Origin of the sequence: Pseudomonas sp. PvP027, from assembly GCF_017833005.1 — a bacterium.
Classification (GTDB): Bacteria; Pseudomonadota; Gammaproteobacteria; order Pseudomonadales; family Pseudomonadaceae; genus Aquipseudomonas; species Aquipseudomonas congelans.
Map to the genome: position 1 here is coordinate 3,984,670 of NZ_JAFIBK010000001.1, position 54,579 is coordinate 4,039,248.

Here is a 54,579-nt window from a genome sequence, read left to right on the forward strand (position 1 = left end):
ATGGCTGCGATCAAATGCAGGGTTATCTGTTTAGTAAGCCTGTCATCAGTGATGAGTGTGCGGCTATGGTTAAAGCGTCACGTAGCCTGAATGTAAGGTTTTCTGAAAGTGGTGTTGCGTAACGTAGTATTGATCGCGTCTGCGAGAGCAGTCATGGCAGGCCGCTGTACATGGCGGCTGCCTTTGGCTCAGCGTGGGTAAAAACGATCGATTCCAAAAGGATGAAAATGACGTTGACTGTCAAGCGGTTGATCAAGATAGCAATGGCCAATCCATTAAACGCTGAAATCATCTCACGCTTACCTTCACTCGGCTTGGATCAATGCATGCTCACTGCTGGCTGCCTGTTCCAAGCAGTCTGGAATCATCAGTCTCACCTGCCATCAGCCTGGGGCGTGAAGGATTACGACGTTTTTTACTTCGACAATGATCTGTCTTGGGAGGCAGAGAATGAGGTCATCGATTCTGTTCAGCGTCTCTTCCAGGACGTCGACGTTAACATTGAGATCAAAAATCAGGCTCGCGTTCATCTGTGGTACAGCCAGCGGTTTGGCGGGGATTATCCCCAGCTTCAGTCGGCTAAAGACGGGATTGATCGCTACCTGATTGCCGGTACCTGCATTGGTTTGGATGTTGAAACTGGCGAAATCTATGCTCCCAATGGCTTGGCCGACACCGAGCAAGGGCTACTTCGTATCAATCCAAAGAATCCCAAGCCGGATCTGTTCGATCAGAAGGCGAAAAGTTATCAGGCTCGCTGGCCCTGGCTCAAGATCGTAGATCCCCAAAGCTGAGTCGGAACGCGAGTCAACGCGTTCTCGGGGACGCCAATAGCGCAAAAAAACGCCAAAAGGCGACACATACCGCCAAGGCGAGTAGGAAACCCACAACCCATACCATGAAGTGCCGAAAGCGGCGGTAGATATGAGCATTTGGGCGTTTGTCCAAATGACCCGCTATGCAAGATAGGCAGATCAGTACAAGGCCAATGTAAATACCTGCCCATGGAATAGAGTCGTACCCACTTACATGAAAGGTACCTCGCTTACTCACCACGATCAGATCGTTAGCCGCCAAACCGTGGCTCACCAAGGCAGTGGCAATCAACGCAATTACGGCCGCGGTGATGAGAGTTGGTAGAGTTTGACGATCGTCAGGTTGAGGCAATGGCAGTGTTTTTTTGGTCAATGACGCGATCACGCGCTTGGGCAAGGAACGCCACCTACTAAGGCTCCACGGCGGCGGCACTGAGGCTACGGGTTGCCATTGTGCCGATTGGCGTACCAACATCCACATGTAGCAGGACGCCAGGATGGGCCCTGCCAAGACAAATGTTATGAAGGGCGAAAAGGTAGAAGAAGCAAGCACTGCCAAAAAAAACAGTGTGATGTGAAAAAATCCCGAACCCGTAAGTATCTTTAGCCAGAAGCTGCGGTTGTGCGCGTCTATTTTATGGTGCCGAACTTTCATGAATGACGCCCAGGTTGTCCCTTGGGCCAGAAAAAGAACCGCCGAAGACGCTGCGATACCGCTACGGATACCTAGTTCTCTCCAGAACAAAGTCCATGTCATCAGACTGGCAGGCAGAAGCGTTATCAGCATGATCAGCCACAGGCTGACGGGGTGATAAAAGAAACGTTGGTATGCCATTCCACTCATCCATGTTCATAACACATCATCCATCGGGTGAGCGTAGCAGTCTCACCACCTGAGTGCCTCCCACCCACCTTTACGCGGCCCCGAGCGGCTTCGACTTTTGCACAGGGGCAAATTTCCGGCTAGCTCAACGGTTTGACAGCAACTGCTGTCGACTCAAAGCGGCCTGTGGCGAAAGAAACCGGCCAACAGCGACCGTGCAGTCCAAGTCTTCTTTTCAGCCAGCAGTAGAGGGTCAAACGTTCTGATAGATTGTTGGAAATACCTGTTCGAGAACCGCGATCAATGAGAGTTATTCGTAGCAAAGACTTCACTGCTATTCAAGCTTGGGGGGCTGACGATATCGCTAATATGGGGGGAACCACTGTCCGCCTCCACTGGACCGACAAGCCATATAAGTGGCACATCAACGATGGAGAGGAAGTTTTCGCAGTCCTCGACGGAGCGGTGGATATGCATTATCGCGAGTCAGGCATCGAGCGCGTCGTGAGATTGGTGGTAGGCGACGTGTTTTTCGCCGGGGTCGGATGTGAACATGTTGCGCATCCTTGTGGAGAAGCACGGATTCTGGTTATCGAACGTGAGGGCAGCGTTTGAGTTGACCAGGCTATCGCTCGTCATTACCTATCCATTCTTGTAGCGTCAGGCATGCCGAAAGCAATCGCCTGTTCGACCACCTATTATTTTTTGCTTGTGCCAAGAAGTAGTTCACTCGAAATTACCTAACGGGGCCGTCTGGCTTCAGGATAGCGTCAACAGCCATCTAGGGGCCGCAGGTCGTTAGTTCAAGAACTGCTGTACCCCTGTTGCATCGGTCAGTTGTAGCAGCATGAAAAAAATAAGCCGTAGGGTATGAGGCATCTTGAGACGATCAAGAGCATGAAATCCTTTGCGGACGTGGCCAATGATTTCCCAATTCATTCGCCTGGAGGTCTGCGTCATCCTGAAGATTATTGACGAATTCTTAGTTGATGGCACAATAATGGCCTGTATCGCTGTCGTATGAGGCAGTGGCAAGACCGCAATTCTTGAAGGGATTCGGACAGACATTCTGTTACTGACTAAGGAAATCGTGAATGAAACGCTTGAAGACACTGGGCCTTGCGGCAATGCTGGTATTGAGCGGTTGCGCCAGTTTTACCAAGGATGAAGTAGCGCCAGTCACCATGCCCTCCATGGCCAGCTACACGAATAAACCCAACGTGTTTGTTGCCTTCGATTTCTACCAGGGCACACCCGGTACCACCGGCGCAGTAGAAGTACCGCAAGCTCGGGATGCACTCAGGCCGCAACTGCAAAAAGCGCTGACTGACTCTGGTTTGTTTGGCCGAGTGACCCTTGATGAGTTCAAGAAACAGCCAGGCGACTACAGCCTGCACCTCAAGGTGTATAACCATCCACCAAGCGGTGGCCAATTGGTAATGGCGTTTATCAGTGGCCTGACCCTGACGATTATTCCGTCGATGGCCACCGATCAGTACAGCATGAGCCTGGATGCGCAGGATTCCCAGGGCAAGGTGCTGAGAACAGTCGGTAACCATGATGCAATCAATACCTGGATAGGTATCTGGTTTGTGCCGATGATGGCCAATACACCGCAGAAGGCTGTTACCGATACATTTACGCGCCAGGTCAATTCACTGCTCAAGCAGTTGGTGGATAGCCAGAGTCTGAAGTACTCAATGCTCAAGGTTACTGTTCCGCAGGCGTGATGAACTCACGCCCGAAAAAAAGAGCCCATGTGGGCTCTTTTTTTATTTGTGATTCAGCGCCTGGATAAACAGCGGGTCGCTGTATAAAGCCTTGAGCAAATCACGCACCAACGGGTTGTAGGCGTTTGCCGCATTGGGGATAGCGACCGCACCCAAAAAGCTGCTGCTCCATTGGCTGCTGACCTGCTTGGTGGCGTCATATTCAACTTTCTCGCCGTCGATGAGGGTGAAGTGCGCGGCGATTGTGCCGGTGCCGGTACCCATTCCAGCGGTCAGTTCATTCTGCGTAACCAGCACATTTAGCTGACGCGGCGATTGCGGGTCGATAAGACCTGCGCGGTCCAGTTCACCCGTCAGGGCATCCTGGATATGTTGTGTGATGCTGCCGCTAGGGGATGTCACAGGATTACCCCGCACTTGCAGCGAATCCTGACCTGCCGCAGCGCTGACCTGAGTCTGACGGATCGGTAGAAGGGGAGGCGTTTGCTTGAGCTTCTGGACGTTATCGAAGCTGGGCTCGTAACGCGTCATGGTCACGCCGCAGCCTTGCATCAACAATGCAAGCACCGCAACCAACAGTAGATTTCCTTTCACTGCATTTCCTTGCCTGAGTTGTTTGAGGGCGTGATTATCAGGAACCTCAGATTCAAGGGCAATGCTTGATAGCCTGTGCTTTATGCCGCGCAGGTCATGGTAAGGCGTACCGATAGCCCTCCCGCAGAGCGCTCCCTTAACGTGATCTCAATTTGATAGAGTGTCGAGCGTTCAATGAAGAAGAATCAGCCGGCGTAAGGCTGTCCCCCGGGTAAGTTCAAGGAAGTGTTAAATGAAACTGATTTTTGCGATGTTGTTGATGTTCAGCGGTTACACGTTTGCGAATTGCGCCAGCATTAATGATTATGACCAGCGTGCCTATTGCAATGCCACGCAGGAGGGCAGCAGTTGCAACAGCATCAATGATCATGACCTGCGCGCACGGTGTAGCGCAGAAAAGGAAGGTAGTTCTTGCACCAGCATCAATGATTTTGACCAGCGTGCCTACTGCAATGCCAAGCAGGGCGGCAGCGGTTGCAACAGCATCAATGATCGTGACTTGCGCGCGCGGTGCATGGCAGAAAAGGAAGGTAGTTCTTGCGTCAGCATCAATGATCGTGACCAGCGTGCCTATTGCGCTGCCAAGAAGGAAGGCGGCAGTTGCGTCAGCATCAATGATCATGACTTGCGCGCAAAGTGTGAGTCGGAGAAGCGCTGACTCTGGCTGTGCTGGCTGATCCCTACTGTCTGTCAGAGGTCTATCACTGCTGATCGCGACCTCTGGCGGTGCAGACCCTAGAAGTCAGTAAGGGCGTCATGAAGACGCGTACCCTCCGCACGAGATGCAGCACATTGCGACGGTGCATGTTGTCCCGCCGCCACACAGGCCTTACATCCTCAGCGCTATGGCCTCTGCCACAAGGCACTCCAGCGCAAACTGCTCGGTATAGGTCATCTGAATCGGCGTGGTCTCGCCTTTGACGGTCCGTTCTCCATCGAGGATGTAGCGAATGCGTTTGTCAGTCACGCCGATGCGCTTGGCGATCCACGAAGGCGTCTGGCCGATGCGCGAGATCAGCTTGTCGGCATATTCGGTGGAGGGGTTATAGAGTTCTGCGTTGGGTGTCATGGGGTGTCCAGATGGAAGTCAGGCGCTATAGATGCGGAGCAGTATGCAGCACAGTGCGCTGTTCGTCGCCGTGGGGCTGGCCACCGACACGTATTATGCAGCGACTGGCAGATTGCATTCGCGAGCAAGCTCGCTCCCACAGAAGCCTGTCTCCAGGAGCACACCGCGCAGCGTCATTCAATGCAAGTGGTGGATGGGGCGGTCCTTCGCCCGTCCTCAGTCAGCAACGATCAGAGTTTTACCCCCAGTGTTACGAACGCGCTGCGCGGTGTGCCTACCTGAAGGATCTGCAGGTTGCCCGCCGGGTCGGTGGCTGCGCTGGCGTCGGTGTTGAGGGTGGAGATGTAGCGTTTGTCGAACAGGTTGACCATGTTCAGCGACAATGTGGTGTCCTTGAGGGCGCCGAGTTTGCCGAAGTCATAGCCGAGGTTGGCGTTCGCCAGCCAGTAGCCGCTGACACTGGAGTCGTTGGTGTAGGTGTAATAGCGCTTGCTGATGTAACTGCCTTGCAAGCCGGCGTTCCAGTGTTCCCAATTCCAGTCCAGGTTGCTCGAATACATCAGTTTCGGTGTATCGACGACGGTCTTGCCTTTCACATGAACGGTGTTGCCGCCGCTGGCGTAGTCATCGTCGTAAGTGCTGTGGTTATAGGACATGGAGTTGGACCAGCGCCAGTTCTCATTGGGGGTCAGGCCGAACGACAGTTCCAGGCCTCGACTGGTGACCGAACCGACGTTGGCGACGCCGTTCTGGCAGATGACGATGCCGGTGCAGTTGGTGATGGCGACCAGGCGGTTATCGAATTTGGTGTTGTAGATCGCCGCCGAGGCCGAATACAGCTTGGTGCTGCGGCGCACGCCCAATTCGACGGTTTTCGAAGTTTCCGGCTTCAGGTCCTTGAAGCCGTTCTGCGCATCGACGGCGCTCTGCGTCGTGAAGAACGGGCTGTAACCGCCACTCGGGAACGCGGCCATGTTTTCCGAGTAAGAGGTGAAGACTTCGTCGTCCTCGTCGAGTTTGTAGGTGGCGCCTGCTTGCGGCAGAAACCTGTCTCGCGCCTCCAGCGAACCACTGGCATAACCGCCGCCTTTGCCCTCGGCTGTCGAGGTGGTCACCGTATTTTTCGCACCGAACTCAAGTTTGAGTCGGTCATCGAGCAGGGTGTAGGTGTCGCGCAGGTAGAACTGCCGGGTCAGGTCGTTGTAACTCTGATCCAGGACCGTGGCCGCCAGCGGTAGGCCATCGGTTTTGACGATGTGGTTCTGCGGCGTCGCATTGGTGGTATCGAACAGGTAGCGCGAGATGTCGTTCTTGTTGGATTGAATCCAGAGCCCGCCCTGAATTTCATGCTGGCCGAGATAGTAGGTCAGTGAGCTCTGGAAACCGGTTCGATCAATGCCATATTTTGTACTGCGAATCGAATTGCTCGGCACTGTCGTCGAGCCGCTGGTGTAGACGAACGGGTAATACGAGTTGCCCCGGCCCGAGTCATGGTGGTGGTAGGCGGTCGCGTCCAGTACCAGATCATCGGTCAGCGAGAAGTTGCCGTTGAGGATGTCCAGTTCGTCGTCGCGCAGGCTGCTGGCGTTGTAGGTCGCATCGTTTGCGCTGGTTACCCCGCCGGTATAAATGCCGTTGGCCGCATTGACCGCACGGGTCCAGTCCGGCGTGTAGTAGCTCCAGTTGTAGCCCAGACGCTGGATGATGCTCTTCGACATGTTCGGCAGGTTGGCTTCGTCATGGGACGAGGTGCTGTGGAAGAAACTCACCCGGTTGTCGCCGAAGTCGTAGTTGACCTTGGCGTTAACCGCGTCGGACTTTTGCGGGTTGTTGTGGCCTTTCCAGGCGTCGGCGTCGTACTTTTCCCCCGACACATACGCGGACAGGCCGTTGTACTCACCGGTGTCGACCCGCATGAAAGTCCGGGAGGTGTCGTAGCTGCCCAGGGTTTGCGACAGACGCGCGCCGAACTCTTTATCGGGGTTGGAACTGGTGAACTGGATGGTGCCGCCCAGATCACTGTTCGATGCCGTGCCCAGCGAGCCGATGCCGGGAGCCACTTCGCTGGCGGCGATGTTTTCCGCGATGATCGCGCGGGTGATGCTCAGGCCGTTGAAGTTGCCGAAGCTCATGTTGCCGAGGGTAACGCCGTCCAGCGTGTAGCCCAAGTGGTGCATATCGAAGCCGCGCAGGCTGATGCGCTGGCTGCCTTCTTCACGACCCAGCGGGTCACCGGACTGGAAGTTGACCCCCGGCAGGCGTTGCAGAACCTTCATCGGGCTGGTGCCCGCCGAGTAAGCCTTCACATCCTTTTGCGTCACGCGCTGCACCTGGCGAGTCTCTCCCTGACCAATCACCGACACTGTGCCCAGCGTCATGGCGGCAGTGTTGTCGCTGGCGGGCGACGTTACCGAGGTGGGCACCTCGTCTTCGGCCTGAATGAACGGGCTGATCAGGCACAGCGAGTTCAATGAAATCAGCAGCGCGAGGCGTGTTACCGGAAATCGAGGGGCACGCGGTATCGATCGATTGTTCATGGAAAGGTTTTCCTGGGGGCGTCAGGGCGCCGCGCTTGCGGCGGGTCATAGGGTTAACGACAGGTTTTGCTTCACGGGCTTTCGGTAATCACCGACAGGCGACTGATGCCGGCTTTCTGCACATCGGCCAGCACCTGAGCCACGCGGCCGTAACCCGTCGCCTGATCGGCGCGCAGGCTGACGGCGACGTCCGGGTCCTTGTTGTGCAGGGCTTGCAGTGCCTCCGGGAGTTGCTCCAGCGCCACAGCTTCGCTGTCGATGAACACGCCGCCGCTGGCGTCGACACTCACCACCACCGGGTCGGCCTGATCCAGTGAGGTGGTGGCGACGGTCTGCGGCAGGTCCAGCGGTATGGCGTTGTTGAGCAGCGGCGCGGTGACGATGAAGGTCACCAGCAGCACCAGCATCACATCCACCAACGGCGTGATGTTGATGTCGCTGATTGCATCGTCATCATTGGACGTGGAGAAGGACATGTCAGCTCACTCCTTTCAGGCTCGGGGCCGTCTTGTCGCGATGGTCGGGTTGCAGCCGGAAGGCGTTGCGTTGCGAGAGGTTGAGGAAGTCCACGGCGAACTCTTCAAGGTCCGCGATCACCAGCTTCAGACGTCGCCCGAAGAAGTTGTAGGCCAGCACCGCAGGCACCGCGACGGCGATGCCGACGCCGGTTGCCACCAGCGCTTCGCCAATGGGCCCGGCGACCACCGCAATGCTCGCCGACTTGGCCTGGCTGATCGCGGTGAGTGCATGAATGATCCCGAACACCGTACCGAACAGGCCGATGAAGGGTGCGGTACTGCCGATCGATGCCAGCAGGATCATGCCGCTTTCCAGGCGACGACGTTCCTTGTGGATCTGTTGGCGCAGGCTGCGCTCGAGCAAGTCCTGGCGGTTCCAGCTATGGCCCAGGTCCGGCGAGTCGTGGGGCGCGGCGAGGGCCTGCGCGCCGGCATCGGTCAGGCGTGCCAGGCTGCCCTCACTGTTGGGCAGGTGCAGCGCATTTTTCAGATCGCGTGCGGCCCAGAATTGCGTGGCGTAGCGTCGGTTCTGCCGGGTCAGTCGCCAGTGCTGGAAGGTCTTGCCAAGCAGCAGCGCCCAGGTCACCAGCGAGAAAATCACCAGCAGGGTCATTGAGGATTGGGTAATGAGTACGGAGTAAGCAGTGTTCATGACGTAAGCCTCAGGGTGCGAGTTTGAAAGCCATGGGGACGTTGACCCAGCCTTCTACCGGGGTGTCGCCGCGTTTGGCGGGAATAAAGGTCCATTGCCGGACGGCGGCCTGCGCGGCTTCATCCAGCGCCGGGACGCCGCTGCTTTGCAGCACTTGCACCTGGTCGGTACGTCCGTTGGGCAGCACATGCACGCGCAGCATCGTCGTGCCTTCCTGATGGCGGCGCGCGGCGGCAGGCGGATAGACCGGCGGCGGATTGTTCAGGTAACCGGCGCGGCCTATCGGCGCGGTGGTGGTCTGTGGTGCCGCTGGTGCGGGTCTTGGCGCTGGCGCCGCGACGGAAGGCACCGGCGCAACAGGCTTGGCAACGGGTTTGCTCGGTGTGGTTCTGGGCTGCGCCTTGGGCTTGGGCAACTCGGCGGGTCTGGGCTCGGGTGGCGCAGGCTTGGGGGCTGACGCCGGTGTTGGCGCAGGCGGCTCCGGTGCTGGCTGAGGGGTTGGCTCGGGCGGCGTCGGTTGTGCGACCGGTGGCGCAACGGGCGGCGGTACCCACTGCACGGTGATCGGCATCGGCGGTTTCGGCTCGGGGGCTTGCTGATGATCGGCCATCAGCCACACGGCCAGCGCGGCATGCAGCCCGATCGCCAGTGCAATTGCCAATGCGGCGTGCGGCCATGTGCGTGGTGCGTTGTTGCTGTGCTGCCGGACGACAAGCGACGACGGGGCGACGTTACAGTCGCCCGCAGGCTGATGTGGCCAGTGGCGTAGCTGACGCGGCGGTAATCGGCGGGACAGTATCAGCGTTGACATGAGTTCAGCTCACCCGTGAAAGAATACGAGCCTGGCGTGTTGGCGAAGGGCTCGTTTCAACTGGAGCTGATATTAATACTCGTTGTGTGTATTAATTATGACCGCCGTCGTGTGATCCTGATTTTCTGTGGTTAAAGTGAACCCGGCTTGCCGCGCGATTGTTGGTAAATTTCATTAGGCAAGGCATCGGCTGCAATGCTATCTGTCCAGACTTGCCAGGTTCGTCATTACACGAAAACGTATCGCCGCGCAGGCTGGGCAACAGGGCGTCACCCTCTTGATCCGCGGTTCACACCTTGGACACAAACGGGAGAACTCGATGAAATTGCTACGTTATGGCGAGAAGGGTCTGGAAAAGCCGGGCCTGCTTGATGCCGCCCACCAGATCCGTGACCTGTCTGCACACGTCAAGGATATCGCGGGCGATGTGCTGACCCCTGCCGGCCTTGCAAGCCTGGCTGCGCTGGATCCCGAGAGCCTGCCTGTGGTTCCGGGCCAACCACGCATCGGGGCGTGTGTCGGGCAGGTCGGCAAGTTCATCTGCATAGGCTTGAACTACGCCGACCACGCAGCCGAGTCGCAAATGGAAGTGCCGAAGGAACCGATCATCTTCAACAAGTGGACCAGTGCTATTTGCGGCCCCAACGATGATGTCGAAATCCCTCGTGGTTCGCTCAAGACTGACTGGGAAGTCGAGTTGGGCGTGATCATCGGCAAGGGCGGACGTTATATCGATGAAGCCGATGCCATGGAGCATGTAGCCGGGTATTGCGTGATCAACGATGTGTCCGAGCGCGAATGGCAGCTTGAGCGCGGCGGGACCTGGGACAAGGGTAAGGGCTTCGATACCTTCGGCCCGCTAGGTCCGTGGCTGGTGACCCGCGACGAAGTTGCCGATCCTCGCTCGCTCGACCTGTGGCTGGAAGTGGACGGCCACCGCTATCAGAATGGCAACACGCGCACGATGATTTTCAGCGTGCCGCAACTGATCGCGTATCTGAGCCGTTGCATGAGCCTGCAACCGGGCGATGTCATCTCGACGGGGACGCCGCCGGGGGTGGGGCAGGGCGTAAAGCCACAACCTGTCTTCCTGCGTGCAGGGCAACGCATGCGTCTGGGGATCACGGGGCTGGGCGAGCAGAATCAGTTGACCGTTCCGGCCGACTGACCCGCTGCCAGCAGGGAGCCGATCGGCTCCCTGTCACACAAACTATCAGCCCTGCAAAAACGCCAGCAGATCCTCGTTGAGCTTTTGCGCATGCGTCACTGCAAACCCATGTGGCGCACCGGAATACACCTTCAGTTCGGCACCCTTGATCATGGCGGCAGCCCGTTTGCCCGAGGCTTCGAACGGCACCACCTGATCGTCGTCACCATGAATCACCAGGGTCGGCACATCGATTTCTGCCATGTCCAGGCGGAAGTCGGTTGCGGAGAACGCCGTCACGCAATCCAGCGTGCCCTTGAGCGAGGCGAGCAGGGCCATGTTCAGCGTCTGCGTCTGTACGCCTTCGGAGACTTTCTGGCCGTGGTTTATGCCGTAGAACGTTCCAGCGAAGTCACTGATGAACTGAGCACGGTCCTTGAGCAGGCCTTCGGTGATGCCATCGAATACGGACTGGTCGACGCCTTCCGGGTTGTCAGCGGTCTTGAGGAAGAACGGGGTGACCGAGCCCAGCAACGCCAGTTTGGCCACTCGCTCGCTGCCATAGTTGGCGATATAGCGCGTGACGTCGCCGCCGCCCATGGAGAAACCCACCAGCGTCACGTCGCGCAGATCGAGGTGTTCGATCAGCTCGGCGATGTCGTCAGCGAAGGTGTCATAGTCATAGCCGGTCCACGGCTGGCCGGAACGACCGAAACCGCGGCGGTCGAAGGCGATGGTGCGATAGCCCCTGCTGCTCAGGTATTGCATCTGATATTCCCACATGTCCGCATCCAGCGGCCAGCCGTGGCTCAACAGGACCGGTTTGCCCGTGCCCCAATCCTTGTAATAGATCTCGGTGCCATCTTTGGTGTTGAACGTGCTCATGCAGATTCCTCTCGATGTCAGGTTCTCGATGTCGGGGTTATCGGGCGAACGCCGTGGTGCGCAGGCTGGTGCACGCCTTCGGCTGCTCCCGATAATTCCGGCAGTGAGGGTTTTGCATAGTTCAGTCGAGAGGACTGAGCGTACTGCCCAACCGCGGTTTTCTGAAACATTGCCTCATCGTATTTCCCTGCCGAAACCGAACTTGCCGCGCATACGGGAATCAGTTCATTGGGGTCGAGGCTTGCCTGGCCCTGTCCATGGTTTGACTTGCCCATTGAAGGAGATAACTGCGTGGCGTCTCAGCTGAAAATCTTGATCCTTTCGGGTCTGCTGTTATTCGCAGGCAGTTTCAATCTCCAGGCGGCCGATGTACCTGCATTGCCGATGGGCGCCGCGGTGCCGGCAGACGACAAGGCCGCTGAAAAGGCTGACCCCAAAGCCGATCCCAAGGCCGCTGACAAACCCGCCGCGAAAGCGGACGACAAGGCGGCTGACAAGAACAAGACCGATGCGAAACCGGCCGATGGCGCAGAGCCTGCGGTCGAGGCCCCCGAGTTGCTGATGCAGGGCGGGTTACTGGGTGCCATCAGTACCAGCATCGATGACGTCCAGGAAAAGCTCAATCTGGACGACAACCTGTTCGATGCCTGGCAGCTGCGTGCCGATCGTGCCGCCGACGAGCTTGAAAAGCTGGTCAACAAACGTACTACACGATCCCCATGGAGTGTCGCCGGGGATTTCCTTGCCCTGTCTTTTGTGTGGATCGCATCGTTTGCGGTTCTGACCACGCTGGGTCGTTTTCTGGCCGTACGCTTATGCCGCACACCGTTCATGCGGGTGCGCGCCCGCAGCCAGGCGCTGCTCAAATACGTGTTGCCGTTTACCCTGCCAGCCATCGTCTGCCTGCCGTTGACCCTTTACGTCAGCCACTTCATGCCTTCTTCGGTCGGGCGTGCGCTGGCGTTGTGTTTCGCTTACGCCACCAGCAGCGGCATCGTATCGACCTCGGTACTGCTCTGTGTGATCGTGATGTTCAACTTCGGCCACAAGCGTGCCGCCGTGCGAATGATTCGCCGCTACGCGCCAAGGCCGTTGTTCGTAGTCGGCTTTCTGGCGGCACTGAGCGATGCGTTGACCAGTCCGCAGATCGCCCGCCAACTGGGCAGTAACGTCACCACCAGTGTTGCGGTGTTTACCGGGCTGTTCGCCTCGGTGGTGTTCTGCATGCTGATCATCAAGGTGCGTCGCCCGGTAGCCCACCTGATCCGTAACCGCTCATTGAGCAGTCGCCTGCAACGGCCGGCCCTGCAACAGTCGTTGAAGATATTCTCCAGGCTGTGGCACCTGCCGATCCTGCTGATGATTCTGGTCTCGGCGATCAACCTCATTGGCGCCGGTGAGGACAGTCAGCAAGCGCTGCGTTGCGCGTTGTTCACTACCATTCTGCTGATTGCCACGGTGTTCCTCAGTACCGTGTTCCAGCATCTGTTCAAGCCGACCGAGACTCTGGGCCGCGGTGGGCATGTGTACAAGGCGCGTCTGTTGAGCCTGGTTTACGCGGTGTTGCGTATCGCGCTGGCCATCGGGTTCATCGAGATACTGGGGCGGATCTGGGGCTTCTCGATGTTCGAGTTTGCCCAACGCAATACCCTCGGCCGGGTGATCAGTGATTCGTTGAGCAGTATCGGTCTGATATTCGTCGTCACCTGGCTGTTGTGGGTAGTGCTCGACACCGCCATTCAGGAAGCCCTCAAACCGCCGGTCAATCATCGCAGCGGTCGTCAGCCGAGCACCCGGATCAAAACCATTCTGCCGCTGCTGCGCAATGCGGTAAAAATCATCCTGGTCGTGATCTGTGCGATCACCACCATGGCCAACCTGGGCATCAACGTGGCACCACTGCTGGCGGGTGCCGGGGTCGTCGGCCTGGCCATCGGTTTCGGTTCGCAGCAACTGGTGCAGGACGTGATCACCGGTCTGTTCATCATCATCGAGGACACCTTTTCGGTGGGCGACTGGGTGGTGCTCAGTACCGGGCATTCCGGGTCGGTGGAAAGCCTGACCATTCGTACCGTGCGCCTGCGTGACGGCAAGGGGTTTGTCCACTCGGTGCCGTTCGGGCAGATCAAGGCCGTCACCAACCAGTCGCGGCAATTCGCTTACGCATTCTTTTCGGTGCAGTTCACCTATGACTCGGACATCGACGACGCGCTGGCGCTGATCCGCGAAACCGGCCAGTCGATCAGCGAAGACATCCTGCTCAAGAGCAACCTGCAGGGTCCGCTGGAGGTCTTCGGCGTCGACCGCATGGACCTCAACGGCGTGGTGCTGACCGCGCAATTTCGTACTTCTTCCGGCGGCCAGTACGCAGTGGGGCGTGCGTTCAACGAGCGTCTCAAGCGGCTTGTGGACAAGAATCCGAACGTGCGTTTTGCGCAGACTTATCCACAGATGGTCATGGGGCCGGGCTTCAACAACCCGCAGGCTGGCGTCGAAGCTGAAGGGCCGCCCGCGCCCTCGGACCCTGCCATGGCGACACCTTCTGCGCCCGCGCCGGCGCCGCTCAGTCTGTCCAAGGGCAACAGCACGCCGGGCCCGGCGGCTCAGTAACTCAGCCGGCATCGTGACGCCGCAACGCCTTGTCGCGGCGTCATTAACCCGCCAGGCTGCGCAACTGTTGGGGGTTGGCAGGCAACGTGTTATGTTTGCAGGCGTTTTTCAATTGTTCGTTTGATTATCTGATACCGAGCCTGCTGACTCTATGCGAATGCGCCTTATGCTGTTGGGCGGCGGGAATGCCCTCGGGCAGGCGCTGATTCGTCTGGGTGCCGAGGAAGACATTGGCTTCCTCGCACCACGTCCACCGCAAGACGGCTGGGACGTGGCGAGCCTCACGCAACTGCTTGATGACACCCGCCCCGATGCCCTGATCAACCTTGCTTACTACTTCGACTGGTTTCAGGCGGAGACCGTGAGTGAAGCGCGCCTGACCCATCAGGAGCGCTCTGTCGAGCGTCTTGCCGAACTGTGTCAGCACCACAACATCACGCTGGTTCAGCCGTCCAGCTATCGTGTATTCGATGGTTCCCGCGCGACGGCCTACAGCGAAAAAGACGATCCGGTACCTCTGGGCCTGCGCGGTCAGGCCCTGTGGCGTATAGAGCAGAGCGTTCGAGCGACCTGCCCGCAACATGTACTGGTACGTTTCGGCTGGCTGCTGGATGACAGCACCGATGGCGTGCTGGGTCGCTTTCTGTCGCGTGCGAAAGACCCCGGAGAGCTGCTGCTCGCCGATGATCGTCGTGGCAACCCGACACCGGTCGATGATGCGGCGCGGGTGATCATTTCGGTCATCAAGCAACTCGACTGCGAAGCGCCGCTTTGGGGCACCTACCACTACGCCGGACACGAGGCGACCACGCCGCTGGCGCTGGGACAGGCAGTGCTCACCGAAGCGCGTCTGCTGCACGCGCTGGCCATCGAATCGCCCACTGCGCAGGCCCACGCCGCGCGTCCCGATGCAGCCGAAGAACCGCAGCACGCGGTATTGGCCTGCAAGAAAATTCTCCACACTTTCGGCATCAAGCCCCGCGCCTGGCGGGCCGGCCTGCCAAGCCTGCTGGATCGGTATTATCGACATGTCTGACGCTCCTGTTCTGATCACTGGAGGTGCGGGTTTCATTGGCTCGCACCTGACCGACGCATTGCTTGCCAGCGGGCATGCCGTGCGTATCCTCGACAACCTCTCGGCAGGCAAGCGCAGCAATTTGCCGCTCGATAACCCGCGGGTCGACCTGATCGAAGGGGATGTGGCCGATGCCGACCTGGTCAAGCGCGCGGCGCAGGGCTGCAAGGCCGTCGTGCACCTGGCGGCAGTGGCCTCGGTGCAGGCGTCGGTAGACGACCCGGTGCGCACGCACCAAAGCAACTTCATCGGCACCCTGAATGTCTGCGAGGCCATGCGCGAAGCGGGCATCAAACGCGTGATCTTCGCTTCCAGTGCGGCGGTATACGGCAACAACGGTGAGGGCGAAGCGATCACCGAGGACACCACCAAGGCACCGCTGACCCCTTACGCCTCGGACAAACTGGCCAGCGAGTATTACCTGGATTTCTACCGTCGCCAGCATGGTCTGGAACCGGTGATCTTTCGCTTCTTCAACATTTTCGGGCCACGCCAGGACCCATCGTCGCCGTACTCCGGCGTGATCAGCATCTTTGCCGAGCGCATCCGCAAAGGCCTGCCGATCAGCGTGTTTGGCGATGGCGAGCAGACGCGGGATTTCTACTATGTCGGGGATCTGCTCAAGCTGCTGCTGCAGGCCTTGTCACGGGAAGGCGCCATCGAAGGCGCAATCAACGTCGGCCTCAACAAGACCACGTCGCTCAACGAATTGCTGGCCGCGCTTTCGCAGGTCGTCGGCAAGCAGCCGGACGTCAGCTATCAGGCACCCCGCTCGGGCGACATCAAACACTCCCGTGCCAGCAACCAGCGCCTGCTGGAACACTTCACCATCGATGAGCCAACGCCACTGGTGCGCGGGCTTGAGTTGTTGATGGGGCAGTGAGCCTCGCATCGAATGTAACTGCCTATTCGCGAACAAGTTCGCTCCTACAAAAGCCTGTGAGCACCTGTAGGAGCGAACTTGTTCGCGAAGACGATGTTGCAGACACAGAATTGCATCGAATGTAATCGCCTTCGTGGACAAGCCCGCTCCTGAAAAAACGCGGCATGACTTCGTCATGGAGTTGGCACGAGATCATCAGGTCTACAAAACACAAAGGCACCCGATGAGGGTGCCTTTGTGTTTGCGGCGGCTGAGGCGTTCAGGTCAGAACTTGTAGCCCACGCCCACCATGTACACCCACGGGTCGATATCCACGTCGACCTTGGTCTTGCCGACGGCCAGGGCTGACGGGCCATCCACGGTTGCTTTGGTGTCGATATCGACGTACCAGACCGAGGCGTTGAGCAGCACGTTGTCGGTGATCATGTAGTCCATCCCCAACTGTGCGGCCAGGCCGACCGAGTCCTTGAGCTTGAGGTTGCTGAACCCCTGATCCTTGCGGTTGCCGGTCAGGTCGGTATCGAAGAAGGTGGTGTAGTTGATGCCCACGCCGGCATACGGCTGGAATTTCGATGACGGCTCCATCGGGTAGTACTGCAACGACAGCGTCGGCGGCAGTTGTTTGATATCGGCCAGCTTGCCATCCAGGCCAGGCCCGAGGCCTTTGACCGATACGGTGTGGCTGAACGGTGTGGCGGCCAGCAGCTCGATGCCGACGTGCTGGGTCAGCATGTAGGCGAAGGTCAGGCCCAGCTGGTTTTCGCCGTCGACAGTCGCTTTGGTGCCGGAAACCTTGGCACCGTCAAGGCGCACTTCGCCGCTGTCTTCGTTAGGCTGGACGTGTGCGACACCGGCGCGAACGATGAAGTCGCCAGGCTGGTAGGCGTGTGCCGCGATCGGGGCGGTGAGGGCAAGCGCGACAAGGGACGCGCGTAGCAGATGCTTGTGCATGGAGGCTCCAGAGATCAGTCAAAATTTATGGGCGTAATGTTAAAGCGCTGTCGAGCGGCGACTTTGACTCAGCTCAATGAAATCGCTGGGAACCTCGTGATCCTTATGAATCCGGCAACTCGTAGACAAGAATCTTGTCTGCCTGCATCTGATAACCCGCTTCTGCCAGTTCGCTGGAAGACGACTTGGCCTGCATCGGTCCTTCGATCCAGTACGGCTGATACAGCTCATCGACCTTCACACCCAGCTCGCTCGTGACATGCACGATCTGGTTCGCCGGTGGCGGCGGCACATGGATGCAGGCGCCGAAATACGGCACCAGCAAAAACTCCGTCACCCGCCCTTCCTCACTGACCTCGAGCGGCACGATGTAGCCCGGTAAACGCACCAGTTTGCCGTCCAGTGCCTTGACCACCGGCGCATGCGGCGCCAGTTGGTGGGCCGCAGGCGCTGCCTCCATGGCCAGTGCATCGGACAGCTTGGACATATCGTGGAGCGGAGCCGTTACCGGCTTCACCACAGGTGCATCGGGTGGAATCATGTCATTCCAGGTCAGCTCACGCGGCTCGGCTGCCCACACTTGAGTGGTCACCGAGAACAGCAGAGTGAGTAGCATGCGCCGCATCATGAAGGTCCTCATAAACGAATCGACAGTCCATCGGCCAGTGACTGCCTGTAGGCTCGCCAGGCTGGCACGGTTCCCATCAACAGCGCGCAACCGAGAATGGCACCGAGCAATGTCCATTCATATTGGCCAGGTGGCATAGACGACAGGTACAGACCGTAGTTGTCGAGCACGTAGTCGCGGGCCACGAAGATGCCGATATAGAGCAGCGCAAGGCCGCTGATGACACCCGCCAGCGCCAGGGCGAAGGCTTCGAGTATAAGCAGACTTGCGATATGCCAGGGGCGCGCGCCGACCGAGCGCAGGATGGCCATTTCCCGGCGCCGTTCATTGAGGCTGGTGAGGATCGCGGTCAGCATGCCGATCAGCCCGGTCAGTACCACGAACAGCGAAATCACGAACAGCGCCTTTTCAGCGGTGCCCATCAGGCTCCATAGCTCCTGCAGTGCCACGCCGGGCAAAATCGCCAGCATGGGCTCGCCACGGTATTCGTTGATCTCGCGTTGCAGGCTGAAGGTGGAAATCTTGCTGTTCAAGCCCAGCATGAAGGCAGTGATCGCAGTCGGCGTCAGGTCCATATTGCGCGCCTGATCGGCTGAAATGCGCTCGTTGCCGCGTGCCGGGGCGCCGTTGTGCCAATCGATATGAATGGCCTCCATGCCGCCCAGGCTGATATGCAGCGTGCGATCCACCGGCGTACCGGTCGGCTTGAGGATGCCGACCACGGTGAACGGCTTGTCGTCATGCTTGACCAGGCTGATCGCCGCTACACCGTGCGCCAGTACCAGCTTGTCGCCCAGCTTGTAATGCAGCGCCTTGGCGACCTCCGAACCCAGCACCACTTCAAAGGGATCGGTCTTGAACTCGCGTCCTTCGGCCATTTCCAGATGCTGTTGGCGGCCGAACTGATAATGCTCGAAATACGCTTCGCTGGTGCCCATCACCCGATAGCCACGATGGGAGTCGCCCAGCGAAACCGGGATCGCCCACTTGACCTGCTTGCTGTTGGCGAAGTGCTCGAAGCTGTCCCAGCGAATGTTGTTGGTGGCATTGCCGATGCGGAACACCGAGTACAACAACAGGTTGATCGAGCCGGAGCGCGCACCGACGATCAGGTCGGTGCCGCTGATGGTGCTGGCGAAGCTGGAGCGCGCTTCGGTGCGCACCCGCTCGACGGCCAGTAACAGGCAGACCGACAGCGCAATGGCGAAGGCAGTGAGAAACGCGGTGAAACGGCGGTTGGCCAGGCTGGCCATGGCCAGACGAAACAGATACATCTCAAATCTCCACGGCGACGGCGGCGCGATTCAGGTCGCTCAGCGACAGATTGCGATCAAACAGCGGTGCCAGGCTCTGGTCATGACTGACGAACAGCAGGCTGGCCCCGGCCTCGCGGCACTCGGCGAACAACAGGCGAATGAACGCTTCGCGGGAGTCCGCGTCCAGCGCCGACGTAGGCTCATCGGCAATCACCAGCTCCGGTTGACCGATCAGCGCCCGGGCGGCAGCGACCCGTTGTTGCTGGCCGATGGACAGCGAGTCGGCGCGGCGTGTCAGCATCGCCGGGTCTTTCAAACCCAAGTGGGCGAGCAGGGTAGTGGTCGCTTTCTCGACGCTGCCGTGGCGTTGCCTGGCACGCTCGGCACGCACGCTGGAAAAATGGCAGGGCAGTTCGATGTTTTCCCGCACCGACAAAAACGGCAGCAGGTTGAACTGCTGGAAGATGTAGCCAGTGTGATCGACGCGAAAGCGATCACGAGCGGCCGAAGAGAGGGCTGACAGTTCCTGGTTCAACAGGCGAATGCTGCCGCTGACCGGTTTTTGCACGCCGCCCAGCAGGCCCAGCAGCGTGGTTTTACCGCTGCCGCTGGGGCCTTTGAGAAACAGTGTTTCACCGCTTTGCAGTCGGAACTCGGGGATGTCCAGCAGTTGCGGATGGCCGGGCCAGTTGAAGCGCAGGTCCGACAGTTCGATCAGTGCTTGGGTCATGGGCTGACTCACGCTCGGTTGGAAATTAAAAGACCGGGCCAGGCCCGGTCGTTGTACCGCAGGGTGCGATCAGAATTTCAGCGTTGGGTTGGCTGCAATCACTTCTGCGCCCGACTGGCCGCCTGGCGAAATCAGTTGTACCTGAAGCTTCTTGGTGTCGGGAAAGGTTTTGAAGATTTGCGACAGGTCGAGCTTCTTCAGAATGGCCGGTGCGTCACAGACGAACTTGTAATGACCGTGGATTTCACTGTGCTCGTGATGATCGGCATCGCCAGCGGCGGCATGCTCGTCGTGATCGTCATCCTTGTCACCAAACAGCGGGCTTTCCAGCTTTACCGAAGTGGCCGAGCAATTGGCGGCATCGGCAATGCTGAACAGTGCGTTGGGCTTGAGCAGCAACTCACGGGCCTTGGCGACTTTGGCCTTGTCTTCATCCGAGGTCGCAACGTGTTCGAAACCGACGATGTTCATGGCCGGGCTGTCGAATTCGAATTCCAGCGTCTTGCCTTCCAGCACCACATCCAGACGTCCGACGCCATGCTCGTGCGCACCCAGGCTGCCATGTTCATCGCCATGATCGTGGTCGTGTTCTTCCGCAGCGTGCGCAGCAACGAGTGGTAACAGGGCGAAAGGCAGGGCGAGTAGCAGACGGCGCATAGCGGGCTCCAGAACAATAATCGAGAAAAACTGTTATGTGATCTTATAACAAGTGGCGGTCTGCGTGGACGTGTTTTTATCCAGGCGCCGGGTGACCGGACTTTAGCAAAGCGCTATTGACGGCCTTATCGGGAATACCCGGTCCAGTGCTTATGCCTAAGTAGTCTCACACTTCACGTCATCAAGTCCTACTCTGGAAGATGAAAATCGCGACACCTGCGCCGGATGCGCCGGTAAGGTTTTCATCGCCAGCCGGGACCTGCGCTCGACCTGGACCGAGTGCGACATCAGGGAAGATACTCATGAACAAGCTCCATTCGAACCGAGAAGTCCTGCGTGCTGTGTACAAGGATATGACACGCATCACCGAATTTGCCGACGCTGACATCGTGCTGCACAAGGCGGATCAAGGCGCTGGCGGTGGTTTGTCCATAGCCGTTGGCAAGGAGGCCGTGCTTGCCCACGAGATCAATCTGATCAGACGCACGCATCAGACCCTGTACATGGATGTCCACGACATCGTTGCCAACGATCACTTCGGCTCGGTGTTGGGAGAGATGCGCGCCAGTTGCGGTGGCCGGAAAATCATCATGCCGTTTTGCGGCCTGTGGCGGTTCCGCGATGGACGAATCATCGAGCACTGGGAAAACGTCTACGACGTGCGTGCGCTTGGCAATTTCATGAACGGTAAGGAACCGGTCCTCAACCAGTGGCGTTACGGTTGATCATGGGAATGCGCGCCAGCCTGTGGGAGCATGTACGCCTGACTGTCAGCAGGTGCACATCATGTTGCGTATTCGTGGAACCGTAGGCCAGTGGCCGGTGGATTTGACCCTTGAACTGGACGAAGGGGACTGGGCGCAACTGGGCGCGCAGCTCAAGGCGGCCGCTCCGGAGGTGTCCGCCGCCGTGGCCGATAGCAAGCCGCTCAACCAGGACGACAGGCTCTGGCAGGTCGCTCAGGAATTGCTGCACAAGGCCGGGCAGATGAGTGGACCGGATCTGTTGGGGCAACTGGAAGGGCTGGCGGGCAGCACCGCCGCGGGCAAGCATCTGCTGGTGCGCCTGCGCCACTCGGCGAACGTGAAAGTCGAGAGCGGCGGAGATGCGCCGCTGTACAGTTGGGTCGGGGCGACCTGACCTGACGGGGCTCAGCTATAACAGGCACCCGTGCGGTGCCTGGTAGGTTGCGCCTCAGTACAGCGCGGCAAACAGCTTGCGACGGTACGCCGTGACCAGTGGATGCTCATTGCCCAGCAGGTCGAATACCTGCAGCAACGTCTTGTGCGGCAGGCCCTCGGCGTAGTTGCGATTGCGGATGAACAGCTTGAGCAGGCCCTCGAGCGCGGCTTCGTACTGTTGGCGCGACAACTGCTGAATCGCCAGTTGCAGTGCTGCTTCATCGTCCTGAGGGTTTTGCGCCAGACGGCTTTTCAGTTCGGCAGCGTCCGGCAGGGTCGCGGCTTGCGCGAGGAACGTCAGCTGGGCCTTGGCGCCCGCCAGTTCAGCCTTGTGCGCATCACCGGTGACAGCATCGAGTACCGCCTTGGCCTCGCTCAATTCGCCCCGTTCGGCCAGGCAGCGCGCATACAGAATCAGCGCCGCGCCATTGGTGTTGTCTTCACCCAGCAGTACCTTGAGCTGTGCTTCGGCCTCGGCGAAACGACTTTCCGCAAACAGCGCCTGTGCCTGCTTGAGCGGATCGGCGGCCGGAGGTGGCGGCATGACCACATGTTGTTCGAGGATCTTGCGGATTTCCGACTCGGGCTGGGCACCGGCAAAGCCATCTACCGGCTGGCCGTCCTTGAACAGCACTACAGTCGGCAGACTGCGAATGCCGAAGCGCGCCACGATGTCCTGCTCGATGTCGCAATTGACCTTGGCCAGCAGCAGCTCGCCTTGATAGCTCTCGGTGATTTGCTGCAGCAGAGGCATCAAGACCTTGCAGGGCGCACACCACTCGGCCCAGAAGTCCACCAGCACCGGCTGGTCGAAGGACTTGTCGATCACCAGTTGATCGAAGTTCGCAGTGGTTGCATCGAAGATGTAAGCAGTTTCCTGGCTCATTGCACGTCTCGAAGAATCTGAATGCTGCCAACTATAAAGCCCGCAGGGCAATGCTGAAAGCGGTGTCATTCATGGGGCTGGGAACTGACTCTCGTGCGAATGCTCGGCGTTGGCATGCAGTTCGTGACGCTCTGCGTCGCAATTCTGCGCCGCTGCGCACGCTCAAGGTCGGACGCAGAGCGTCCAGAAATGCATTCCCACGCTGGAGCGTGCGGAACGATAAAGCGTGAGTCAGCACGCTCACCGCGCCGCGTGATAGAGGCTCACGTCGCGAAACTCGTGCGGCTCGGCCAGGTCCGGCAGGGTGTGCGCATGCAGCATCGTCAGACGCTGGTAGGCAGCGTGCTTGAAGTCGCGCACGCGGGAATCCGCTACCAGTGCCTCGCGGCCTCGGGAAAGAAACTGATCCAGCAGCGGCAGGTTGGCGCGGTCGTAGAGCACGTCGGCGACCAGAATCAGATCGAAGCGGTCCGCCTCGGCAAAGAAATCCGTCGAGTAGCTCAATGGCACCTGATTGAGTTCGGCATTGGCCCGGCATGCTGCGAGCGCCAGTGGGTCGAGATCGCAGGTCACCACTTCGAGCGCCCCGGCCCTGAGCGCGGCAATGCCCGCCACACCCGAACCCGCACCGAAATCCAGTACCCGCTTGCCGGCCACCCAGTGCGGGTTTTCAGCCAGAAAGCGCGCCAGTGCCAGGCCGCTCGCCCAGCAGAAGCTCCAGTACGGTGGATCTTCCAGAATGCGCCGGGTTTCATCCGGGCTGAAAGCGCGGTCCATGTTGGCCTCGTCGATCAGCCACAGCTTCAGATCGGTCCCCGGCAGCGCAGTGACGGCCAGCCGGGCGTCGCCAAGCAGTTCGCTCAGCGCGTGTTGCAGATGTTGCGGAGCAATCATGGCGCCTTGACGAACTGCAACTGCCCCAGGGCCTGAGTCGCCGGCTGATCGATACGCATCGACGGCAGGTGCAGAATCAACTGCCCGGATTTGCTGGCGCGGCCGCGCAACTCGACACGTCCGCCGACCGGAAAGGCTTCCGGGTTGAAACGCAGCTGGAACGGCAATGATTGACCGTTGCCCTTGAGCAGCGTGTTGGTCAGCAGCTTCTGCGGACGTCCGCGCTCGTCGATGACCAGCATCGCCAGCTCGACCTCGGCGCCGGCCGGCACGCCCAGCAATTGGCCGCTGAGTTCACGTTGGTACGGTTGCAGTGGCCCCGGCCCGGCGGGCAGCTTGATCGAATGTGCGACCGGTGGCGGCGCAGCGGGTTTCGGCGCGTCATTGCTGCTGCACGCGGCCAGCAAGCCGATGAAGCAGAGTAGAAAAGCGGGGCGTAACGTCATCAAGAGCTCCACAAGGCAAAATTCGAAAGGCTGGGTGACGCCAAGCGTGCAGTATTACCGAGCCCGGACAATTTCACACCGCTTTAATGCGCGTCTATATACCGTAAACCCTCAGCCTTGTCTTGCCGGCAGGATGCGCTAACATGGCGCTCCTCATTCTTTTGTTGCCAGCCACCATGCACTGTCCCTTCTGCGGTGCCAATGACACCAAAGTCATCGACTCCCGCCTCGTCGCCGAAGGCGAGCAAGTACGCCGCCGACGCGAGTGCCTGGCCTGCGGCGAGCGCTTCACCACGTTCGAAACTGCCGAACTGGTCTTGCCGCGTCTGATCAAACAGGACGGCAGTCGCCAGCCTTTCGATGAAGAAAAACTGCGCGCCGGTATGCAGCGCGCGCTGGAAAAGCGTCCGGTGAGTGTCGAACGCCTGGAAGCGGCCCTGGTTCACATCAAACACAAGTTGCGCGCGACCGGCGAACGCGAAGTCAAATCGCTGGTGGTGGGTGAGCTGGTCATGACCGAGCTGCAGAAGCTCGACGAAGTGGCCTACATCCGCTTCGCTTCCGTGTACCGCCGCTTTCAGGACCTCAACGAATTCCGTGAAGAAATCGACCGTCTGGCCCGCGAGCCGGGCAAGGAATAAATGCATTGCTGACTGAACAGGCGGCTCTCGACGTTCATTACATGGCGCGAGCAATCGAGCTGGCGCGCAAGGGGCTGTACTCCACACATCCCAACCCGCGAGTCGGCTGCGTGATCGTGCGTGAAGGCCGCATCGTTGGCGAAGGCTGGCATGCGCGAGCGGGTGAGCCACATGCCGAAGTGCACGCCTTGCGCCAGGCCGGCGAGCTGGCCAGAGGCGCGACCGCCTACGTCACCCTCGAACCATGCAGTCACCAGGGGCGCACACCGCCCTGTGCCGATGCGCTGATCGAAGCCGGGCTGACGCGGGTTGTCGCGGCGATGCAGGACCCCAATCCCGACGTCTCCGGCCGTGGCCTGTTGCGCCTCATGAACGCCGGCATCGGCGTTCAATGTGGCGTGCTGGAAAGCGAATCGCGAGCGCTGAACAAAGGCTTTCTCAAGCGCATGGAGACCGGCCTGCCGTACGTGCGGGTCAAAATGGCCATGAGCCTGGATGGCCGCACGGCGATGGCCAGCGGTGAAAGCCAGTGGATCACCGGTCCCGAGGCACGCTCTGCCGTGCAGCGCCTGCGCGCCCAGTCGAGTGTGGTGCTCAGCGGTGCCGATACGGTTCTGGCCGACAAGGCGCGTCTCACCGTACGCCCCGATGAACTTGGGCTCGATGCCGAACTGACCGCGCTGGCCGCTGCGCGCGCGCCGTTGCGCGTGTTGATCGACGGCCGTTTGCGTGTGCCGCTCGATGCACCTTTCTTTCAGGCAGGCAGTGCGCTGGTCGTGACCTGCGCCGCTGCGTCGGCACGAGGTCGCTACCAGGAAGAGGGCCATGAAATGCTGGCTCTGGCCGACAGCGCCGGTCATGTGGACTTGCGCAGGTTGATGGGCGAGCTCGCCGCGCGGGGTGTCAATGAAGTACTGGTCGAGGCCGGTCCGCGACTGGCGGGGGCTTTTGCGCGTCTCGGCCTGGTCGACGAGTTTCAGCTCTTCATTGCCGGCAAGTTTCTCGGCTCATCGGCCCGTCCGCTGCTCGATCTGCCACTGGCGCAGATGAGCGAGGCGCTGGAACTGAACATTGTGGAAATGCGTGCTGTCGGTAATGACTGGCGAGTCATCGCTCTCCCTGTGCGCACACCCGGCGTATAATTCCCGGCTTTCGCCTTGCGCGCAGCCCTTGTTCTCCCGGAGGACCCATGTTTACCGGCATTATCGAATCCATTGGCAGCATCCGCGCCCTGACTCCCAAAGGCGGCGACGTCCGCGTTTATGTGGAAACCGGCAAGCTTGACCTGACCGACGTCAAACTCGGCGACAGCATTGCCGTCAATGGCGTATGCCTGACCGCCGTCGAATTGCCCGGCGATGGCTTCTGGGCTGACGTCAGCCGGGAAACCCTGACCGTCACCGCCTTTGTCGACCTGAAGAGCGGCAGCCGGGTCAACCTGGAAAAGGCCCTGACCCCGACCACGCGCCTGGGTGGTCATCTTGTCAGCGGCCATGTCGACGGCGTCGGCGAAATCGTCGCCCGTGCAGATAACGCCCGCGCCATTCAGTTCACGGTGCGTGCGCCACGTGAACTGGCCAAATACATCGCCCATAAAGGCTCGATCACGGTCGACGGCACCAGCCTGACCGTCAACTCGGTCAACGGCGCGGAGTTCGAACTGACCATCGTGCCTCATACCTGGAGCGAAACGATCATGGCCGACTACCAGCCCGGCCGTAAGGTCAACCTGGAAGTCGACCTGCTGGCACGTTATCTGGAGCGCCTGCTGCTGGGCGACAAGGCGGCAGAGCCGGGCCACGGCACGATCACTGAAAGCTTCCTGGCCGAGAACGGCTACCTCAAATCCTGAATTGATTGAAGGGGGTGCCGCGTGGCGCTCAACAGTATCGAAGAACTGGTCGAAGACATTCGCCAGGGCAAGATGGTCATCCTCATGGATGACGAAGACCGCGAAAACGAAGGCGACCTGATCATGGCCGCCGAATGCGTGAAGTCCGAGCACATCAACTTCATGGCGCGTTTCGCCCGTGGTCTGATCTGCATGCCGATGACCCGCGAGCGCTGCGAAACCCTCAAGTTGCCGCTGATGGCAGCGCGTAACGGTTCGGGTTTCGGCACCAAGTTCACCGTTTCAATCGAAGCCGCCGAAGGTGTGACCACCGGCATCTCGGCAGCCGACCGCGCACGCACTGTGCAGGCTGCCGCTGCCAAGGACGCCAAGGCCGAAGACATCGTCAGCCCGGGGCATATCTTCCCGCTCATGGCTCAGGCGGGTGGCACCCTGGCGCGCGCCGGTCATACCGAAGCGGCCTGCGACCTGGCGCGCATGGCCGGTTTCGAGCCGACGGGCCTGATCTGCGAAGTCATGAACGACGACGGCACAATGTCGCGTCGCGCCGAACTCGAAGCATTTGCCCTGCAACATGACATCAAGATCGGCACCATCGCCGACCTGATTCACTATCGGATGATCCATGAACGTACCGTTCAGCGGATTGCCGAGCAGCCGATGGACAGCGAACTGGGCAGTTTCAACCTGGTGACCTACCGCGACTCGGTCGAGGGCGACGTGCATCTGGCGCTGACCCTGGGCACCATCTGCGCCGAAGAACCCACGCTGGTTCGCGTGCACAACATGGACCCGCTGCGTGACCTGTTGATGGTCAGCCAGCCCGGCCGCTGGAGCCTGCGCGCCGCGATGCGCGCGGTTAACGAGGCGGGCAGCGGGGTGGTGCTGCTGCTCGGTCACCCGCTGGATGGCGATGTTTTGCTGGCTCATATCCGCGAAACCGCCGGTCAGCAACCGATCAAGACGCCGACCACCTACAGCACGGTCGGTGCCGGTTCGCAGATCCTTCGTGACCTCGGCGTGCGCAAAATGCGCCTGATGAGTTCGCCGATGAAGTTCAATGCGATATCCGGTTTCGATCTGGAAGTTGTAGAATACGTGCCCTCCGAATAAATACCGGCAGATCGGGGCTTGTGAAAGATGGTTTTTTCGCAGGGTTCGGCCTGACAGTCATGATTCGTGGCCTAATATCCCTCAAAGTCCGCCCCAAGGCGGGCTTGCTCTTTAATACGAGACTCACCGAATGACCTTGAAGACCATCGAAGGTACCTTCATCGCCCCCCAGGGCCGCTATGCCTTGGTAGTTGGCCGTTTCAACAGCTTCGTCGTGGAAAGCCTGGTTAGCGGTGCCGTTGATGCGCTGGTACGCCATGGCGTGAGCGAAAGCGACATCACCATCATCCGCGCGCCGGGTGCGTTCGAGATTCCACTGGTTGTGCAGAAAGTTGCCCAACGCAGCGAGTTCGCGGCCATCGTCGCACTGGGTGCAGTGATCCGTGGCGGAACTCCGCACTTCGAATACGTGGCAGGCGAGTGCGTCAAGGGCTTGTCCCAAGTGTCCATGGAATTCGGCGTGCCGGTTGCTTTCGGCGTATTGACCGTCGACTCCATCGAACAGGCCATCGAGCGCTCCGGCACCAAGGCCGGCAACAAGGGCGCTGAAGCCGCTCTGTCCGCCATCGAAATGGTCAGTCTGCTGTCGCAGCTGGAGGCCAAGTGATTTCCGACGATACCGACCAGTTCAACCCGCGCGACGCCAAATCGCCGGAAGCCGCCAAGGGCAAGAGCGCCAAGCGTCGTGAAGCACGGCAGATGGCAACCCAGGCCCTGTATCAGTGGCACATGGCTGGCCATTCGTTGAACGAGATCGAAGCGCAGTTCCGTGTCGACAACGATTTCAGCAACGTTGACGGCACCTACTTCCGTGAGCTGCTGCACGGCGTGGCAACCAACAAGACCGAGATCGACACCGCACTCTCGCCTTGCCTTGACTTGACCATTGAAGAGCTCGACCCGGTTGAACTGGCCGTACTGCGGCTGTCTACCTTCGAACTGCTCAAGCGCATCGACGTGCCTTATCGCGTGGTGATCAACGAAGGCATCGAGCTGGCGAAAGTCTACGGCTCCACTGACGGCCACAAGTTCGTCAATGGCGTGCTGGACAAGCTGGCGCCGCGCCTGCGTGAAGTCGAAGTGAAGGCCCACAAGCGCTGATTCGCGCCTGACCTTCATGGGAGAGTTCGAGCTGATCCGCAATTACTTCGCCGCCGCGCCCTGTGCGCAGGCGGGCGGGGAAGTTGCCCTGGGGATCGGCGACGACTGCGCGTTGCTGGCGTTAGCGCCCGGCGAGCAGTTGGCGGTCTCGACCGACACCCTGGTTGCCGGGGTACATTTTCCTGACGTCTGCGACCCCTTTCTGCTTGGCCAGCGTGCCCTGGCGGTGTCTGCCAGTGACCTGGCGGCCATGGGCGCCCGACCTGTTGCGTTCACCCTTGCCCTGACCCTGCCGCAGGTCGATGCCGACTGGCTGCAGACCTTCGCTCGCGGCCTGAACCAGATGGCGCAAGGCTGTTCGCTGCGTCTGATCGGTGGTGATACCACACGCGGTCCCTTGAGCCTGACACTGACCGTGTTCGGCGCTGTGCCGGCCGGATCAGCCCTGACCCGCGCGGGTGCCCATGCGGGTGATCTGCTGTGTGTCGGCGGCACATTGGGGGATGGCGCAGGTGCATTGCCGCTGGTATTGAAGCAGCGCAGCGCCGAGGCCTCGATCACCGAAGCATTGCTGGCCCGCTACTGGTCGCCCCAACCCCAGCTGGCTTTGGGGCAGGCGTTGCGCGACAGGGCGACGTCGGCGCTGGACATCTCCGATGGGCTGCTGGCCGACTGCGGGCACATCGCCCGCGCGTCGGGTGTTCGTCTGGTGGTCGAGCGTAACCGGCTGCCGATGTCCGAGCCGTTGCTGACCTTGTTCGATCTGTCCTCTGCCCGACAGGCTGCGCTCAGCGGCGGCGACGATTACATCCTGGCCTTCACGCTGCCCTCCGAACACCTGCCGGGTTTGCTGAAAGAAGGCTGGCCGGTGCATGTCATTGGCCGGGTAGAGCAGGGGCACGGTGTCGTTCTTGTCGACGACGCAGGGCAAGACGTCACGCCCGACACGCGTGGTTACCAGCATTTTGGCGGTGAGCAGTGAGTGGGTGAGCGCTTCTATCTATCGAACTTTATGATCTAAATGCCCGAGAATTCACCCTGAGCGTCGGCAAGAACCTGCTGTTACAATGCAAATCTTGCGAATTTCCAGTCTTCATACTGATCAGGAGCACACGGTGCCCGTCGTCTTTGTCGCCGCTTCCAAACTGCCCACTCCCTTTGCAGAGTTTGCCATGCACGGCTTTATCGAGTCGGCAACCGGCCGTGAACACGTCGTCCTGAGTCTGGGCGATGTGGCGGACGGTGAGCCGGTTCTGGGTCGCGTACATTCCGAATGCCTGACGGGCGACGCCCTGTTCAGTCAGCGTTGCGATTGCGGTTCTCAACTGGAGGCTGCCCTGCGCGCCATTGCCACCGAAGGGCGTGGCGTGCTGCTGTACTTGCGCCAGGAAGGGCGCGGTATCGGTCTGATGAACAAGATCCGGGCCTATGAGCTGCAGGACGGCGGTGCCGACACGGTTGAAGCCAACGAGCGTCTGGGCTTTGCTGCCGATCAGCGCGACTATGCCATCTGCCTGCCGATGCTTCAGCATCTGGGCGTGCAGTCGTTGCGGCTGATGACCAACAACCCGCGCAAGGTCAAAGCCCTGACCGACATGGGTATCAGGGTCGCCGAGCGCGTGCCTCTGCACACCGGGCAAAATCCGCACAATCGTCTTTATCTGGCGACCAAGGCGGGCAAGCTGGGGCACATGATGGGCAACGAGCACCAAAGCGAGGTCGGCCCCGCGTGACACGCAGCGAGGTTCGTCAAAAGCTGGAGATGCAATGGTGGCGTCAACTGGGTCTGACCCTGGCGCCATTGCTGGTGGTCTGTGTATTTTTTGGTGCCAGCGAACCGCTCATTCCGGTGCTGGCGATCCCGCTGTTCATCGCCGGGATAGGCTCGATGTTCGTCAGCCTCAAACCGTTCGGCGCCTACAAGCGTGCGTTGGCGGTTACCCAGGCTGCACTCGATACACCGGAGGAGCCGGCAGCCTGGCTCAAACTCGCCGCCATCCGCCGCCTGGCCTTCCTGGCCGCCGGATTGCCTGCCTGGATCGCTGCCATCGCGGTTCTGTTCGGTCTGCATCCCTTGCCGGTCTGCCTGCTGGCGTTTGCCAGCGCAGTGCTGCTCTACCTGTACCGCATCCCCGCGCCTTCGCGCTGATCATCCCCGGCTGAAGCGAACACGATCAGCGCGAAACCCGATCAGGCTGCCAACAGCCACACACCGGCTGCTGCAGAGGCCGCACCGGCGATACGCACCAGCGGTGCTGCCGCCTGAGGCAATATGCGAACCACTGCATAACCCAGCGCATGCAAGGCCGCAGTCGCTGCAACGAAACCTGCTGCGTACGCCCATGGGCTGGACATTTCCGGCAGTTCAAGGCCGTGCGCCACGCCGTGGAACAGAGCAAACACTGCCGTTGCTGCGACCGCCAAGGCCAGCGGTGGACGCACTGCCAATGCCACGGCCAGGCCCAGAGCCAGCACCGATGCTGCAATGCCGCTTTCCAGCGCCGGCAGATTGAGACCTTCAAAGCCCAGCACGCCGCCGATCAGCATGGTGCCGACGAAGGTGCACGGCAGCGCCCAGCGTGCCGAGCCTTGTTGCTGCGCAGCCCACAAGCCGACGGCAAGCATGGCCAGCAAATGATCCAGCCCACCGATCGGGTGGCTGATACCAGCGATCAGGCCGTTATCGCCATGACCGGGGTGAGCCAGCGCCAGAGTCGGGACCAGCAACAGCGCGAGGGCGCCAAGGGCTTTTTTGTAGTTCATCGACGGGTTCCTTTTGGTTGTGAATTCAGGCGGCTGCAGTCAGCAGGCCCTGGCGCTCAATGAAGGCAATGATCTGTTCCAGACCCTGACCGGTTTTCTGATTGCTGAACACGAACGGCTTTTCGCCGCGCATCCTGCGCGTGTCGCTGTCCATCATTTCCAGTGATGCGCCCACCAGGGGGGCGAGGTCGATCTTGTTGATCACCAGCAGGTCGGACTTGCAGATGCCCGGACCGCCCTTGCGCGGCAGCTTGTCGCCGGCCGACACGTCGATCACGTAGATGGTCAGGTCGGAAAGCTCCGGGCTGAAAGTCGCGGAAAGGTTATCGCCACCAGATTCGACGATGATCAGGTCCAGTCCTTCGAAGCGGCGATTGAGTTGGTCGACCGCTTCCAGGTTGATCGAGGCGTCCTCGCGAATGGCGGTATGCGGGCAGCCGCCGGTTTCAACGCCGATGATGCGCTCAGGTGCCAGCGCCTCATTACGCACCAGAAAGTCAGCGTCTTCGCGGGTATAGATATCGTTGGTCACAACGGCCAGGTTATAGCGGTCGCGCAATGCCAGGCACAGCGCCAGGGTCAGCGCCGTCTTGCCGGATCCGACCGGTCCACCGATTCCGACACGCAGAGGTTGGCTGTTCATTGAGTTCTCCATAAGGGCTGATCAGGACCGGAATAACCGGCTGTATTGACGTTCGTGCGCCATGCTCGCCAGGGACAGGCCGAAGGCTGCGCTGCCGGCATGGCAGGGATCTTGTGCGCTGGCACTGACCTGCGCCTGCTGCAATAACGGCAACAGTTCGCTGGTCAGGCGCTGGGCGGCTTGCTGGCCCAGCGGCAGGGTTTTCATCAGCACGGCCAGCTGGTTTTCAAGCCAGCTCCATAGCCATGCGGCCAGCGCGTCCTGCGGGCTGATCTGCCAGGCGCGTGCGGCCAGCGCCCAGCCAAGGGCCAAGTGCGGCTCGCCAGTCTGCTGCAGAAAATGGCGCGCATCACGATCCAGTTCAGGCAGGCCATTGAGCAACTGCTGCAGCGAGTACCCCATCTGCCGGCTTTCCAGATGCAACTCGCGGGTCTCGCGGCTGGCGCGATGCTGTTCGCTGACCTGCAGCAGCTGGCCCCAGTCACCGGCTGCTGCCGCCTCGCAATGAGCCAGCAGCAGGGGAGCCTCGAAGCGCGCGAGATTGAGCAACAGTTGATCGCCGATCCAGCGGCCCGCGCTCTGCGGGTCCACCACAATGGATTGCTCCACTGCCATTTCCAGCCCTTGCGAATAGCTGTAACCACCGATAGGCAACTGCGGGCTGGCCAGGCGCAACAGCGCCCAGGCGCTGTTCACTTGCGTACGCCGAACTGGTGCATGCGCGGCGGATAGTTGAAATCCTCCTCGCCTGCGCGCGAGTGATGATGCCCGCCGCCGTAGGCACCATGTTCCGGCTGGAAAGGCGCTTCGATGGTTTCGACAGTGGCGCCCAATTGGTCGAGCATCGCCTTGAGCACGTAATCGTCGAGCAGGCGCAGCCAGCCGTCTCCGACTTGCAGAGCCACGTGACGGTTGCCGAGGTGATAGGCCGCGCGGGTCAGTTCGAAGGTGCTGCTGCACGTGACATGCATGAGTTTTTCCGGACGGGCACAGACACGTACGACACGGCCGTCCTGAGCCTGAAGAAACTCGCCATCGCGCAGCGGCGACTGGCCACGCTGCAGAAACAGACCGACGTCTTCGTTTTCCGCACTGAAGCAACGCAGACGACTTTTACTGCGTGCCTCGAAATTCAAATGCAGCTCGGCGGCCCATTCGGCCTGGGGTTCGATTCGATCGTGAATCACCAGCATCAGATAGCTTCCAGCCAATTGCGATGCTTCAAATCAGAGCAAGGGGCTTGCCAACAGTGCAGTTTGTAGGGAAATGGCTGACAGAGGCGGCGATACGCGTATCAGCAAGTGTCTCGGCGCTCTATTCAGGTGCGTAATTGACTGGGCGCTTCATGTTGGTGCGATGCTGTTGTTGATAGGGGAAGTTAATAGCGAGACGGTTTGTGTGTCTGGGAGAAACAGAGCGAGCTGACGTTCAATCGTGACTGCCCAGGCCCCGCCAGTGACGTGCGCCGATGAAGATAAAGCGCAGTTGCTGGGTGATCTTCGCCTGAGGTGTCAGGTGCGGGGCGAGTGAGGCGGGGGGCGGGTCGATCAGTTCCGGCAGCATCGCAAACACGCTTTTCACCACTAGGTCAGCGATGATCGACAGTGCATCGGCATTCAGGTGCTGCCATTTGGGCATCTTTGCCAAGTCGGCCGTGAGGTCGGCGCTGATGCCTTCGCGCAGCGCGCCGAGTGCCTGACGAACCTTTAAGGAGCCGCCGTATTGTTCGCGCGCCAGAAACAGGAACTGCGACCGATTGGCCGCCACGCGTTCGAGGAATATCTTCACCGACGCACGAATCAGCCCGCCCATGGCAAATTCGTTGTGGCGCACCAGCCGGATAGTCTCGCGAAAGGTCTGGCCGACCTCGCTGACCAGCGCCAGCCCCAACTGGTCCATGTCTTCAAAGTGCCGGTAGAAGCCGGTCGGTACGATGCCTGCCGTGCGCGCCACTTCCCGCAGGCTCAGGCTGCCGAAGCCGCGCCCGCTCTCCATCAGCTGATGGGCAGCATCGAGCAGGGCTCTTCGGGTCTGTTGTTTCTGTTCGGCGCGGGGCAGCATGGCTCAAACGATTCTTGGATTAGGCTGGGTTGCACTTTAGCAAATGCGCTTTACCTGCGTCGAAAGGGTTTTCAGTCGGGCTTCTTGCCGGAATAGAACATGAGTGCTGGCCTTCGACGCATTTTCGTATTCAAATCAAACCCTCGGCGCGTTTGTCAGTCGAACATTCATGTCGTATTCAGCGCGCCAGGGTCGGGGCGCTGTTTTCTGGAGAGTGACGCATGACGCGCAGCCGCAAGATTTTCGCCTGGACAGGTGCCACGTTGTTGGTGGTGCTGGCCATATTGGTCATTGTGATTGTCACTTTCGACTGGAATCGCATCAAACCCACCCTCAATGAGAAAGTCAGCGAAGCGCTGCATCGCCCGTTCGCCATCAATGGTGACCTGGATGTGCGCTGGACGCGCGAGCCCGAACTCGGTGGCTGGCGTGCCTGGGTGCCTTCGCCGCACTTTGTCGCCGATGACCTGAGCCTGGGTAATCCCGAGTGGTCGAAGACCCCGCAGATGGTGACCCTCAAGCATGTCGAATTTCGTCTCTCGCTGCTGCCGCTGCTGGCTCAGCAAGTGGTTATCCCGCGTATCGATCTGACCGGCCCCGAGGCCCGTCTGGAGCGTCTGGCCGATGGTCGCGCCAACTGGGTGTTCGATCTGCCCAAGTCCGATCCGAATGCCGAGCCCTCCAAATGGGTGATGGACATCGGCGCGATCAAGTTCGACAAGGGACTGGTGAGCTTCAATGACCAGAGACTCAACGCCAATCTGGACGTAGTGATCGACCTGCTCGGCAAGCCGATTCCGTTCAGTGAAATCGCCGGCAGCAAGGAAGCGAAAAAGGCCCAGGACAAGGGCGCAGTGCCGCAGGACTATGCATTCGGTCTGGCGGTCACCGGCCAGTACCACGGTCAGAAGCTGAGCGGCACCGGCAAGGTCGGCGGTCTGCTCGCGCTCAAGGATTCCAGTCAACCGTTTCCGGTACAGGCTGACGTGAAGGTCGGTGACACCCATGCGGTGATCGCCGGGACCCTGACCGATCCACAGAACCTGGGCGCGCTGGATCTGCGCCTCAAGCTTTCCGGCGCAAGCCTGAGCAATCTCTACCCGCTCACTGGCGTGACATTGCCGGATTCTCCGGCTTACTCAACCGATGGCCGTCTGATCGCCAAACTGCATGATCCGGCCGGCGCCAACTTTCGTTACGAAGGCTTCAACGGCAAGATCGGCAACAGCGATATCCATGGCGATCTGGGCTTCGTCGCCAGTCAGCCCCGGCCCAAGCTGAGTGGCGTGCTGGTCTCTAACCAGTTGCTGTTCAGTGACCTCGCGCCGCTGATCGGTGCGGACTCCAATGCCGCACAGAAAAAGCGCGGTGGCGAGAGCAAGCAGCCTTCGGGCAAGGTCCTGCCTGTAGAAGAATTTCAGACTGATCGCTGGCGGGCGATGGATGCCGATGTGGAGTTCACTGGCAAGCGCATTGTGCAGAGCCCGGATCTGCCGTTCACCGACCTCTACACCCATCTGGTTCTCGACGATGGTCAGTTGAGCCTCGAGCCGCTGCGTTTTGGGGTGGCAGGCGGCAAGCTGGACGCGGACATTCGCCTGAACGGGCAAAACAAACCGATGCAGGGCAGGGCCAAGCTGTCGGCGCGTAATTTCAAGCTCAAGCAGCTGTTCCCGACCTTCGAACCGATGAAAACCAGCTTCGGTGAGCTGAATGGCGATGCCGACATCAGCGGGCGCGGCAACTCGGTTGCAGCCTTGCTGGGGACTGCCAACGGCGAAATGAAGATGCTGGTGAACGACGGTGCGATCAGTCGTGGCCTGATGGAAATTGCCGGGCTCAACGTGGGCAACTACGTGGTCGGCAAACTGTTCGGCGACAAGGACGTGAAGATCAATTGCGCAGCCTCTAACTTTGGCATCAAGGACGGGCTGGCGACCAGCAGGCTGTTTGTCTTCGATACCGAGAACGCCATCATCTATATCAACGGCACCGCGAACCTGAAGACCGAGCAACTGGACCTGCAGATCAACCCTGAATCCAAAGGCTTCCGCGTGTTCTCGCTGCGTTCGCCGCTGTACGTCAACGGTCCGTTCGCCAAGCCCAACGCAGGCGTACAGTCCGGCCCGCTGTTGCTGCGCGGAGCCGGCATGGTGTTGCTGGGTGCAACCGTAGGTCCAGTTGCCGGTTTGCTCGCGCTGGTCGCCACTGGCGACAGCGAGCCGAATCAGTGTGGTCCGCTGCTGGAGCAGATGCGCACCGGCAAGGCGCCCAAAACGGTGAAGTGATGCTCAATCTCTCATGCCAGCGCTCCGCGTTGGCATGCGTTTTGTGACGCTCGCGTCACATGTGTGCGCCCCGGCGCAGACGTCGGGCGGACGTAGAGCGTGCAGAAAATGCATTCCCACGCTGGAGCGTGCGGAACGATGTTCACACGTCAGGCCTGAGAAAATATCCCCCACAAAAAAGCCAGGACACAGGTCCTGGCTTTTCATTTGCTGCCGCGCGTTACAGATCGTTCAGAATGTCTGCCATGTCATCGGCGTGCTCTTCTTCCTGAGCAAGGATTTCTTCGAAGATGCGGCGGGTAGTCGGATCACTGTCGCCGAGGTATTGAATGATCTCGCGATAGCTGTCGACGGCGATGCGCTCGGCAACCAGATCTTCGTAGACCATTTCCTTCAGCGTGTTGCCAGCCACGTACTGCGCGTGGGAGTTCTTGGACAGGGTGTCCGGGTTGAACTCCGGCTCGCCGCCCAGTTGCACGATACGCTCGGCCAGTTTGTCAGCGTGCTGCGCTTCCTGCTCTGCGTGTTCCAGAAACTCGGCTGCCGCGACGCTCGCTTTCAGGCCCGACGCCATGTAGTAGTGGCGCTTGTAGCGCAGCACACAGACCAGCTCGGTAGCCAGCGATTCGTTGAGCAGGCGCAGGACCGTTTCGCGGTCAGCGCTGTAACCTTGAGTCACAGCACCATCCTCAACGTTCTGGCGTGCGCGCTGGCGCAGAGTGTTTACATCGGAAAGCTGTGATTGCGGTGCAGAATTCATCATTTATCTCCAGGACTCATCAGGTTTTGCTGTCTCGCTCTATAGGTGGCCCGGCAGGATCAGCAAAGATTGTGAGTGCCGAAGGAGGCAAAAAGTTTTATCGGATTTTCCCTGGTTCCGACGGTTGTGACTGAATGTAAAAATATAAGAAACGAGTACCGAGCCCCGCGGTCCCAACCTTGAGACCCAAATAAATCGTGGAGATACACAATGCTCAAGTTCCTGGGAAGCACCGTCGGCATCATCTTTCTGATCGGCCTGGTCGTGGTTATCGCCCTGTTCAAGCTGGTTTTCTAAAAAGCATTCAACAAAAAGCCCGAGGCATTTATGCCTCGGGCTTTTTGTTTGTGCCTGTCTTTTGATTACATCGCTTTTTCGTTCTTCTCGCGTTGTTCGCAAGTCATGAAACCCTTGTTGGTCACACGGCCGTCGCTGTTGAAGCTGACGTGGTAAACCTGTTTGTGGCCGTCCTTGTTCATGACGTAGTTGTTGCAAGTGCCTGGGTTGACCTGGCGCTCGATGGTGCTCGAAGGCTCACCGCCGATAGTCAGGACCTGCTGGCGCGTCATGCCGTTCTCGACCTGCTTGACCAGCGGCTCGTTGCGATAAGTGACGTAGTCCACCGGGTTCTGCACGGTTGTGTTGCTGCAGCCAGCCATCGTCGCCAATACAAAGGTCGCCGCGAAGAGTTTTTTGTACATCGTTATTGCTCCACATGTCAGAGCCGGTTTTGGCCCGGTATGCCTTGGAGCAGGGGAGAGGCTCAAGAGTTCGAAAAAAAGATGGCGATGAGGCAGTACTTTGCATCCACTCTGATGCCGTTGCTGAATCCCCTGAACGCCATGACGATCGGGCATGAAAAGCGCCCTGAATATTCCTCGCACGTTCCCGAAAGGCCGAGGTCAATCTGATGGCATGGTTGAGCGTTTTGCTCAGCCTTGGGCTCGGTCATCGGTTGTCGGACCGTAGTTCGTTAATCAGCCGCTCCTCAGTGACGGCCAGGAAGATGCGATGAGCGATAAAGAACTGTATGAGATCGAGTACACCCTGCTCGGCGAGCACCACGTAGACGTTATCGAGAATCTTGACGTGCCCATCATCGAAGTGGTGCACGAGCTGGCGCTCAAGCATCACGTAGAACTGGACGAGCTTCCAATGGGTGAAACCGGGCTGCCTCTTGCCGCCGGTATCACCGATGTGTCGATTCACAGCCTGGAGGGCAGCGAAGGCAGCGCGACTGCCTAATCCGCCCTGGACCGCAGCGGCGTCGTCCAGCGCTCCGCGAGGATGACGCCGCACAGCGTCAGCGCTCCGCCGAACAGGTGATAGAGCGCCAGTTGCTCGCCCAGTGTCGCCGCGGCAATCAATGCCGTGGCGATGGGCATCAGGTTGAAGAACAGTGTTGTGCGGCTGGGGCCCAGGCGCATGATCGAGGTCATCCACAACCACGGCGCGAGCATCGACGTCGGAATTGCTGCATACAGCACCATCGGGATGTTGCTTGTATTCAGGCCGGTTTTCGCCGACAGCATGAACGGCGGCAGCAATACGATAATCGCCAGCAGGATCTGTACGTAAAGCAACTGCAGGGGCGGCAAACGCAACTGCCACTTCTTCAGCAGCGTGCTGTAGACCGCATACGATGCGGCTGCCACCAGCACCATCGCATCGCCTCGATTGACACCCTGCTCGATCAGGCCGGCCGGATTGCCCGCCGAGACCACCACGATCACCCCTGCAAATGACAGCACCGCCCCGAGCAGCGCACCGGAGGTCAGGCGAGTGCCGAGGCAGGCTATCGATAGCCCCAGCGCCATCATCGGCACCATCGACTGAATGATCCCCATGTTGGTGGCGGTTGTCAGGCTGGCCGCGAAATACGCCAGGCTCTGATACAGCGCGGTGCCAAGCAGGGCCAGAATGAAAATCTTGCCGAGTACCGGTTTGATCGCCGCGCGGTTCGCCCACACAGGTCCGAGCATGAACGGTGTGAACAGCAAACCGGCCAGCGCCCAGCGATAAAAGCCTATTTCAGCCGGAAAGATCACCCCGGCAGACGCCTTGGTGACGGCTGTGTTGATCGCCCAGATAAGGACGGTAATCAGCGGGAAAGCGTATTGCATGAGGGGATCATCGTTAAAGCGAGGCGTAATTATCCGCCTGTTTGTCGAGAATGCCAGCGGCGATGCTCTGTGTTCCGTCATAGACCGCAGACGCTGACTACACTGAGTCTCAGCCTGTGCCGCCCGGCGCAGCGGATCTGGAGAGTGGATCGATGAAGAAGCTCGGTATTCCTGTGTTGCTGTTTGGCTTGATGTTGTCTGCCCAGGGTTTTGCTGCGACCGCGCAGCAGAACAAAATGACCACCTGCAATGCCGACGCCAGCGCGAAGTCGCTGAAGGGCGATGAGCGCAAGACGTTCATGAGCACTTGCCTGAAAGCGGTACCGCCGCCGGCGGCCACCCAGCAGGAGAAGATGAAAACCTGCAACGCGACCGCCAGCACTCAGGCGCTCAAAGGGGACGCGCGCAAGAGTTTCATGAGTGATTGTCTCAAGAAGAAATAATTTTTCAGTCGGCATCGTTGCTGCAGGCAAGGGGCGCGGGTGCAGTAAACACTGCACTTTCGCGCTGTTCTTGAGCCGATCATCGGGCAGATGATTGCGGCTTGTTTTTTCCGGCTTTCGGATCACTGGTTCTGGACTGAGAAGGCTGGCAGACTGCCCACCTTCCTTGTGTTGCCCGTTGAGGGTCTATGCCAACGTTTTCTGCGCGTCAGGTGTTAATAGCCAGCTGGATTCTTGTATTTGGCGGTCTGTTATTGGTGTTGCCATTCAAGTTGTTGCCCAGCCTGTTGGCCGGACTGTTGGTCTTCGAACTGGTCAACATGTTGACCCCCAAGCTGCAACGTCTGATCTCCGGCGAACGGGCTCGCTGGCTGGCTGTGGCGTTGCTGGGCACGCTGGTGGTCAGCCTGCTGACGCTGATTTTTGCCGGGGCCATCAGTTTTGTGCTGCACGAAGCCGAAAACCCGGGCGCCTCGCTCGACAAGTTCATGACCCTGGTCGACCGCGCGCGTGGTCAGTTGCCACCGTTCATCGATGCCTATCTGCCTGCCAGTGCCGCGGAGTTTCAGGTTTCGCTCGGGCAGTGGCTGCAGAAGCATGTGGGTGAGTTGCAATTGATCGGCAAGGGCGCCGCGCACATGTTCGTCACCATGCTGATCGGCATGGTGCTGGGCGCGATCATTGCCTTGCAGCGTATCTCCGACGTGCATGCACGCAAGCCGCTGGCTGCCGCACTGTTTGATCGTCTGTACCTGGTCAGCCGGGCGTTTCGCAACATTGTTTTCGCCCAGATCAAGATTTCCCTGCTCAACACGGCATTTACCTCGGTGTTCCTGGCCATCGTGCTGCCGCTGTGCGGGATCCACCTGCCGCTGACCAAGACCCTGATCATCATGACCTTCCTGCTTGGCCTGTTGCCGGTGGTGGGTAACCTGATGTCCAACACATTGATCTTCATCGTCGGCATGTCCATCTCGATCTGGGTCGCGCTGGCTGCGCTGGGCTACCTGATCGTGATCCACAAGGTCGAGTACTTCCTCAATGCGCGCATCGTGGGCGGGCAGATCAATGCCAAGTCATGGGAGTTGCTGTTGGCAATGCTGCTGTTCGAAGCCGCATTCGGCCTGCCGGGCGTAGTCGCAGGGCCGATTTACTACGCGTACCTGAAGAGCGAGTTGCAGAAGGAAGGGTTGGTCTAGGGCGCTTGCGTAGATAGGCGTCCGAAAGAACGCCTATCGTGCCAGCGCTCCGCGTTGGCATGCAGTTCCGGACGCTCTGCGTCCGCTCTTGAGTCTGCGGTGCGGCAGGAATCTGTGACGCGGAGCGTCACGAAAGGCATTCCCACGCCGGAGCGTGCGGAACGATAGACACCTGATTATCGTGCCAGCGCTCCGCGTTGGCATGCAGTTCCGGACGTTCTGCGTCCGCTCTTGAGTCTGCGGTGCTGCCGGAATCTGTGACGCAGAGCGTCACGAACGGCATTCCCACGCTGGAGCGTGAGGAACGATAGCTCTATAACTATCGTGCCACCGCTCCGCGTCACATGACTAGCCGTAACGCTTCTTCGCTTCGATGGCCAGGCCGCTGCCGATGCTGCCGAAGATGTTGCCTTCGACGTGGCGCGCCTTGGGCAGCATGTTTGAGACGCTGTTGCGCAGGGCAGGGATGCCGCTTGAGCCGCCGGTGAAGAACACCGTGCTGACCTGTTCGACACTCACTCCCGCATCGTTCAGCAAATTCGTAACGCTGTTGCGCACCCGCTCAAGCTGGGCGTCGATGGCTGCTTCGAACATCACCCGGCTCAGATCCACGCTCAGTCCGGCTTCCACTCGATCCATGAGCAGGTGACGGCTGTCGGCTTGGGTCAGCTGGATCTTGGTTTCTTCCACTTCCATGGCCAGCCAATGCCCGGCGCGCTGTTCGATCAGCTTGAACAGGCGATCGATGCCGCCGGTGTCTTCGATGTCGTAGCGCATGCTGCCCAGGGCCAGTTGCGACTTTTGCGAGTACACCGCGTTGATGGTGTGCCAGGTCGCCAGGTTCATGTGGTGGCTGGTCGGCATGTACGCACCGCTTTTCATGCGGCTGCCATAACCGAACAGCGGCATCACGCCTTGCAGGCTCAACTGCTTGTCGAAGTCGGTCCCGCCGATGTGTACGCCACCGGTGGCGAGGATGTCCTGCTGGCGATCATCGTGCTGGCGTCGCTCGGGCGACAGGCGCACCAGCGAGAAGTCCGAAGTACCACCGCCAATGTCGACAATCAGTACCAGTTCCTCGTCCTGAATGGTGGACTCGTAATCGAAGGCCGCAGCGATAGGCTCGAACTGGAACGACACGTCCTTGAAGCCGATCTTGCGGGCCACCTCAGCCAGCGTGTCTTCGGCTTCCTGATCGGCCTGGGCGTCGTCATCGACAAAATGCACCGGACGGCCCAGGACGACTTGCTCGAATTCGCGTCCGGCCGTTTGCTCCGCTCGCTTTTTCAGTTCGCCGATAAACAGGGCCAGCAAATCCTTGAAAGGCATCGCCGTGCCCAGCACGCTGGTGTCATGTTTGATCAGCTTGGAGCCCAGCAGGCTCTTGAGCGAGCGCATCAGGCGGCCTTCGTAGCCTTCCAGATACTCGTGAAGCGCCAGGCGGCCATACACCGGGCGGCGTTCTTCCATGTTGAAGAACACCACCGAAGGCAGGGTAATCTTGTCGTCCTCCAGCGCGATCAACGATTCCATGCCGGGTCGTTGCCAGCCGACAGTGGAGTTGGACGTGCCGAAATCGATACCGCAGGCACGGGCCGGGGATTGGTCATTCATGTCTTTTACGTTCCAGTCAAAAAACGGCCGCGCAGTTTATGTCAGCGCGGGCAAATTGCGTAGCGCGACACGTCGCTTATATTTACCTGGCTGTATTTGCGGCCAAGGCTTGAACTGAGGCCCGTTACCCCCAATCTTGAAGGGATTCTCGGTAGACCCTGTTGTCGGACATTATGTTGTCGAGCTATCGACCCGCCGGCAAAGGCAGCTGGTCTATCTGTATATTTTTCGACGTTAGGTAATCCAGATGCCTCGTGACAGAGGGAGCTGGGCGCGTGACGCCAGCGTATCTGGCTTTGCCGGATAATTCGGATGGGTGATCGTTACATGGATTTCAAAGACTACTACAAGATACTTGACGTAGAGCCGACTGCGGACGACAAGGCGATCAAGACCGCCTATCGCAAACTCGCGCGCAAGTATCACCCGGACGTCAGCAAGGAAGCAGGCGCCGAAGACAAGTTCAAGGAAGCGTCCGAAGCGTATGAGGTACTCAGCAGCCCTGAAAAGCGCGCCGAGTATGACGAACTGCGCAAATACGGTCGTCAGGGCCGTCCGTTCCAGACCCCGCCGGGCTGGCAAAGCCGTGCCGGCGCCGGAGCGGGCGGGTTCGAGGAAACGGCAGACTTCTCGGAGTTTTTCAGCTCCATTTTCGGTGGCCGGCCGCAGCAGGGCGGGCGCACCCGCAATCCTGGGCGTACCGGGCAGGACGTGGAGATGGAACTGGCGGTGTTCCTCGAAGAGACCCTCTCGGGGGAATCCAAACAGGTCAGCTTCAAGGTGCCGCAGCACAGCCCCAACGGGCAGCGCATGAGCGATATCACCAAGACGCTGAACGTGAAGATTCCGGCGGGCGTCGTCGATGGCGAACGCATTCGTCTCAAGGGGCAGGGCGCGCCGGGTGTGGGCGGCGGTGCCAATGGCGATCTGTACCTGATCATTCGCCTGGCCCCGCACCCGCTGTTCGAGGTCGAAGGCCATGATCTGGTCATCACCGTTCCACTGGCGCCCTGGGAAGCCGTGCTGGGCACCAAGGTCGCTGTGCCGACGCTGACCAGCAGGATCAACCTGACCATCCGCCCGGACAGTCAGAACGGGCAGCGTCTGCGGATCAAGGGTAATGGCTTGATGAACAAGAGTGGCGAACGCGGCGATCTTTACGCGCAGTTGAAAGTCGTCGTGCCCAAGCACACAGACGAGGCCGCCAGGGCGCTCTGGCAGAAACTGGCAGACAGTTCGTCGTTCGACCCTCGCGCGCAATGGAAGGGCTGAGCGGCGTAGTCTTCCGGTTCTGTCTTTTCTGCCTGAGCTGATGCGGCCTCCCGCATCAGCAGGCAATCAGCCCCGGTCAGTTTTTCGGCAGCACCACATTGAAGGTCGTGCCCTCGCCAACGGTCGAGGTCACAGTGATGCTGCCGCCGTGGGCGTTGACCACTTCCTTGACGATGAACAGGCCAAGACCCAGGCTGGTCGACGTGCCGCGTGTTTCGCTGTTTTCCTCGGTGCTGCGCACCAGCGGATCGAAGATCGTTCCGATAGCGTCTTCGGCAATCGGTTTGCCTTCGTTGTGGACCACCAATATCACGGCTTTCTCGGCACCTGTGACAGTCACCGTTATCTCGTGACTGGCCGCGCCATGCTGCAGGGCGTTGCCGATCAGGTTCTGTAACATCTGGCTGATCCGCCCGGCGTCCCAGTGACCCTTTGTGTTGCCTTCGATGTTCAGCACCGGAACAGAGTCCGGTCGCCCGGCGCAGGCCTCCTCGATGGCCTCTCGGCAGGCGCTGGCCAGGTCCATGTATTTGCGCTCCACCGGCAGCCCGGCGCCCAGACGACTGCGCACGAACTCCAGCAGATCGCTGACCATCGAGCCCATGTGACGGGTGCTGGTCTGGATACGTGAAACATAGGACTGGGTCTTGTCGTCCAGCGGTATTTTGCGTGACAGCAACTCGGTGGACATGCTGACGGCCTGCAGCGGCGCGCGCAGGTCGTGACCGAGAATGGCGAGAAAGATATCCCGTGAGCGGCCAACCCGCTCCGCATAGGCAGCGGTGGACTCGGCAAGCGCCTCGTCGATGGCTTCGTTGAAGCGAATCACGTCCTGAAAATCGGCCAGTTGCGGCGCCGCCAGGCTTTCTACCCAGAGGCGGATGACGCTGGCGCGCAGATGGCGAAACTCGGACGTCATCTGCACCAGATCAAAGCCGACCTCATGGCGCAACTCGCCGTGGCTGCTGGCTGCTTCGTCCAGGCTTGGCGTCTTGTTCAGCTCCTCGCCTCTGGCCTTGGCAATCTCCTCGCTTTTGCTCTGCGCGGTCTTCATGTCCCGTGCAGCGGCGAGCAGGATCGACTTGGCATGATCCCGCAACTCGGCCTTGGTCATCGTTTCTGCCGCAGGTTTCAGGGTTCTGGCGAACTCTTCCCATTCATCGACAATGCGATCCACATGAATAACGATGAATTCGGAAAGGCGCATGGCCGGTTACCTTTGGAGGAGCGTGACGAAAGAATGGGCGCATATTACCTCCTTTGCATGACGCGACAAACAGGGCGTTTACTGTCATTTTTGTCATTAGACGCCGTTTTTTGGGGGCCTGTGCTCGATTGGCGATCAATTGAATGGGAGTCCTGAACACCAGTGTCATGACCGTGACCGAGTCAGCCGTCCCCAAAGAGGTGCTGGAGGCCGGCCACCACAGGCTTGTGGTGGTGGAATTCTAGACTGAAGGAAAGGTTGATAAGCAGGGAGAGGAAATGCCAGCGCCAGAATGGATACGATTTTCGAGGGGCTGGAAACGGACTACGCCTGCTCCAGGCCGGGCTATCGGCAATCTCGCTGCTGAAACACCCAAGGGCCTTCGCAAACCGAAAGCCCTTTGTGTGGCTTCAAAACAGAAAGTACCGCTGCGCCATCGGCAGCACATCCGCAGGCTCGCACCACAGCAACACCCCGTCGGCCTTGACCTGATAGGTCTGCGGGTCGACTTCGATGTCCGGCAGGTAATCGTTGTGGATCAGGTCTTTCTTCTGCACGGTGCGGCAGCCTTTGACGACGCCGATCTGCTTCTTCAGGCCCAGTGACTCCGGTACACCTGCGTCGAACGCCGCCTGGCTGATGAACGTCAGGCTGGTGGCGTGCAGCGAGCTGCCGTAGCTGGCGAACATCGGACGGTAATGAACCGGTTGCGGGGTCGGGATCGAAGCGTTGGCGTCGCCCATCAGGCTGGCAGCGATGGCCCCACCCTTGAGGATCAGGGTCGGTTTGACGCCAAAGAACGCTGGCCGCCACAGCACCAGATCCGCCCACTTGCCGACTTCGATCGAGCCCACTTCATGGCTGATGCCGTGGGTGATCGCCGGGTTGATGGTGTATTTGGCGATGTAACGCTTGGCGCGGAAGTTGTCGTTGCCCGGGCCATCCTGCGGCAGTGGGCCGCGCTGTTTCTTCATCTTGTCGGCGGTTTGCCAGGTGCGCATGATCACTTCGCCGACCCGCCCCATGGCCTGGCTGTCGGAACTGAGCATGGAAAAGGCGCCCAGGTCGTGAAGGATATCTTCGGCGGCGATGGTCTCGCGGCGGATGCGGCTTTCCGCGAAGGCCACGTCTTCGGCGATGCTCGGGTCCAGGTGATGGCAGACCATGAGCATGTCCAGGTGCTCGTCGATGGTGTTGCGGGTGAACGGACGTGTCGGGTTGGTCGAACTCGGCAGCACGTTCGGCGAACCACAGGCCTTGATGATGTCCGGCGCATGACCGCCACCGGCACCTTCGGTGTGATAAGTGTGAATCGTGCGGTTCTTGAACGCGGCCAGGGTGGTCTCGACAAAACCTGACTCATTGAGCGTATCGGTGTGGATCGCGACCTGCACGTCGTATTCGTCGGCAACGCTCAGGCAGTTGTCGATGGCCGCAGGCGTGGTGCCCCAGTCTTCGTGCAACTTCAGACCGATGGCGCCTGCCTTGACCTGCTCGATCAGCGGGCCGGGCAGGCTGACGTTGCCCTTGCCGGTGAAACCGATGTTCATCGGGAACGAGTCCGAGGCCTGGAGCATGCGCGCCATGTGCCACGGGCCGGGTGTGACTGTGGTGGCGTTGGTGCCCGTGGCCGGACCGGTGCCGCCGCCGATCATCGTCGTCACGCCGCTCATCAGGGCCTCTTCGATCTGCTGTGGGCAGATGAAGTGGATGTGCGTGTCGACGCCGCCGGCGGTGAGGATCATGCCTTCGCCGGCGATGACCTCGGTGGCTGCGCCGACTGCGATGGTCACGTCCGGCTGGATATCCGGGTTGCCCGCCTTGCCAATGGCCGCGATACGCCCGTTCTTGATGCCGACGTCTGCCTTAACGATGCCCCAGTGATCGATGATCAGGGCATTGGTGATCAGCGTGTCGACCACGTCAGCGGCCAGCAGCTGGCCCTGGCCCATGCCGTCACGAATGACCTTGCCGCCGCCGAACTTCACTTCTTCGCCATAGGTGGTGAAGTCCTTCTCGACCTCGATCCATAGCTCGGTATCGGCCAGGCGAACCTTGTCGCCGACGGTGGGGCCGAACATGTCTGCGTAGGCTTGTCGGCTTATCTTCATCTCTCGTACCTCGGATTCAGAGCGGCAAGCTGCAGGCCGCAAACTGTAAGTTTTTCAAAGCGACCAGAGGCGAGCTGCAAGTCGTTAGTCGTCAAAGCTTTTGATCCTCGTGCAGGGTGCCCATCGTAGTCCGAACGCCCTGTTTCTGGAGGCTGTACCGGCCTCTTCGCGAGCAAGCTCGCTCCTACGGCCTCTGGCCAGAATCAAAAGCAGACGCGTGTATAACTCTGAGCGCGGAGCGTAGGAACGATCTTCAAAAAGCCTTCAATCCAGATCGCCCATTACCCGACCGGCAAACCCGTAAACCTTGCGCAAGCCGGCCAGGTCCACCAGCTCGACTTCGCGGGACTGGCCCGGTTCGAAGCGCACGGCGGTGCCGGCCGGAATGTTCAGGCGCATGCCCCGGCTGGCAGCGCGGTCGAAGGTCAGCGCGTCGTTGGTTTCGAAAAAGTGGAAATGCGAACCCACCTGAATCGGCCGGTCGCCGCTGTTGGCGACGGTCAGGCTGAGGGTGCGGCGTCCGGCGTTGAGTTCGATGTCGCCGGGCTGGATCTGGTATTGACCAGGGATCATGTCGGTTGCCCCAAGGTTTTGAAATAAATGGCGGTCGGCCGATAGCGACCGTCCGGTGTGGCGCAATAATCCGGCAGCTCACCGACACGGTGGTAGGCCAGCGCGCTGTAGAAGGCTTCAGCCGTCGAACCTGCTTCGGTGTCCAGATGCAGCAGCCCACGCTTGAGTTTCACGGCCGCCAGCTCCACGGCCTCCATCAATTGCCTGCCCAGGCCACGCCCGCGAGCCGCAGGCAGCACCATCAGTTTCTGCACTTCGGCGCGGTTCAGGCCATTGGGCTTCTGGCACAGCGACAGTTGCGCACTGGCCAGGACGTTCTCGTTCTCGACCACCACCCACAGCAGCAGAGTGCCAGCGGCGACGTCGACTCTGAGCCCGTCGCACCAGCCGTAGGCCTGCGCCATGTCGAGGTCGGCCATGAAACCGACCGACGCGCCATCATGAACCGTATCGAACAGCAGTTGCGCCAGACCCTGGCGGTAGTGTGCGAAGCTTTCGGCGGTGACGCGACGCAGCTGTGCTGGGTTCATGGCGTGCTCTCTAAAGGGCGGAGGGGGTTTGCGAAGCCGGTGGCTGAGCACCGGGCGACAGGTCGAGCTGCATGAACGTCAGGTCCAGCCAGCGGCCGAACTTGGTGCCGACCTGCGGCATTTGCCCGGTGGTCTTGAAACCCAGGCGGTCATGCAGGGCGATGGAGGCAGCGTTACCGCTTTCGATGGCCGCGACCATCATGTGCTTTTCACAGTCGCGGGCGCGCTCGATCAAGGCGGCCATCAGGCGCGGGCCCAGGCGTTTGCCGCGCTGGTCGGCGCGCACGTAGACCGAATGCTCGACCGTATGGCGAAAGCCTTCGAACGGCCGCCAGTCGCCAAACGACGAATAGCCGAGCACTTCGCCTGCGCTGTCGACCGCGACCAGAATCGGATAACCCTGACTCTGGCGAGCTGCGTACCAGGCCTGGCGGTTGGCCAGATCAACCGGCTGCTCGTTCCAGATAGCCGTGGTGTTCAGCACTGCATTGTTGTAGATGTCCAGAATGCCCGGCAGGTCGTCCGGCCCGGCATCGCGAATCACGTCCTGCATGATCACTCCTTCAGGCAATCGGCTGATGCACGGTGACGAGTTTGGTGCCGTCCGGAAAGGTCGCTTCCACCTGGATCTCCGGGATCATTTCCGCGATGCCTTCCATGACCTGATCGCGGCTCAGCAGGGTCGTGCCGTAGTGCATGAGCTCGGCGACGGTCTGTCCGTCACGCGCACCTTCGAGCAGCGCCGCAGAGATGTAGGCCATGGCTTCCGGGTAATTGAGCTTCACGCCGCGCGCCAGACGCCGTTCGGCGACCAGTCCGGCGGTGAAGATCAGCAGCTTGTCTTTTTCGCGTGGTGTCAGGTCCATGTGGCTTCCGTTTGTTCAGGTAGATGTCTTTCCCGCGCTTGAGCCGGGAATGCCGCCGCGCATGTCGTGCGTCCAGCCATCATGTATTCCAGATCCTCGGCGTGACGGCTTCCTTGCCCAGCAATACCGGGCGCAGTCGTTGCCACAGCGCGATCAGCCAGGCCCGGGCGTGCAACGCTTCGTCTGCCAGACAGCGAGCGACCAGCAGACCGGGCAATTGAGTCAGGTCGCCACGTACCGGGTTGGGCATCGACAGCGAACGGCAGGCCTCGAGTAGCTCGCTGCCTACATCGCCGGTCATCAGCAGGGTGGCGAACACTGTTCTCCCGTCCAAGCCAATGGGCGAGTCGAGCAGCCCGTCGCCACCGATAATGCGTTGTCGCTCATGCCAGAGCAATGTGCCGTCGCGACGGATATCCAGATGCGATTGAAAATGCCCGTGCTCGAACCGCTCGCCACTGGCCGGGCGGCCCAGCGCCACTACGTCCCAGTAGCACAGCTTCGCATCACCATGCAGCTCTATGCGCGTGCTCAGTTCTGCCTGGGCATTGCTGAAGACGATGGTTTCCTGCGGCAGCCATTCCAGTGTCGCACCGGGCTGGACGTGCAGTTCCAGTTGCTGAAAGGCCGGGCTGGCGGCGCGATACCATTTGGCCGCGCCGGGGCTGGTCAACTGTGCCCAGGCATTGGCTCCGACGGTGGCCGAGATATCCAGCCGGTCACCCCCGGCGATGCCGCCCGGTGGATGAACGATGATGTGCTGGCACACCTCCGGGCCTTCGGCGTACAGATGCTTTTGCACCCGCAGCGGTCCTTTGTGGCGCCGCAGTGTCGGGCGTGTGCTGTCATCGAAACGGCCGTAACCCAATTCCAGCTCGGCGTGCCAGCTGGGGGTGAAGAGGGCGGTGTTGGCAGGCAGGTTCATGATGTCTTCATTGGCTTGTCGAGTGCTGCACGATAACGGATTGACGCATCAAATGGTCACCAGACCTCGAACGCCGTCGCTCTCCATGTTCTCGCCACGGCCCTGCTGGACGATCTCGCCTCGCGACATCACCAGGTACTGGTCGGCCAGTTCCGCGGCAAAGTCGTAGAACTGTTCGACCAGCAGAATCGCCATGTCGCCCCGCTCGGCGAGCTTTTTGATGACTGCGCCGATTTCCTTGATCACCGAGGGCTGAATACCTTCGGTGGGCTCGTCGAGAATCAGCAGGCGTGGACGGCTCGCCAGTGCCCGGCCTATGGCCAGTTGTTGCTGCTGACCACCGGACAGATCGCCGCCGCGACGGTGCTTCATTTGCAGCAGCACCGGGAACAACTCGTAGATGAAGGCCGGTACTTCCTTGGCCTCGGAGCCCGGAAAGCGGGACAGGCCCATGAGCAGATTTTCCTCGACCGTCAGCCGGCCGAATATTTCCCGACCCTGCGGCACGTAAGCAATCCCGGCATGTACCCGTTGATGCGTCTTTAACTGGGTGATGGTCTTGCCCTCCCACTGCACCGAACCTTCCTTCGATGGCAGCAGGCCCATCAGCACGCGCAAGAGCGTGGTCTTGCCCACGCCGTTGCGGCCCAGCAGGCAGGTGACTTCACCGACCTTCACATCAAACGACAGACCGCGAAGAATGTGGCTGCCACCGTAATACTGATGAAGCTTTTCGACCTGGAGCATGGTTGCTGTTCTCGTCTGTTGCAGCGTAACCGCAGTGTTGCGAAGCGGGCGTCTGGACCGGCGTTCCCGCGCAGCGCGCCGGAACGATCAGTTCGTCACGTCAGCGGCCCAAATACACTTCGATCACGCGTTCGTCGGCCTGTACATCGTTCAGCGAGCCTTCTGCCAGCACGCTGCCCTGGTGCAGCACGGTGACATGGTCGGCAATCGAGCCGACAAACCCCATGTCGTGCTCAACCACCATCAGCGAATGCTTGCCGGCCAGGCCCTTGAACAGCTCGGCGGTGAATTCGGTTTCGGCATCGGTCATGCCCGCCACGGGCTCGTCGAGCAGCAGTAATTGCGGGTCCTGAACCAGCAGCATGCCGATCTCCAGAAACTGCTTCTGGCCGTGGGACAACAAGCCCGCAGGGCGGTGCATCGAGCTGGTCAGGCGGATCGTTTCCAGCACCTCACTGATCCGGTCCTGTTGTTCGCCGCTCAACCGCGCGCGCAAACTGGCCCACACCGATTTGTCGGTCTTCTGTGCCAGCTCAAGGTTTTCGAACACGCTCAAGGCCTCGAACACCGTGGGCTTCTGGAACTTGCGGCCGATGCCGGCCTGGGCGATCTGCACTTCGGTCATCTTCGTCAGGTCCAGCGTTTCACCGAACCAGGCCTTGCCGTGGCTGGGCCGGGTCTTGCCAGTGATGACGTCCATTAGCGTGGTCTTGCCCGCGCCGTTGGGGCCGATGATGCAGCGCAGTTCGCCTACGCCGATGTACAGATTCAGATCGTTCAGGGCCTTGAAGCCGTCGAAGCTGACGCTGATGTCTTCCAGCGTCAGGATCGTGCCGTGGCGAGTATTGAGGCCTTTGCCAGCGCTTTTTCCGAATCCCACTGCGTCGCGGCTGGTGCCCGCGTCGGAGTTCGGGGCCAGAATCGGTTCAAGCATGAAAGACGGGGTCGGAGTGGTTTTCATTGCTCGCTCCTTTTCTTCAGCATGCCGATCACGCCCTTGGGCAGATACAGCGTGACGATGATGAACAGCGCGCCGAGAAAGAACAGCCAGTATTCCGGGAAGGCCATGGTGAACCAGCTCTTCATGCCGTTCACCAGACCTGCGCCCAGCAGCGGGCCGATCAGCGTGCCGCGGCCACCCAGTGCCACCCACACAGCGGCTTCAATAGAGTTGGTCGGCGACATTTCGCTGGGGTTGATGATGCCGACCTGCGGCACATACAAGGCACCAGCCAGACCGCACAGCACGGCGCTCAGGACCCAGACGAACAGTTTGAAACCGCGCGGATCGTAACCGCAGAACATCAGGCGGTTTTCCGCATCGCGCAGCGCGGTCAGCACGCGGCCGAACTTGCTCTGTGCCAGGCGCCAGCCGATGTACAGACTGGCCACCAGCAATGCGACCGTCGCCAGAAACAGAGCGGCTCTGGTCCCTTGGGCACTGATGCTGAAGCCCAGAATGCTGCGGAAGTTGGTGAACCCGTTGTTGCCGCCAAAGCCGGTCTCGTTGCGAAAGAACAGCAGCATGCCGGCGAAGGTCAGCGCCTGGGTCATGATGGAAAAGTACACGCCCTTGATTCGCGAGCGGAAGGCGAAGAAGCCGAATACCAGCGCCAGCAGTCCCGGTGCCAATACCACCAGGCACATCGCCCAGAGGAAGTTGTCGGTGCCCGCCCAGTACCACGGCAGCTCGGTCCACGACAGGAAGGTCATGAAGGCCGGCAGACCATCGCCCGCGGCCTGGCGCATCAGGTACATGCCCATGGCATAACCGCCCAGGGCGAAGAACAGGCCGTGGCCCAGCGACAGCAGCCCGGCGTAACCCCAGACCAGGTCCAGCGCCAGCGCGACAATGGCATAGCAGAGGATCTTGCCCACCAGGGTCAGGGTGTAGGCCGAGACCTGGAAGCTGTTGTCGGCAGGCAGCAACGACAGCAGCGGCAGTGCCAGCAGCACCGCCAGTATTACGGAGCCTGCGGTCAGCGTGCCTCTGGGTCCGACTTTTTGCGCGGCAGTTACTATCAATGGCTGGCTCATCAGTCGATCACCCGTCCTTTCAATGCGAAGAGGCCTTGCGGACGTTTCTGGATAAACAGAATGATCAGCGCCAGGATCAGGATCTTGCCCAATACAGCGCCGATTTGCGGTTCGAGAATCTTGTTGGCGATGCCCAGCCCGAAGGCTGCCATCACGCTACCGGCCAGTTGCCCGACACCGCCGAGCACGACCACCAGGAACGAATCGATGATGTAGCTTTGGCCCAGATCAGGGCCCACATTGCCGATCTGGCTCAGGGCAACACCCCCCAGACCTGCGATACCTGACCCCAGACCGAAGGCCATCATGTCGATGCGCCCGGTCGGTACGCCGCAGCAGGCGGCCATGTTGCGGTTCTGGGTGACGGCGCGCACGTTCAGGCCCAGGCGGGTCTTGTTCAGCAGCAGCCAGGTCAGCACCACCACGAACAGCGCGAACGCGATGATCACGATGCGGTTGTAAGGCAGCACCAGATTAGGCAGCACCTGGATGCCGCCAGACAGCCATTGCGGGTTGGCGACTTCGACGTTCTGCGCGCCGAAAGCCAGACGCACGGCCTGAATCAGCATCAGGCTGATGCCCCAGGTGGCGAGCAGGGTTTCCAGTGGGCGGCCGTACAGGTGACGAATGACCGTCCGTTCCAGGGCCATGCCGATCGCGGCGGTGACGAAGAACGCCACCGGCAACGCGATCAGCGGGTAGTACTCGATGGCCCCTGGTGCGTAGCGCTGCAGCATCAGTTGCACGACGTAGGTGGAGTAGGCGCCCAGCATCAGCATCTCGCCGTGGGCCATATTGATCACGCCCAGCAGGCCGAAGGTGATCGCCAGCCCCAGCGCCGCCAGCAGCAGGATCGAGCCCAGTGACATGCCGCTGAACGCCTGGCCGAGGATTTCACCGATCATCAGCTTGCGCTTGACCTGTGCCAGGCTGGTTTCAGCCGCCACGCGTACCGAAGCGTCGGTTTCCACGCCAGGTGCCAGCAATGATTCAAGACGGGTACGCGCCAGCGGGTCGCCGGTTTCGCCCAACAGTCGCACGGCAGCCAGACGCACTGTCGGGCTGGTGTCGACCATTTGCAGGTTGGCCAGTGCCAGGGTCAGCGCGCTTTTGACGCTGGAATCGGTTTCGCTGGCCACGCGTTCGGTCAGCAACTCCAGTTGTGCAGGGCGCGCGCTTTTTTGCAATTGCAGGGCGGCGGCCATGCGCAGTCGTGTGTCGGCTGCCAGCAGTTGATGGCTGGCCAGCGCCGTTTCAACCAGGCCGCGCAGCCGGTTGTTCAAGCGCAATTTACGCGGTTCATCAGGCGTTGGTGCATCGGCGGCGGCAGGAGCCTGTGCATCGACGGCTACGTATTGATCGTTGTTTTCGATCCAGGCGCGCTTGCTGCTGTCGGCACCCACGCGGCCATCGCGCAAGGCTTCGAGCAGCTCGACGCGTTCCGGTGCAGGCCTGGTTGCCCAGGCCTCCAGCAGCTCTGCCTGTTGCGAAGAACTGGCTGCGACAAAGTCACTGGCATCGCCGGCTTGGGCAGCCAAAGGCAGCAGCAGGCTGATGGCGAGGATCAAACGGTAAAAATAAGAAGGCATATCAATATGGCCTTGGTCTGTTATGGCGTTCCACTAGACATTCGTGGCTGTTCGCCCTGACGCTGCTCGTTCCTCACGCTCTGCGTGGGAATGCCGTTCGTGACGCTCTGCGTCAACCATGCACCGAGCCGCGCGCTCAGGATCGGACGCGGAGCGTCCAGAACTGCGTTCCCACGCTGGAGCGTGGGAACGATCAGGCTGTGTTGATAGGGGGTCAGTTGCTCTTCGCCGGGGTGTCCGGCTTCTTGTCGTTGCCAGGGATGTACGGGCTCCATGGCTGGGCGCGGATCGGCTCTTTGGTCTGCCAGACGACGTTGAACTGACCGTCGTCCTGGATTTCGCC

63 protein-coding genes (2 of these 63 cut by a window edge) are annotated in these 54,579 nt (G+C 60.1%); 25 read left to right on the top strand and 38 right to left on the bottom strand.

Going from position 1 to position 54,579, the window contains the following annotated elements:
- Window positions 1–122: the end of an EAL domain-containing protein gene (locus JOE33_RS17130; protein ID WP_122694730.1), read on the top strand. 2,797 nt of this gene lie to the left of the window's left edge; only the last 122 of its 2,919 coding nucleotides appear in the window; its start codon lies beyond the left edge, outside the window; the stop codon is at window positions 120–122.
- Window positions 123–227: 105 nt separating this feature from the next.
- Window positions 228–794 (top strand): nucleotidyltransferase family protein, encoded by a 567-nt coding sequence (locus JOE33_RS17135; RefSeq protein WP_080009325.1) that lies wholly within the window; start codon window positions 228–230, stop codon window positions 792–794.
- A gap of 13 nt (window positions 795–807) precedes the next feature.
- On the opposite strand, the gene JOE33_RS17140 is transcribed toward JOE33_RS17135, so the two are convergent.
- Window positions 808–1,650, bottom strand: coding sequence for a hypothetical protein (locus JOE33_RS17140; RefSeq protein WP_187624881.1), 843 nt, complete (start codon window positions 1,648–1,650; stop codon window positions 808–810).
- 291 nt (window positions 1,651–1,941) lie between these two features.
- On the opposite strand from JOE33_RS17140, the gene JOE33_RS17145 reads away from it, so the two are divergent.
- Window positions 1,942–2,253, top strand: a complete 312-nt coding sequence (locus JOE33_RS17145) for a cupin (RefSeq protein ID WP_010438265.1) — start codon at window positions 1,942–1,944, stop codon at window positions 2,251–2,253.
- 479 nt (window positions 2,254–2,732) lie between these two features.
- Window positions 2,733–3,368 (top strand): hypothetical protein, encoded by a 636-nt coding sequence (locus JOE33_RS17150; RefSeq protein WP_010438272.1) that lies wholly within the window; start codon window positions 2,733–2,735, stop codon window positions 3,366–3,368.
- Between the two features lie 42 nt (window positions 3,369–3,410).
- On the opposite strand, the gene JOE33_RS17155 is transcribed toward JOE33_RS17150, so the two are convergent.
- Entirely contained in the window at window positions 3,411–3,962 is a 552-nt protein-coding gene (locus tag JOE33_RS17155) for a hypothetical protein (RefSeq protein ID WP_032615674.1), read from the bottom strand.
- Between the two features lie 232 nt (window positions 3,963–4,194).
- Here JOE33_RS17155 and JOE33_RS25840 point away from each other — a divergent pair, with 232 nt between their 5' ends.
- Entirely contained in the window at window positions 4,195–4,620 is a 426-nt protein-coding gene (locus JOE33_RS25840) for a hypothetical protein (protein WP_010438277.1), read from the top strand.
- A 171-nt stretch (window positions 4,621–4,791) separates the two neighbouring features.
- Here JOE33_RS25840 and JOE33_RS17165 read toward each other — a convergent pair whose 3' ends face one another.
- From JOE33_RS17165 to JOE33_RS17185, 5 genes are all read right to left on the bottom strand, one after another.
- Window positions 4,792–5,031 carry a hypothetical protein gene (locus JOE33_RS17165; RefSeq protein WP_003317071.1) on the bottom strand — a complete coding sequence of 80 codons (240 nt, stop codon included), beginning with the start codon at window positions 5,029–5,031 and terminating at the stop codon, window positions 4,792–4,794.
- A 230-nt stretch (window positions 5,032–5,261) separates the two neighbouring features.
- A complete protein-coding gene (locus tag JOE33_RS17170) occupies window positions 5,262–7,568 on the bottom strand; it encodes a TonB-dependent receptor (RefSeq protein WP_187624882.1) in 2,307 nt (768 codons plus the stop codon).
- 71 nt (window positions 7,569–7,639) lie between these two features.
- Window positions 7,640–8,044 (bottom strand): biopolymer transporter ExbD, encoded by a 405-nt coding sequence (locus JOE33_RS17175; protein ID WP_032615670.1) that lies wholly within the window; start codon window positions 8,042–8,044, stop codon window positions 7,640–7,642.
- Window position 8,045: 1 nt separating this feature from the next.
- A complete protein-coding gene (locus JOE33_RS17180) occupies window positions 8,046–8,738 on the bottom strand; it encodes a MotA/TolQ/ExbB proton channel family protein (protein WP_010438285.1) in 693 nt (230 codons plus the stop codon).
- A 10-nt stretch (window positions 8,739–8,748) separates the two neighbouring features.
- A complete protein-coding gene (locus JOE33_RS17185) occupies window positions 8,749–9,549 on the bottom strand; it encodes an energy transducer TonB (protein ID WP_187624883.1) in 801 nt (266 codons plus the stop codon).
- Between the two features lie 319 nt (window positions 9,550–9,868).
- On the opposite strand from JOE33_RS17185, the gene JOE33_RS17190 reads away from it, so the two are divergent.
- On the top strand, window positions 9,869–10,717 hold the full coding sequence (locus JOE33_RS17190; protein ID WP_187624884.1) for an ureidoglycolate lyase: 849 nt from the start codon (window positions 9,869–9,871) through the stop codon (window positions 10,715–10,717).
- Window positions 10,718–10,762: 45 nt separating this feature from the next.
- On the opposite strand, the gene JOE33_RS17195 is transcribed toward JOE33_RS17190, so the two are convergent.
- Window positions 10,763–11,581 carry an alpha/beta hydrolase gene (locus JOE33_RS17195; protein ID WP_187624885.1) on the bottom strand — a complete coding sequence of 273 codons (819 nt, stop codon included), beginning with the start codon at window positions 11,579–11,581 and terminating at the stop codon, window positions 10,763–10,765.
- A 291-nt stretch (window positions 11,582–11,872) separates the two neighbouring features.
- On the opposite strand from JOE33_RS17195, the gene JOE33_RS17200 reads away from it, so the two are divergent.
- The 3 genes from JOE33_RS17200 (at window position 11,873) to JOE33_RS17210 (ending at window position 16,149) form a co-directional block, all read left to right on the top strand.
- Complete coding sequence (locus JOE33_RS17200) at window positions 11,873–14,191, top strand: mechanosensitive ion channel domain-containing protein (protein WP_010438295.1); 2,319 nt, start codon at window positions 11,873–11,875, stop codon at window positions 14,189–14,191.
- A gap of 151 nt (window positions 14,192–14,342) precedes the next feature.
- On the top strand, window positions 14,343–15,227 hold the full coding sequence (locus JOE33_RS17205) for a sugar nucleotide-binding protein (protein WP_074594987.1): 885 nt from the start codon (window positions 14,343–14,345) through the stop codon (window positions 15,225–15,227).
- On the top strand, window positions 15,220–16,149 hold the full coding sequence (locus JOE33_RS17210; RefSeq protein WP_122694736.1) for an NAD-dependent epimerase/dehydratase family protein: 930 nt from the start codon (window positions 15,220–15,222) through the stop codon (window positions 16,147–16,149). Before JOE33_RS17205 ends, JOE33_RS17210 begins: the two co-directional genes overlap by 8 nt.
- A gap of 264 nt (window positions 16,150–16,413) precedes the next feature.
- On the opposite strand, the gene JOE33_RS17215 is transcribed toward JOE33_RS17210, so the two are convergent.
- The 6 genes from JOE33_RS17215 to JOE33_RS26005 form a co-directional block, all read right to left on the bottom strand.
- Window positions 16,414–17,100 (bottom strand): OmpW family outer membrane protein, encoded by a 687-nt coding sequence (locus JOE33_RS17215; protein WP_187624886.1) that lies wholly within the window; start codon window positions 17,098–17,100, stop codon window positions 16,414–16,416.
- A gap of 103 nt (window positions 17,101–17,203) precedes the next feature.
- Entirely contained in the window at window positions 17,204–17,728 is a 525-nt protein-coding gene (locus JOE33_RS17220) for a DUF3299 domain-containing protein (protein ID WP_004412093.1), read from the bottom strand.
- 8 nt (window positions 17,729–17,736) lie between these two features.
- Window positions 17,737–19,002 (bottom strand): ABC transporter permease, encoded by a 1,266-nt coding sequence (locus tag JOE33_RS17225; RefSeq protein WP_003368946.1) that lies wholly within the window; start codon window positions 19,000–19,002, stop codon window positions 17,737–17,739.
- Between the two features lies 1 nt (window position 19,003).
- Window positions 19,004–19,714 (bottom strand): ABC transporter ATP-binding protein, encoded by a 711-nt coding sequence (locus JOE33_RS17230; protein WP_010438312.1) that lies wholly within the window; start codon window positions 19,712–19,714, stop codon window positions 19,004–19,006.
- A 69-nt stretch (window positions 19,715–19,783) separates the two neighbouring features.
- Window positions 19,784–20,371 (bottom strand): DUF2796 domain-containing protein, encoded by a 588-nt coding sequence (locus tag JOE33_RS17235; RefSeq protein WP_010438315.1) that lies wholly within the window; start codon window positions 20,369–20,371, stop codon window positions 19,784–19,786.
- 181 nt (window positions 20,372–20,552) lie between these two features.
- On the bottom strand, window positions 20,553–20,675 hold the full coding sequence (locus JOE33_RS26005) for a hypothetical protein (protein ID WP_274603130.1): 123 nt from the start codon (window positions 20,673–20,675) through the stop codon (window positions 20,553–20,555).
- Between JOE33_RS26005 and JOE33_RS17240 the strand changes: the two genes are divergently transcribed.
- Both JOE33_RS17240 and JOE33_RS17245 read left to right on the top strand, forming a co-directional pair.
- The gene (locus JOE33_RS17240; protein ID WP_032615659.1) at window positions 20,674–21,096 is read left to right on the top strand and encodes a nuclear transport factor 2 family protein; all 423 of its coding nucleotides are present in this window, start codon (window positions 20,674–20,676) and stop codon (window positions 21,094–21,096) included. The genes JOE33_RS26005 and JOE33_RS17240 overlap by 2 nt on opposite strands.
- Before the next feature lie 61 nt (window positions 21,097–21,157).
- Entirely contained in the window at window positions 21,158–21,511 is a 354-nt protein-coding gene (locus JOE33_RS17245; protein ID WP_010438322.1) for a hypothetical protein, read from the top strand.
- Window positions 21,512–21,565: 54 nt separating this feature from the next.
- On the opposite strand, the gene trxA is transcribed toward JOE33_RS17245, so the two are convergent.
- From trxA to JOE33_RS17260, 3 genes are all read right to left on the bottom strand, one after another.
- Window positions 21,566–22,438: a thioredoxin gene (gene trxA, locus JOE33_RS17250; protein ID WP_032615657.1), complete on the bottom strand. Its 873-nt coding sequence runs from the start codon at window positions 22,436–22,438 to the stop codon at window positions 21,566–21,568.
- 240 nt (window positions 22,439–22,678) lie between these two features.
- A complete protein-coding gene (locus JOE33_RS17255; protein ID WP_187624887.1) occupies window positions 22,679–23,332 on the bottom strand; it encodes a 50S ribosomal protein L11 methyltransferase in 654 nt (217 codons plus the stop codon).
- Entirely contained in the window at window positions 23,329–23,778 is a 450-nt protein-coding gene (locus JOE33_RS17260) for a hypothetical protein (RefSeq protein ID WP_187624888.1), read from the bottom strand. Before JOE33_RS17260 ends, JOE33_RS17255 begins: the two co-directional genes overlap by 4 nt.
- A gap of 176 nt (window positions 23,779–23,954) precedes the next feature.
- On the opposite strand from JOE33_RS17260, the gene nrdR reads away from it, so the two are divergent.
- From nrdR to JOE33_RS17305, 9 genes are all read left to right on the top strand, one after another.
- On the top strand, window positions 23,955–24,419 hold the full coding sequence (gene nrdR, locus JOE33_RS17265) for a transcriptional regulator NrdR (protein WP_003317051.1): 465 nt from the start codon (window positions 23,955–23,957) through the stop codon (window positions 24,417–24,419).
- A gap of 41 nt (window positions 24,420–24,460) precedes the next feature.
- A complete protein-coding gene (gene ribD / locus JOE33_RS17270; RefSeq protein WP_163023568.1) occupies window positions 24,461–25,561 on the top strand; it encodes a bifunctional diaminohydroxyphosphoribosylaminopyrimidine deaminase/5-amino-6-(5-phosphoribosylamino)uracil reductase RibD in 1,101 nt (366 codons plus the stop codon).
- 47 nt (window positions 25,562–25,608) lie between these two features.
- Window positions 25,609–26,271, top strand: a complete 663-nt coding sequence (locus JOE33_RS17275; protein ID WP_003317049.1) for a riboflavin synthase — start codon at window positions 25,609–25,611, stop codon at window positions 26,269–26,271.
- A 21-nt stretch (window positions 26,272–26,292) separates the two neighbouring features.
- A complete protein-coding gene (ribBA, locus tag JOE33_RS17280; RefSeq protein WP_010438336.1) occupies window positions 26,293–27,384 on the top strand; it encodes a bifunctional 3,4-dihydroxy-2-butanone-4-phosphate synthase/GTP cyclohydrolase II in 1,092 nt (363 codons plus the stop codon).
- A gap of 130 nt (window positions 27,385–27,514) precedes the next feature.
- Window positions 27,515–27,991 carry a 6,7-dimethyl-8-ribityllumazine synthase gene (gene ribE / locus JOE33_RS17285; RefSeq protein ID WP_002555427.1) on the top strand — a complete coding sequence of 159 codons (477 nt, stop codon included), beginning with the start codon at window positions 27,515–27,517 and terminating at the stop codon, window positions 27,989–27,991.
- Window positions 27,988–28,485, top strand: a complete 498-nt coding sequence (gene nusB / locus JOE33_RS17290; RefSeq protein ID WP_003419525.1) for a transcription antitermination factor NusB — start codon at window positions 27,988–27,990, stop codon at window positions 28,483–28,485. The genes ribE and nusB overlap by 4 nt, the downstream gene beginning before the upstream one ends.
- Before the next feature lie 16 nt (window positions 28,486–28,501).
- Window positions 28,502–29,467 carry a thiamine-phosphate kinase gene (gene thiL / locus JOE33_RS17295; RefSeq protein ID WP_010438346.1) on the top strand — a complete coding sequence of 322 codons (966 nt, stop codon included), beginning with the start codon at window positions 28,502–28,504 and terminating at the stop codon, window positions 29,465–29,467.
- 133 nt (window positions 29,468–29,600) lie between these two features.
- Window positions 29,601–30,218: a GTP cyclohydrolase II gene (gene ribA, locus JOE33_RS17300; protein ID WP_003368920.1), complete on the top strand. Its 618-nt coding sequence runs from the start codon at window positions 29,601–29,603 to the stop codon at window positions 30,216–30,218.
- Window positions 30,215–30,634: a hypothetical protein gene (locus JOE33_RS17305; protein WP_003419519.1), complete on the top strand. Its 420-nt coding sequence runs from the start codon at window positions 30,215–30,217 to the stop codon at window positions 30,632–30,634. Before ribA ends, JOE33_RS17305 begins: the two co-directional genes overlap by 4 nt.
- Before the next feature lie 41 nt (window positions 30,635–30,675).
- Here the strand turns inward: JOE33_RS17305 and JOE33_RS17310 are convergent, their stop codons facing one another.
- From JOE33_RS17310 to JOE33_RS17330, 5 genes are all read right to left on the bottom strand, one after another.
- Window positions 30,676–31,248 carry a HupE/UreJ family protein gene (locus JOE33_RS17310; RefSeq protein WP_010438353.1) on the bottom strand — a complete coding sequence of 191 codons (573 nt, stop codon included), beginning with the start codon at window positions 31,246–31,248 and terminating at the stop codon, window positions 30,676–30,678.
- A 25-nt stretch (window positions 31,249–31,273) separates the two neighbouring features.
- Entirely contained in the window at window positions 31,274–31,891 is a 618-nt protein-coding gene (gene ureG, locus JOE33_RS17315) for an urease accessory protein UreG (protein ID WP_003368915.1), read from the bottom strand.
- 21 nt (window positions 31,892–31,912) lie between these two features.
- The gene (locus JOE33_RS17320; protein ID WP_010438356.1) at window positions 31,913–32,587 is read right to left on the bottom strand and encodes an urease accessory protein UreF; all 675 of its coding nucleotides are present in this window, start codon (window positions 32,585–32,587) and stop codon (window positions 31,913–31,915) included.
- Entirely contained in the window at window positions 32,584–33,084 is a 501-nt protein-coding gene (gene ureE / locus JOE33_RS17325; RefSeq protein ID WP_003431764.1) for an urease accessory protein UreE, read from the bottom strand. The genes JOE33_RS17320 and ureE overlap by 4 nt, the downstream gene beginning before the upstream one ends.
- Window positions 33,085–33,319: 235 nt before the next feature.
- Window positions 33,320–33,952, bottom strand: a complete 633-nt coding sequence (locus JOE33_RS17330; RefSeq protein ID WP_002555418.1) for a TetR family transcriptional regulator — start codon at window positions 33,950–33,952, stop codon at window positions 33,320–33,322.
- A 221-nt stretch (window positions 33,953–34,173) separates the two neighbouring features.
- Between JOE33_RS17330 and JOE33_RS17335 the strand changes: the two genes are divergently transcribed.
- Window positions 34,174–36,240: an AsmA family protein gene (locus JOE33_RS17335; protein WP_209924102.1), complete on the top strand. Its 2,067-nt coding sequence runs from the start codon at window positions 34,174–34,176 to the stop codon at window positions 36,238–36,240.
- A 220-nt stretch (window positions 36,241–36,460) separates the two neighbouring features.
- On the opposite strand, the gene JOE33_RS17340 is transcribed toward JOE33_RS17335, so the two are convergent.
- Window positions 36,461–37,000 (bottom strand): ferritin-like domain-containing protein, encoded by a 540-nt coding sequence (locus JOE33_RS17340; protein ID WP_003317037.1) that lies wholly within the window; start codon window positions 36,998–37,000, stop codon window positions 36,461–36,463.
- A 362-nt stretch (window positions 37,001–37,362) separates the two neighbouring features.
- Window positions 37,363–37,701, bottom strand: coding sequence for an osmotically-inducible lipoprotein OsmE (gene osmE, locus JOE33_RS17345; RefSeq protein WP_010436526.1), 339 nt, complete (start codon window positions 37,699–37,701; stop codon window positions 37,363–37,365).
- Between the two features lie 310 nt (window positions 37,702–38,011).
- Here osmE and JOE33_RS17350 point away from each other — a divergent pair, with 310 nt between their 5' ends.
- Entirely contained in the window at window positions 38,012–38,245 is a 234-nt protein-coding gene (locus JOE33_RS17350; protein WP_010436529.1) for a hypothetical protein, read from the top strand.
- On the opposite strand, the gene JOE33_RS17355 is transcribed toward JOE33_RS17350, so the two are convergent.
- Window positions 38,242–39,123: a DMT family transporter gene (locus tag JOE33_RS17355; RefSeq protein ID WP_096126235.1), complete on the bottom strand. Its 882-nt coding sequence runs from the start codon at window positions 39,121–39,123 to the stop codon at window positions 38,242–38,244. The two genes, JOE33_RS17350 and JOE33_RS17355, sit on opposite strands and share 4 nt — an antisense overlap.
- A 152-nt stretch (window positions 39,124–39,275) precedes the next feature.
- Here JOE33_RS17355 and JOE33_RS17360 point away from each other — a divergent pair, with 152 nt between their 5' ends.
- Window positions 39,276–39,566: a PsiF family protein gene (locus JOE33_RS17360; RefSeq protein WP_096139350.1), complete on the top strand. Its 291-nt coding sequence runs from the start codon at window positions 39,276–39,278 to the stop codon at window positions 39,564–39,566.
- Between the two features lie 188 nt (window positions 39,567–39,754).
- A complete protein-coding gene (locus JOE33_RS17365; RefSeq protein WP_003368896.1) occupies window positions 39,755–40,765 on the top strand; it encodes an AI-2E family transporter in 1,011 nt (336 codons plus the stop codon).
- A 348-nt stretch (window positions 40,766–41,113) separates the two neighbouring features.
- On the opposite strand, the gene JOE33_RS17370 is transcribed toward JOE33_RS17365, so the two are convergent.
- On the bottom strand, window positions 41,114–42,379 hold the full coding sequence (locus tag JOE33_RS17370) for an Hsp70 family protein (RefSeq protein WP_187624890.1): 1,266 nt from the start codon (window positions 42,377–42,379) through the stop codon (window positions 41,114–41,116).
- 327 nt (window positions 42,380–42,706) lie between these two features.
- Here JOE33_RS17370 and cbpA point away from each other — a divergent pair, with 327 nt between their 5' ends.
- The gene (gene cbpA / locus JOE33_RS17375) at window positions 42,707–43,651 is read left to right on the top strand and encodes a curved DNA-binding protein (protein WP_122694997.1); all 945 of its coding nucleotides are present in this window, start codon (window positions 42,707–42,709) and stop codon (window positions 43,649–43,651) included.
- Between the two features lie 76 nt (window positions 43,652–43,727).
- On the opposite strand, the gene JOE33_RS17380 is transcribed toward cbpA, so the two are convergent.
- The 12 genes from JOE33_RS17380 to urtA all read right to left on the bottom strand — a co-directional run.
- A complete protein-coding gene (locus JOE33_RS17380; RefSeq protein WP_122694747.1) occupies window positions 43,728–44,858 on the bottom strand; it encodes a HAMP domain-containing sensor histidine kinase in 1,131 nt (376 codons plus the stop codon).
- A 410-nt stretch (window positions 44,859–45,268) separates the two neighbouring features.
- The gene (gene ureC / locus JOE33_RS17385; protein ID WP_003368889.1) at window positions 45,269–46,969 is read right to left on the bottom strand and encodes an urease subunit alpha; all 1,701 of its coding nucleotides are present in this window, start codon (window positions 46,967–46,969) and stop codon (window positions 45,269–45,271) included.
- Between the two features lie 264 nt (window positions 46,970–47,233).
- The gene (locus JOE33_RS17390) at window positions 47,234–47,542 is read right to left on the bottom strand and encodes an urease subunit beta (RefSeq protein ID WP_002555403.1); all 309 of its coding nucleotides are present in this window, start codon (window positions 47,540–47,542) and stop codon (window positions 47,234–47,236) included.
- Window positions 47,539–48,072 carry a GNAT family N-acetyltransferase gene (locus JOE33_RS17395; protein ID WP_010436555.1) on the bottom strand — a complete coding sequence of 178 codons (534 nt, stop codon included), beginning with the start codon at window positions 48,070–48,072 and terminating at the stop codon, window positions 47,539–47,541. Before JOE33_RS17395 ends, JOE33_RS17390 begins: the two co-directional genes overlap by 4 nt.
- A 10-nt stretch (window positions 48,073–48,082) precedes the next feature.
- Window positions 48,083–48,625, bottom strand: a complete 543-nt coding sequence (locus tag JOE33_RS17400) for a GNAT family N-acetyltransferase (protein ID WP_187624891.1) — start codon at window positions 48,623–48,625, stop codon at window positions 48,083–48,085.
- Between the two features lie 10 nt (window positions 48,626–48,635).
- On the bottom strand, window positions 48,636–48,938 hold the full coding sequence (ureA, locus tag JOE33_RS17405) for an urease subunit gamma (RefSeq protein WP_003317023.1): 303 nt from the start codon (window positions 48,936–48,938) through the stop codon (window positions 48,636–48,638).
- 79 nt (window positions 48,939–49,017) lie between these two features.
- Window positions 49,018–49,863 carry an urease accessory protein UreD gene (locus JOE33_RS17410; RefSeq protein WP_010436570.1) on the bottom strand — a complete coding sequence of 282 codons (846 nt, stop codon included), beginning with the start codon at window positions 49,861–49,863 and terminating at the stop codon, window positions 49,018–49,020.
- A gap of 48 nt (window positions 49,864–49,911) precedes the next feature.
- Complete coding sequence (gene urtE, locus JOE33_RS17415; RefSeq protein ID WP_010436573.1) at window positions 49,912–50,610, bottom strand: urea ABC transporter ATP-binding subunit UrtE; 699 nt, start codon at window positions 50,608–50,610, stop codon at window positions 49,912–49,914.
- A gap of 100 nt (window positions 50,611–50,710) precedes the next feature.
- Window positions 50,711–51,571 (bottom strand): urea ABC transporter ATP-binding protein UrtD, encoded by an 861-nt coding sequence (gene urtD / locus JOE33_RS17420; RefSeq protein WP_010436576.1) that lies wholly within the window; start codon window positions 51,569–51,571, stop codon window positions 50,711–50,713.
- A complete protein-coding gene (gene urtC / locus JOE33_RS17425) occupies window positions 51,568–52,647 on the bottom strand; it encodes an urea ABC transporter permease subunit UrtC (protein ID WP_010436579.1) in 1,080 nt (359 codons plus the stop codon). Before urtC ends, urtD begins: the two co-directional genes overlap by 4 nt.
- Entirely contained in the window at window positions 52,647–54,236 is a 1,590-nt protein-coding gene (urtB, locus tag JOE33_RS17430) for an urea ABC transporter permease subunit UrtB (protein WP_187624892.1), read from the bottom strand. The genes urtC and urtB overlap by 1 nt, the downstream gene beginning before the upstream one ends.
- Window positions 54,237–54,450: 214 nt before the next feature.
- On the bottom strand, window positions 54,451–54,579 hold the end of the coding sequence (gene urtA, locus JOE33_RS17435) for an urea ABC transporter substrate-binding protein (protein ID WP_003317017.1). Its footprint extends 1,137 nt past the window's final position; the window shows 129 of its 1,266 coding nt (coding positions 1,138–1,266); its start codon lies off the right edge, out of view; its stop codon occupies window positions 54,451–54,453.

Coding starts and splice junctions, on each gene's coding strand:
- JOE33_RS17135 (WP_080009325.1), top strand. CDS start 228: ATGACGTTGACTGTCAAGCGGTTGATCAAGATAGCAATGGCCAATCCA.
- JOE33_RS17140 (WP_187624881.1), bottom strand. CDS start 1,650: ATGGCATACCAACGTTTCTTTTATCACCCCGTCAGCCTGTGGCTGATC.
- JOE33_RS17145 (WP_010438265.1), top strand. CDS start 1,942: ATGAGAGTTATTCGTAGCAAAGACTTCACTGCTATTCAAGCTTGGGGG.
- JOE33_RS17150 (WP_010438272.1), top strand. CDS start 2,733: ATGAAACGCTTGAAGACACTGGGCCTTGCGGCAATGCTGGTATTGAGC.
- JOE33_RS25840 (WP_010438277.1), top strand. CDS start 4,195: ATGAAACTGATTTTTGCGATGTTGTTGATGTTCAGCGGTTACACGTTT.
- JOE33_RS17165 (WP_003317071.1), bottom strand. CDS start 5,031: ATGACACCCAACGCAGAACTCTATAACCCCTCCACCGAATATGCCGAC.
- JOE33_RS17170 (WP_187624882.1), bottom strand. CDS start 7,568: ATGAACAATCGATCGATACCGCGTGCCCCTCGATTTCCGGTAACACGC.
- JOE33_RS17175 (WP_032615670.1), bottom strand. CDS start 8,044: ATGTCCTTCTCCACGTCCAATGATGACGATGCAATCAGCGACATCAAC.
- JOE33_RS17180 (WP_010438285.1), bottom strand. CDS start 8,738: ATGAACACTGCTTACTCCGTACTCATTACCCAATCCTCAATGACCCTG.
- JOE33_RS17185 (WP_187624883.1), bottom strand. CDS start 9,549: ATGTCAACGCTGATACTGTCCCGCCGATTACCGCCGCGTCAGCTACGC.
- JOE33_RS17190 (WP_187624884.1), top strand. CDS start 9,869: ATGAAATTGCTACGTTATGGCGAGAAGGGTCTGGAAAAGCCGGGCCTG.
- JOE33_RS17195 (WP_187624885.1), bottom strand. CDS start 11,581: ATGAGCACGTTCAACACCAAAGATGGCACCGAGATCTATTACAAGGAT.
- JOE33_RS17205 (WP_074594987.1), top strand. CDS start 14,343: ATGCGAATGCGCCTTATGCTGTTGGGCGGCGGGAATGCCCTCGGGCAG.
- JOE33_RS17210 (WP_122694736.1), top strand. CDS start 15,220: ATGTCTGACGCTCCTGTTCTGATCACTGGAGGTGCGGGTTTCATTGGC.
- JOE33_RS17215 (WP_187624886.1), bottom strand. CDS start 17,100: ATGCACAAGCATCTGCTACGCGCGTCCCTTGTCGCGCTTGCCCTCACC.
- JOE33_RS17220 (WP_004412093.1), bottom strand. CDS start 17,728: ATGATGCGGCGCATGCTACTCACTCTGCTGTTCTCGGTGACCACTCAA.
- JOE33_RS17225 (WP_003368946.1), bottom strand. CDS start 19,002: ATGTATCTGTTTCGTCTGGCCATGGCCAGCCTGGCCAACCGCCGTTTC.
- JOE33_RS17230 (WP_010438312.1), bottom strand. CDS start 19,714: ATGACCCAAGCACTGATCGAACTGTCGGACCTGCGCTTCAACTGGCCC.
- JOE33_RS17235 (WP_010438315.1), bottom strand. CDS start 20,371: ATGCGCCGTCTGCTACTCGCCCTGCCTTTCGCCCTGTTACCACTCGTT.
- JOE33_RS17240 (WP_032615659.1), top strand. CDS start 20,674: ATGAACAAGCTCCATTCGAACCGAGAAGTCCTGCGTGCTGTGTACAAG.
- JOE33_RS26005 (WP_274603130.1), bottom strand. CDS start 20,675: ATGAGTATCTTCCCTGATGTCGCACTCGGTCCAGGTCGAGCGCAGGTC.
- JOE33_RS17245 (WP_010438322.1), top strand. CDS start 21,158: ATGTTGCGTATTCGTGGAACCGTAGGCCAGTGGCCGGTGGATTTGACC.
- trxA (WP_032615657.1), bottom strand. CDS start 22,438: ATGAGCCAGGAAACTGCTTACATCTTCGATGCAACCACTGCGAACTTC.
- JOE33_RS17255 (WP_187624887.1), bottom strand. CDS start 23,332: ATGATTGCTCCGCAACATCTGCAACACGCGCTGAGCGAACTGCTTGGC.
- JOE33_RS17260 (WP_187624888.1), bottom strand. CDS start 23,778: ATGACGTTACGCCCCGCTTTTCTACTCTGCTTCATCGGCTTGCTGGCC.
- nrdR (WP_003317051.1), top strand. CDS start 23,955: ATGCACTGTCCCTTCTGCGGTGCCAATGACACCAAAGTCATCGACTCC.
- ribD (WP_163023568.1), top strand. CDS start 24,461: ATGGCGCGAGCAATCGAGCTGGCGCGCAAGGGGCTGTACTCCACACAT.
- JOE33_RS17275 (WP_003317049.1), top strand. CDS start 25,609: ATGTTTACCGGCATTATCGAATCCATTGGCAGCATCCGCGCCCTGACT.
- ribE (WP_002555427.1), top strand. CDS start 27,515: ATGACCTTGAAGACCATCGAAGGTACCTTCATCGCCCCCCAGGGCCGC.
- thiL (WP_010438346.1), top strand. CDS start 28,502: ATGGGAGAGTTCGAGCTGATCCGCAATTACTTCGCCGCCGCGCCCTGT.
- JOE33_RS17310 (WP_010438353.1), bottom strand. CDS start 31,248: ATGAACTACAAAAAAGCCCTTGGCGCCCTCGCGCTGTTGCTGGTCCCG.
- ureG (WP_003368915.1), bottom strand. CDS start 31,891: ATGAACAGCCAACCTCTGCGTGTCGGAATCGGTGGACCGGTCGGATCC.
- ureE (WP_003431764.1), bottom strand. CDS start 33,084: ATGCTGGTGATTCACGATCGAATCGAACCCCAGGCCGAATGGGCCGCC.
- JOE33_RS17330 (WP_002555418.1), bottom strand. CDS start 33,952: ATGCTGCCCCGCGCCGAACAGAAACAACAGACCCGAAGAGCCCTGCTC.
- JOE33_RS17335 (WP_209924102.1), top strand. CDS start 34,174: ATGACGCGCAGCCGCAAGATTTTCGCCTGGACAGGTGCCACGTTGTTG.
- JOE33_RS17340 (WP_003317037.1), bottom strand. CDS start 37,000: ATGAATTCTGCACCGCAATCACAGCTTTCCGATGTAAACACTCTGCGC.
- osmE (WP_010436526.1), bottom strand. CDS start 37,701: ATGTACAAAAAACTCTTCGCGGCGACCTTTGTATTGGCGACGATGGCT.
- JOE33_RS17350 (WP_010436529.1), top strand. CDS start 38,012: ATGAGCGATAAAGAACTGTATGAGATCGAGTACACCCTGCTCGGCGAG.
- JOE33_RS17355 (WP_096126235.1), bottom strand. CDS start 39,123: ATGCAATACGCTTTCCCGCTGATTACCGTCCTTATCTGGGCGATCAAC.
- JOE33_RS17360 (WP_096139350.1), top strand. CDS start 39,276: ATGAAGAAGCTCGGTATTCCTGTGTTGCTGTTTGGCTTGATGTTGTCT.
- JOE33_RS17365 (WP_003368896.1), top strand. CDS start 39,755: ATGCCAACGTTTTCTGCGCGTCAGGTGTTAATAGCCAGCTGGATTCTT.
- JOE33_RS17370 (WP_187624890.1), bottom strand. CDS start 42,379: ATGAATGACCAATCCCCGGCCCGTGCCTGCGGTATCGATTTCGGCACG.
- cbpA (WP_122694997.1), top strand. CDS start 42,707: ATGGATTTCAAAGACTACTACAAGATACTTGACGTAGAGCCGACTGCG.
- JOE33_RS17380 (WP_122694747.1), bottom strand. CDS start 44,858: ATGCGCCTTTCCGAATTCATCGTTATTCATGTGGATCGCATTGTCGAT.
- ureC (WP_003368889.1), bottom strand. CDS start 46,969: ATGAAGATAAGCCGACAAGCCTACGCAGACATGTTCGGCCCCACCGTC.
- JOE33_RS17390 (WP_002555403.1), bottom strand. CDS start 47,542: ATGATCCCTGGTCAATACCAGATCCAGCCCGGCGACATCGAACTCAAC.
- JOE33_RS17395 (WP_010436555.1), bottom strand. CDS start 48,072: ATGAACCCAGCACAGCTGCGTCGCGTCACCGCCGAAAGCTTCGCACAC.
- JOE33_RS17400 (WP_187624891.1), bottom strand. CDS start 48,625: ATGCAGGACGTGATTCGCGATGCCGGGCCGGACGACCTGCCGGGCATT.
- ureA (WP_003317023.1), bottom strand. CDS start 48,938: ATGGACCTGACACCACGCGAAAAAGACAAGCTGCTGATCTTCACCGCC.
- JOE33_RS17410 (WP_010436570.1), bottom strand. CDS start 49,863: ATGAACCTGCCTGCCAACACCGCCCTCTTCACCCCCAGCTGGCACGCC.
- urtE (WP_010436573.1), bottom strand. CDS start 50,610: ATGCTCCAGGTCGAAAAGCTTCATCAGTATTACGGTGGCAGCCACATT.
- urtD (WP_010436576.1), bottom strand. CDS start 51,571: ATGAAAACCACTCCGACCCCGTCTTTCATGCTTGAACCGATTCTGGCC.
- urtC (WP_010436579.1), bottom strand. CDS start 52,647: ATGAGCCAGCCATTGATAGTAACTGCCGCGCAAAAAGTCGGACCCAGA.
- urtB (WP_187624892.1), bottom strand. CDS start 54,236: ATGCCTTCTTATTTTTACCGTTTGATCCTCGCCATCAGCCTGCTGCTG.